Source organism: Hymenobacter elongatus, from assembly GCF_004745955.1.
GTDB lineage: Bacteria > Bacteroidota > Bacteroidia > Cytophagales > Hymenobacteraceae > Hymenobacter > Hymenobacter elongatus.
On sequence record NZ_SRLD01000010.1, the window covers coordinates 57,672 to 113,112 of the forward strand.

The 55,441-nt window shown below is 57.6% G+C and carries 58 protein-coding genes and 1 tRNA gene (2 of these 59 only partly in view); 31 read left to right on the forward strand and 28 right to left on the reverse strand.

The window, feature by feature from the left end; all coding sequences use genetic code 11:
• Window positions 1-138, reverse strand: partial view of an alkane 1-monooxygenase gene (locus tag E5J99_RS06785; protein WP_135496970.1) — the 5' end (the start) only. 951 nt of this gene lie to the left of the window's left edge; the window shows 138 of its 1,089 coding nt (coding positions 1-138); the start codon lies at window positions 136-138; its stop codon lies off the left edge, out of view.
• Window positions 139-390: 252 nt separating this feature from the next.
• Here E5J99_RS06785 and E5J99_RS06790 point away from each other — a divergent pair, with 252 nt between their 5' ends.
• The 5 genes from E5J99_RS06790 (at window position 391) to E5J99_RS06810 (ending at window position 6,979) form a co-directional block, all read left to right on the forward strand.
• Window positions 391-1,794, forward strand: a complete 1,404-nt coding sequence (locus E5J99_RS06790; protein WP_167852025.1) for a PQQ-dependent sugar dehydrogenase — start codon at window positions 391-393, stop codon at window positions 1,792-1,794.
• 240 nt (window positions 1,795-2,034) lie between these two features.
• On the forward strand, window positions 2,035-2,940 hold the full coding sequence (locus E5J99_RS06795) for a LysR family transcriptional regulator (protein ID WP_135496971.1): 906 nt from the start codon (window positions 2,035-2,037) through the stop codon (window positions 2,938-2,940).
• 83 nt (window positions 2,941-3,023) lie between these two features.
• Entirely contained in the window at window positions 3,024-4,217 is a 1,194-nt protein-coding gene (locus E5J99_RS06800) for a threonine synthase (RefSeq protein WP_135496972.1), read from the forward strand.
• A 217-nt stretch (window positions 4,218-4,434) separates the two neighbouring features.
• Complete coding sequence (locus tag E5J99_RS06805; protein WP_245318752.1) at window positions 4,435-5,295, forward strand: M28 family peptidase; 861 nt, start codon at window positions 4,435-4,437, stop codon at window positions 5,293-5,295.
• 304 nt (window positions 5,296-5,599) lie between these two features.
• Window positions 5,600-6,979, forward strand: coding sequence for an ammonium transporter (locus E5J99_RS06810; RefSeq protein WP_135496973.1), 1,380 nt, complete (start codon window positions 5,600-5,602; stop codon window positions 6,977-6,979).
• Between the two features lie 158 nt (window positions 6,980-7,137).
• Here E5J99_RS06810 and E5J99_RS06815 read toward each other — a convergent pair whose 3' ends face one another.
• The 6 genes from E5J99_RS06815 to E5J99_RS06840 all read right to left on the reverse strand — a co-directional run bounded on the left by E5J99_RS06815 (window position 7,138) and on the right by E5J99_RS06840 (window position 12,418).
• The gene (locus tag E5J99_RS06815) at window positions 7,138-7,932 is read right to left on the reverse strand and encodes a ZIP family metal transporter (protein ID WP_135496974.1); all 795 of its coding nucleotides are present in this window, start codon (window positions 7,930-7,932) and stop codon (window positions 7,138-7,140) included.
• Between the two features lie 140 nt (window positions 7,933-8,072).
• Window positions 8,073-8,351, reverse strand: a complete 279-nt coding sequence (locus E5J99_RS06820; protein ID WP_135496975.1) for a DUF167 domain-containing protein — start codon at window positions 8,349-8,351, stop codon at window positions 8,073-8,075.
• Between the two features lie 157 nt (window positions 8,352-8,508).
• Window positions 8,509-9,270, reverse strand: coding sequence for an endonuclease III domain-containing protein (locus tag E5J99_RS06825; protein ID WP_245318754.1), 762 nt, complete (start codon window positions 9,268-9,270; stop codon window positions 8,509-8,511).
• Window positions 9,271-9,315: 45 nt separating this feature from the next.
• A complete protein-coding gene (locus tag E5J99_RS06830) occupies window positions 9,316-10,161 on the reverse strand; it encodes a hypothetical protein (RefSeq protein WP_135496977.1) in 846 nt (281 codons plus the stop codon).
• 260 nt (window positions 10,162-10,421) lie between these two features.
• Window positions 10,422-10,832, reverse strand: a complete 411-nt coding sequence (locus tag E5J99_RS06835) for a response regulator (protein WP_135496978.1) — start codon at window positions 10,830-10,832, stop codon at window positions 10,422-10,424.
• Between the two features lie 71 nt (window positions 10,833-10,903).
• The gene (locus E5J99_RS06840) at window positions 10,904-12,418 is read right to left on the reverse strand and encodes a sensor histidine kinase (RefSeq protein ID WP_135496979.1); all 1,515 of its coding nucleotides are present in this window, start codon (window positions 12,416-12,418) and stop codon (window positions 10,904-10,906) included.
• Between the two features lie 100 nt (window positions 12,419-12,518).
• Here E5J99_RS06840 and E5J99_RS06845 point away from each other — a divergent pair, with 100 nt between their 5' ends.
• A complete protein-coding gene (locus E5J99_RS06845; RefSeq protein ID WP_135496980.1) occupies window positions 12,519-13,325 on the forward strand; it encodes a TrmH family RNA methyltransferase in 807 nt (268 codons plus the stop codon).
• Window positions 13,326-13,335: 10 nt separating this feature from the next.
• Here E5J99_RS06845 and E5J99_RS06850 read toward each other — a convergent pair whose 3' ends face one another.
• Window positions 13,336-14,040 carry a DoxX family membrane protein gene (locus E5J99_RS06850; RefSeq protein ID WP_135496981.1) on the reverse strand — a complete coding sequence of 235 codons (705 nt, stop codon included), beginning with the start codon at window positions 14,038-14,040 and terminating at the stop codon, window positions 13,336-13,338.
• 163 nt (window positions 14,041-14,203) lie between these two features.
• On the opposite strand from E5J99_RS06850, the gene E5J99_RS06855 reads away from it, so the two are divergent.
• On the forward strand, window positions 14,204-14,476 hold the full coding sequence (locus E5J99_RS06855; protein WP_135496982.1) for an acylphosphatase: 273 nt from the start codon (window positions 14,204-14,206) through the stop codon (window positions 14,474-14,476).
• On the opposite strand, the gene E5J99_RS06860 is transcribed toward E5J99_RS06855, so the two are convergent.
• The 3 genes from E5J99_RS06860 to typA form a co-directional block, all read right to left on the reverse strand.
• On the reverse strand, window positions 14,477-14,953 hold the full coding sequence (locus tag E5J99_RS06860; protein ID WP_135496983.1) for a T9SS type A sorting domain-containing protein: 477 nt from the start codon (window positions 14,951-14,953) through the stop codon (window positions 14,477-14,479).
• 684 nt (window positions 14,954-15,637) lie between these two features.
• Window positions 15,638-16,375 carry a YqjF family protein gene (locus tag E5J99_RS06865; RefSeq protein ID WP_135496984.1) on the reverse strand — a complete coding sequence of 246 codons (738 nt, stop codon included), beginning with the start codon at window positions 16,373-16,375 and terminating at the stop codon, window positions 15,638-15,640.
• A 169-nt stretch (window positions 16,376-16,544) separates the two neighbouring features.
• Complete coding sequence (gene typA / locus E5J99_RS06870) at window positions 16,545-18,353, reverse strand: translational GTPase TypA (protein ID WP_135496985.1); 1,809 nt, start codon at window positions 18,351-18,353, stop codon at window positions 16,545-16,547.
• Window positions 18,354-18,544: 191 nt separating this feature from the next.
• Between typA and msrB the strand changes: the two genes are divergently transcribed.
• The 3 genes from msrB (at window position 18,545) to E5J99_RS06885 (ending at window position 20,456) form a co-directional block, all read left to right on the forward strand.
• Window positions 18,545-19,105 (forward strand): peptide-methionine (R)-S-oxide reductase MsrB, encoded by a 561-nt coding sequence (gene msrB, locus E5J99_RS06875; protein WP_135496986.1) that lies wholly within the window; start codon window positions 18,545-18,547, stop codon window positions 19,103-19,105.
• 127 nt (window positions 19,106-19,232) lie between these two features.
• Window positions 19,233-20,033, forward strand: coding sequence for a DUF3050 domain-containing protein (locus E5J99_RS06880; RefSeq protein WP_135496987.1), 801 nt, complete (start codon window positions 19,233-19,235; stop codon window positions 20,031-20,033).
• A gap of 66 nt (window positions 20,034-20,099) precedes the next feature.
• Entirely contained in the window at window positions 20,100-20,456 is a 357-nt protein-coding gene (locus tag E5J99_RS06885; RefSeq protein WP_135496988.1) for a hypothetical protein, read from the forward strand.
• A gap of 74 nt (window positions 20,457-20,530) precedes the next feature.
• Here E5J99_RS06885 and E5J99_RS06890 read toward each other — a convergent pair whose 3' ends face one another.
• Entirely contained in the window at window positions 20,531-21,184 is a 654-nt protein-coding gene (locus tag E5J99_RS06890; protein WP_135496989.1) for a hypothetical protein, read from the reverse strand.
• Window positions 21,185-21,398: 214 nt separating this feature from the next.
• On the opposite strand from E5J99_RS06890, the gene metG reads away from it, so the two are divergent.
• Window positions 21,399-23,444, forward strand: a complete 2,046-nt coding sequence (gene metG, locus E5J99_RS06895; RefSeq protein WP_135496990.1) for a methionine--tRNA ligase — start codon at window positions 21,399-21,401, stop codon at window positions 23,442-23,444.
• Between the two features lie 321 nt (window positions 23,445-23,765).
• On the opposite strand, the gene pth is transcribed toward metG, so the two are convergent.
• The 6 genes from pth to E5J99_RS06925 all read right to left on the reverse strand — a co-directional run bounded on the left by pth (window position 23,766) and on the right by E5J99_RS06925 (window position 27,238).
• Window positions 23,766-24,332: an aminoacyl-tRNA hydrolase gene (gene pth, locus E5J99_RS06900; protein ID WP_135496991.1), complete on the reverse strand. Its 567-nt coding sequence runs from the start codon at window positions 24,330-24,332 to the stop codon at window positions 23,766-23,768.
• 89 nt (window positions 24,333-24,421) lie between these two features.
• On the reverse strand, window positions 24,422-24,994 hold the full coding sequence (locus tag E5J99_RS06905; protein WP_135496992.1) for a 50S ribosomal protein L25/general stress protein Ctc: 573 nt from the start codon (window positions 24,992-24,994) through the stop codon (window positions 24,422-24,424).
• Window positions 24,995-25,086: 92 nt separating this feature from the next.
• A complete protein-coding gene (locus E5J99_RS06910; protein ID WP_135496993.1) occupies window positions 25,087-25,368 on the reverse strand; it encodes a hypothetical protein in 282 nt (93 codons plus the stop codon).
• An 80-nt stretch (window positions 25,369-25,448) separates the two neighbouring features.
• Window positions 25,449-26,066: a hypothetical protein gene (locus E5J99_RS06915; protein WP_135496994.1), complete on the reverse strand. Its 618-nt coding sequence runs from the start codon at window positions 26,064-26,066 to the stop codon at window positions 25,449-25,451.
• A gap of 66 nt (window positions 26,067-26,132) precedes the next feature.
• Window positions 26,133-27,062: a ribose-phosphate pyrophosphokinase gene (locus E5J99_RS06920; protein ID WP_135496995.1), complete on the reverse strand. Its 930-nt coding sequence runs from the start codon at window positions 27,060-27,062 to the stop codon at window positions 26,133-26,135.
• A 103-nt stretch (window positions 27,063-27,165) separates the two neighbouring features.
• Window positions 27,166-27,238, reverse strand: a tRNA-Gln gene (locus tag E5J99_RS06925).
• 276 nt (window positions 27,239-27,514) lie between these two features.
• Here E5J99_RS06925 and atpD point away from each other — a divergent pair.
• From atpD to E5J99_RS06940, 3 genes are all read left to right on the forward strand, one after another.
• Window positions 27,515-29,020 (forward strand): F0F1 ATP synthase subunit beta, encoded by a 1,506-nt coding sequence (gene atpD, locus E5J99_RS06930; RefSeq protein ID WP_135496996.1) that lies wholly within the window; start codon window positions 27,515-27,517, stop codon window positions 29,018-29,020.
• A gap of 80 nt (window positions 29,021-29,100) precedes the next feature.
• Complete coding sequence (gene atpC, locus E5J99_RS06935; RefSeq protein WP_135496997.1) at window positions 29,101-29,346, forward strand: ATP synthase F1 subunit epsilon; 246 nt, start codon at window positions 29,101-29,103, stop codon at window positions 29,344-29,346.
• A gap of 163 nt (window positions 29,347-29,509) precedes the next feature.
• Entirely contained in the window at window positions 29,510-30,631 is a 1,122-nt protein-coding gene (locus tag E5J99_RS06940) for a trans-sulfuration enzyme family protein (RefSeq protein ID WP_135496998.1), read from the forward strand.
• Between the two features lie 123 nt (window positions 30,632-30,754).
• Here E5J99_RS06940 and E5J99_RS06945 read toward each other — a convergent pair whose 3' ends face one another.
• The 3 genes from E5J99_RS06945 to E5J99_RS06955 are packed head-to-tail and all read right to left on the reverse strand — an operon-like array spanning window position 30,755 to window position 33,229.
• The gene (locus E5J99_RS06945; protein ID WP_135496999.1) at window positions 30,755-31,900 is read right to left on the reverse strand and encodes a DegT/DnrJ/EryC1/StrS family aminotransferase; all 1,146 of its coding nucleotides are present in this window, start codon (window positions 31,898-31,900) and stop codon (window positions 30,755-30,757) included.
• A complete protein-coding gene (locus E5J99_RS06950) occupies window positions 31,893-32,582 on the reverse strand; it encodes an acetyltransferase (protein WP_135497000.1) in 690 nt (229 codons plus the stop codon). The genes E5J99_RS06945 and E5J99_RS06950 overlap by 8 nt, the downstream gene beginning before the upstream one ends.
• Window positions 32,579-33,229, reverse strand: a complete 651-nt coding sequence (locus E5J99_RS06955) for a sugar transferase (protein ID WP_135497001.1) — start codon at window positions 33,227-33,229, stop codon at window positions 32,579-32,581. The genes E5J99_RS06950 and E5J99_RS06955 overlap by 4 nt, the downstream gene beginning before the upstream one ends.
• 177 nt (window positions 33,230-33,406) lie before the next feature.
• Between E5J99_RS06955 and ispE the strand changes: the two genes are divergently transcribed.
• On the forward strand, window positions 33,407-34,219 hold the full coding sequence (ispE, locus tag E5J99_RS06960; RefSeq protein ID WP_135497002.1) for a 4-(cytidine 5'-diphospho)-2-C-methyl-D-erythritol kinase: 813 nt from the start codon (window positions 33,407-33,409) through the stop codon (window positions 34,217-34,219).
• Here the strand turns inward: ispE and E5J99_RS06965 are convergent.
• From E5J99_RS06965 to tgt, 3 genes are all read right to left on the reverse strand, one after another.
• The gene (locus E5J99_RS06965; RefSeq protein ID WP_135497003.1) at window positions 34,175-35,107 is read right to left on the reverse strand and encodes a DMT family transporter; all 933 of its coding nucleotides are present in this window, start codon (window positions 35,105-35,107) and stop codon (window positions 34,175-34,177) included. The genes ispE and E5J99_RS06965 overlap by 45 nt on opposite strands.
• 106 nt (window positions 35,108-35,213) lie before the next feature.
• On the reverse strand, window positions 35,214-36,290 hold the full coding sequence (locus tag E5J99_RS06970; protein WP_135497004.1) for an LptF/LptG family permease: 1,077 nt from the start codon (window positions 36,288-36,290) through the stop codon (window positions 35,214-35,216).
• 171 nt (window positions 36,291-36,461) lie between these two features.
• Complete coding sequence (gene tgt, locus E5J99_RS06975; protein ID WP_135497005.1) at window positions 36,462-37,592, reverse strand: tRNA guanosine(34) transglycosylase Tgt; 1,131 nt, start codon at window positions 37,590-37,592, stop codon at window positions 36,462-36,464.
• A gap of 167 nt (window positions 37,593-37,759) precedes the next feature.
• On the opposite strand from tgt, the gene E5J99_RS06980 reads away from it, so the two are divergent.
• From E5J99_RS06980 to rsmG, 3 genes are all read left to right on the forward strand, one after another.
• Window positions 37,760-38,890 carry a glycosyltransferase gene (locus E5J99_RS06980; protein WP_167852026.1) on the forward strand — a complete coding sequence of 377 codons (1,131 nt, stop codon included), beginning with the start codon at window positions 37,760-37,762 and terminating at the stop codon, window positions 38,888-38,890.
• Entirely contained in the window at window positions 38,881-39,504 is a 624-nt protein-coding gene (locus E5J99_RS06985; RefSeq protein WP_135497007.1) for an RNA polymerase sigma factor, read from the forward strand. Before E5J99_RS06980 ends, E5J99_RS06985 begins: the two co-directional genes overlap by 10 nt.
• Before the next feature lie 200 nt (window positions 39,505-39,704).
• Window positions 39,705-40,328 carry a 16S rRNA (guanine(527)-N(7))-methyltransferase RsmG gene (rsmG, locus tag E5J99_RS06990; RefSeq protein ID WP_135497008.1) on the forward strand — a complete coding sequence of 208 codons (624 nt, stop codon included), beginning with the start codon at window positions 39,705-39,707 and terminating at the stop codon, window positions 40,326-40,328.
• Here the strand turns inward: rsmG and E5J99_RS06995 are convergent.
• Both E5J99_RS06995 and E5J99_RS07000 read right to left on the reverse strand, forming a co-directional pair.
• The gene (locus tag E5J99_RS06995) at window positions 40,325-41,305 is read right to left on the reverse strand and encodes a YheT family hydrolase (protein ID WP_135497009.1); all 981 of its coding nucleotides are present in this window, start codon (window positions 41,303-41,305) and stop codon (window positions 40,325-40,327) included. The two genes, rsmG and E5J99_RS06995, sit on opposite strands and share 4 nt — an antisense overlap.
• Window positions 41,306-41,403: 98 nt before the next feature.
• Window positions 41,404-42,579 (reverse strand): MFS transporter, encoded by a 1,176-nt coding sequence (locus E5J99_RS07000; protein WP_135497010.1) that lies wholly within the window; start codon window positions 42,577-42,579, stop codon window positions 41,404-41,406.
• 350 nt (window positions 42,580-42,929) lie between these two features.
• Here E5J99_RS07000 and rpsT point away from each other — a divergent pair, with 350 nt between their 5' ends.
• Window positions 42,930-43,187 (forward strand): 30S ribosomal protein S20, encoded by a 258-nt coding sequence (gene rpsT / locus E5J99_RS07005; protein ID WP_045687367.1) that lies wholly within the window; start codon window positions 42,930-42,932, stop codon window positions 43,185-43,187.
• 141 nt (window positions 43,188-43,328) lie between these two features.
• On the forward strand, window positions 43,329-44,864 hold the full coding sequence (locus E5J99_RS07010) for a T9SS type A sorting domain-containing protein (RefSeq protein ID WP_135497011.1): 1,536 nt from the start codon (window positions 43,329-43,331) through the stop codon (window positions 44,862-44,864).
• Window positions 44,865-44,941: 77 nt separating this feature from the next.
• Here E5J99_RS07010 and pyk read toward each other — a convergent pair whose 3' ends face one another.
• Both pyk and E5J99_RS07020 read right to left on the reverse strand, forming a co-directional pair.
• Window positions 44,942-46,381 carry a pyruvate kinase gene (gene pyk / locus E5J99_RS07015; RefSeq protein WP_135497012.1) on the reverse strand — a complete coding sequence of 480 codons (1,440 nt, stop codon included), beginning with the start codon at window positions 46,379-46,381 and terminating at the stop codon, window positions 44,942-44,944.
• Window positions 46,382-46,548: 167 nt separating this feature from the next.
• Window positions 46,549-46,977 carry an IPExxxVDY family protein gene (locus tag E5J99_RS07020; RefSeq protein WP_135497013.1) on the reverse strand — a complete coding sequence of 143 codons (429 nt, stop codon included), beginning with the start codon at window positions 46,975-46,977 and terminating at the stop codon, window positions 46,549-46,551.
• A 163-nt stretch (window positions 46,978-47,140) separates the two neighbouring features.
• Between E5J99_RS07020 and E5J99_RS07025 the strand changes: the two genes are divergently transcribed.
• From E5J99_RS07025 to E5J99_RS07075, 11 genes are all read left to right on the forward strand, one after another.
• Window positions 47,141-47,377 carry an acyl carrier protein gene (locus E5J99_RS07025; protein ID WP_073109216.1) on the forward strand — a complete coding sequence of 79 codons (237 nt, stop codon included), beginning with the start codon at window positions 47,141-47,143 and terminating at the stop codon, window positions 47,375-47,377.
• Between the two features lie 88 nt (window positions 47,378-47,465).
• Window positions 47,466-48,716, forward strand: a complete 1,251-nt coding sequence (gene fabF, locus E5J99_RS07030; protein ID WP_135497014.1) for a beta-ketoacyl-ACP synthase II — start codon at window positions 47,466-47,468, stop codon at window positions 48,714-48,716.
• Window positions 48,716-49,465, forward strand: a complete 750-nt coding sequence (rnc, locus tag E5J99_RS07035; protein WP_135497015.1) for a ribonuclease III — start codon at window positions 48,716-48,718, stop codon at window positions 49,463-49,465. Before fabF ends, rnc begins: the two co-directional genes overlap by 1 nt.
• A 144-nt stretch (window positions 49,466-49,609) precedes the next feature.
• Window positions 49,610-51,544, forward strand: a complete 1,935-nt coding sequence (nadE, locus tag E5J99_RS07040) for an NAD(+) synthase (RefSeq protein ID WP_135497016.1) — start codon at window positions 49,610-49,612, stop codon at window positions 51,542-51,544.
• Window positions 51,545-51,850: 306 nt separating this feature from the next.
• Window positions 51,851-52,393 (forward strand): RNA polymerase sigma factor, encoded by a 543-nt coding sequence (locus tag E5J99_RS07045; RefSeq protein WP_245318756.1) that lies wholly within the window; start codon window positions 51,851-51,853, stop codon window positions 52,391-52,393.
• Complete coding sequence (locus tag E5J99_RS07050; protein WP_135497017.1) at window positions 52,386-52,691, forward strand: hypothetical protein; 306 nt, start codon at window positions 52,386-52,388, stop codon at window positions 52,689-52,691. The genes E5J99_RS07045 and E5J99_RS07050 overlap by 8 nt, the downstream gene beginning before the upstream one ends.
• A 128-nt stretch (window positions 52,692-52,819) precedes the next feature.
• Window positions 52,820-53,701, forward strand: coding sequence for a prolipoprotein diacylglyceryl transferase (gene lgt, locus E5J99_RS07055; RefSeq protein ID WP_135497018.1), 882 nt, complete (start codon window positions 52,820-52,822; stop codon window positions 53,699-53,701).
• Window positions 53,702-54,207: 506 nt separating this feature from the next.
• Window positions 54,208-54,513: a hypothetical protein gene (locus E5J99_RS07060; protein ID WP_135497019.1), complete on the forward strand. Its 306-nt coding sequence runs from the start codon at window positions 54,208-54,210 to the stop codon at window positions 54,511-54,513.
• Window positions 54,514-54,580: 67 nt separating this feature from the next.
• On the forward strand, window positions 54,581-54,880 hold the full coding sequence (locus E5J99_RS07065) for a DUF6252 family protein (protein ID WP_135497020.1): 300 nt from the start codon (window positions 54,581-54,583) through the stop codon (window positions 54,878-54,880).
• A gap of 31 nt (window positions 54,881-54,911) precedes the next feature.
• Entirely contained in the window at window positions 54,912-55,301 is a 390-nt protein-coding gene (locus E5J99_RS07070) for a hypothetical protein (RefSeq protein ID WP_135497021.1), read from the forward strand.
• Window positions 55,246-55,441, forward strand: the 5' portion of a protein-coding gene (locus E5J99_RS07075) for a hypothetical protein (protein ID WP_135497022.1). Its footprint extends 254 nt past the window's final position; only the first 196 of its 450 coding nucleotides appear in the window; it begins with the start codon at window positions 55,246-55,248; its stop codon lies beyond the right edge, outside the window. The genes E5J99_RS07070 and E5J99_RS07075 overlap by 56 nt, the downstream gene beginning before the upstream one ends.

Genomic DNA, 55,441 nt, shown 5'->3' on the forward strand with positions numbered 1-55,441 from the left:
CCAAAGCTCTAGCAGCGGCACCAGCCCGAACACGAAGGCGGGCGTCAGCCAGGCCCAGGGACCCCGTAGCGCCAACCCCGCCGCCGCACAAGCCGGTACTAGGTAGGCCAGGATATAGCGCAAGTCGTGGAACTGCATGGCAGAATGGGTTGATAGCTAAATATACGAATCTCAAGATCGACAACCAAGGTAGTGAAGAGGCAGGTAGAGAGCGTCGCTTAGGTTCTGGCTTTCCAGGAGTGGGTTGCTCGGATTCTTACAGGGCTTATTGCACTGACTCGGGGCAAGCAGCACGCCTCTCAACACTATATGAGCCCTTATTTCTGTTACCTTAGAACGGTCACTGGCTCAATAGCAACCAAGTCCTCTTTTTATTCCACTCATATCGGCATGCAAACGCTTCGTATTTCCGGCCTTCTACTTGCTCTCACCATTGGTTCGTGGACCAATAGTCAAGCGCAAGCCCCTGTTGTAGCCACGTTTCCGGTGGGTAGCGCCACGGTTACCGTTTCCGAGGTCACTCCCAGGCTGAACGTCATTTGGGATATGGTCTGGGGGCCCGATAATTTCCTGTGGATAACGGAGCGCTATGGGCGCATTAGCCGCGTAAATCCGGTTTCGGGACAGGTGCTTCCCCTCATTACGGTGCCAGATGTAGCGGCTAATGGCGAGGCCGGTTTACTCGGAATGGTGCTTCACCCAGACTTCGCGGCCAACCCGTACGCATACGTCGTTTACACTTATTTTAGCCAAGGCACTATTAAGGAAAAGATAGTGCGCTACACGTACGCGGGTGGCGTGCTTAGCGCGCCATTGGTGCTGCTGAGTGATATTCCCGGGCTTAGCGGCCACATTGGTTCCCGGCTTATTATCCTGCCCGATCGTACGTTGCTCGTCACTACCGGAGATGCTCATTTGCTGCCGGAAGTACAGAACACCGCCTTTTTAAATGGCAAAACTTTGCGCCTGAATTTGGACGGTACAGTGCCGGCCAACAATCCTATTGCGGGAAGCTACGTGTATACCAAAGGGCATCGTAACTCGCAAGGGCTGGTTCAGTTGCCGAACGGCCGCATTTATAGCTCCGAGCATGGCCCCAATAACGACGATGAGATTAACCGTATCGAAGCGGGCGCGAACTACGGCTGGCCCGACGTGCATGGCTACTGTGACCTGGCGAATGAGCAAGCATTTTGTGCCGCTAACAATGTGCGCGAGCCCATCATGGCCTGGACGCCCACTATTGCGCCCGGAGCGCTGGCTTACTACGATCATCCCGCTATTCCGGCGTGGCGTGGCTCCTTATTGCTGGCAGTGATGAAAAATCGCCAACTGCTGCAGTTGCCCCTGAATGCCGCCGGTGATATAGCTATGCCCTCCAGCGCCTATCTGGTTAATTCGGAGCTGGGCCGGTTGCGGGCTATTTGTGTTTCGCCGCAGGGAAAAGTATACATAGGTACCAGTAACCGCGACGGTTACGGCAACCCCAGCGCCACGGATGACCGTATCGTGGTGCTGGAAAATCGCAGCTTTACGCCCACCAGTGCCGGAGTACAACAACTGGAGGCTGCTTTTGCGCTGGCTCCCAACCCGGCCAGTACCCAAGCCTATGTACGGCTGCCCGCTGGCGGTGCCCACCTGCGGGTGCTGGATATGACTGGTCGTAGTGTGCGTGAAAAACTGGTTTCGGGTCCAGCGGCCACGCTCGATTTGGTAGGTCTGGCAGCAGGCGTCTATCTGGTACGGGCCCAAACGACCGACGGCACGGCCACCCGACGCTTGGCTATCGAGTAGACCTACTGTTCAAATAGGAACCACAGAAAAAGCGGCTCCTCACGGAAGTAGCTTTTTCTGTGACCATAGCTGATAAGCCAAGCCCTGGTTCACGGGCTAAAAGTTAGTTTTGACTGGTGGGCCGTCCTGTACCCAGGTGTGGCGCGCAAGAAGCCCAGGCAGCTTTCGGCGGCTACCTGCGTATGTTGCCGCATACGTTGGGCGTCGTAAGTTTTTGCGGCCTTTTCCTTGGGTGTGTATATGCTCTCCTACAAGCACGAAATATTTCTGGAAGTGGCCCGGCAGCTCAGCTTCACTAAGGCCAGCCATACCTTGTGCGTGAGCCAGTCGGCCGTGAGCAAGCACGTGAAAGCGCTGGAAGAGGAATACAAAATCGGGTTGTTCGAGCGCCTGGGTAATACCGTGAAGCTCACGCCCGCCGGCTTGGTGCTCTACCAGAAACTGCTGCTGGCCAAGCAGCTGCAGCACGAGCTGCACCAGGAGTTTACCCAGCTCAGCGCCGACTACTCGCCTCGCTTCCGGATGATGATTGGGGCCAGCACTACGATTTCGCTCTACGTGCTGCCGCCGGTGCTATCGGCCTACCTCAACAAGCACAGCAACATCCAGCTCACGCTCAAAAACCGCAATAGCGAAAATATTCTCAAAGCGTTGCTGGACCACGAAATTGACCTGGGCATCATCGAAGGTCTCAACAAAGTCAGCACCGTGACCTACACCCCGTTCCTGACCGATGACGTTATTGCGGTGTGTTCGGCCAAAAATCCGCGGAACACCCAGGCTCTCACGGTTCAAAGCCTGTACGAGATTCCGCTGGCCGTGCGCGAAATAGGTTCGGGCACGCTGGCCGTACTCGAAAATGCCCTGGCGCACCACCAGATGAAGCTGGCCGACCTGCCAGTAAAAGTACGCCTGGGCGGCACCGAAGCCCTGAAAAACTTCGTGCGTGTCGACACCTGCCTGGCGTTTCTGCCCCGACAGGCCGTGGTGAAAGAACTGGAATCGGGGGAGCTGCTGGAGGTGCCCATTCAGGGCCTGGCCATGCGGCGGCAGTTCCATTTCATTCAGCGCAAAGGCACCGAGAACAACTTGCCGTACAAAGATTTTGTGCAGTTTATGAAGCGTCATTATTCTAAAATGGAATAGACTATTCCATTTTCCTATTTTGTTTTCGCATACCAGAGCGCCTATTTGCCGTTGTAAAATCACGCACTACAGCCGCTCTGTCCATGGAAACCAGCATTGCTCTTGCCAGCCGAATTCACGCCCTGGAATGCTCCGCCTGCGGCCAGTCGTATTCGGCCTTCGCGCTCCAGCGTGTTTCGGCGTGCTGCCAGATGCCGCTGCTGGCCGTCTACGATCTGCACGAGCCGCTGAGCAAGGCCAGCATCTGCCAAGCCGAGGGCAGCATGTGGCGCTACCGCGAAGTGCTGCCGCTGCTTCACGAAGAAAACCGCGTGAGCCTGGGCGAAGGCTTCACGCCGCTGCTCACGCTCGGCACGCTGGCCAGCCGCTACAACTTACGCTCGCTAGTGCTCAAAGACGAGGGCCAGAACCCGACGGGCTCCTTCAAGGCCCGGGGACTGAGCATGGCCATTTCGAAAGCCAAAGAGCTGGGCGTACGGGGCTGCATCGTGCCCACGGCCGGCAACGCGGGCGTAGCCATGGCCGCCTACTGCGCCAAGGCGGGCATGCAGGCCGTGGTGGCCATGCCGCGCCATACGCCCAAGGCCTTCAAGGAAGAATGCTACTGGTACGGGGCCGAGGTGCAGCTCATCGATGGGCTGATAAACGACTGCGCCGCCTGGGTGCGCCAAACCAACGCCAACGGCGAGCTGCTCGACGTGTCGACGCTGAAGGAGCCGTACCGCATTGAGGGTAAAAAAACCATGGGCTACGAAATTGCGGAGCAGCTCAACTGGAAGCTGCCCGACGTGATTCTGTACCCCGCTGGGGGCGGCACCGGCCTTATTGGCATCTGGAAGGCCTTTCAGGAAATGAAAGTCCTGGGCTGGCTAGCTGCCGAGACGAAGCTGCCGCGCATGGTAGCGGTGCAGGCCTCCAACTGCTGCCCGCTTATCGAAACCTATACGGGCCGGCAGGCCAATGCCCACCACTACGTCGGCAAGCCCACCATTGCCAACGGACTGGCCGTGCCGCGCCCCTTGGGCGAGCCCCTGATGCTGGAAGTGCTGCGCGAGTCGCGGGGCACGGCCGTCAGCATCACCGATGAGCAAATGGTGGAAGGAATGCGCGAATTGGGCCGGCTCGAAGGCTTGTTCGTGGCACCGGAAGGAGCGGCCGTCTGGATGGCGGCTCGCCACCTGCTGCACACCGGCTGGCTGCGTGCCGACGAGCAGATTCTGCTGCTCAATACAGGCTCGGCTCAGAAATACCTGGAAAACGTAGAAGGACAGTATTAGTAGGAATGCTGCCCGCTCAAGTAGGGGTATGTGCTGGGAAGTGGTGTGCCTCCCGCACAAACACGATAAAACCAGCTGCTTAGGCTGGCTTTATCGTGTTTGTGCAAGTACGCTGTCCTACGGTCTGCTTAGTAGCCGCAACCGTGCTGGTTGGCGTAAGTATGGGTTTTCCCGGGCAACTAGCTGCCTGGGATTTTCAGCTTAACGGAGGATAGATATGATGAAAGCCGACCAAAGCCGCCTGTACGCCGATGTGGAATTCCTGACGGCCATTCGCCCGGCTCGCACCTACCGCCACTTGGCCTCCCTAGATAAAGCGGCCGACTACATCAAAGCCGAATTCGGTAAGCTGGCGTGTCGTGTTGAAGAACAGCCTTTCCGGGTGGACGGGCAGCCCTACCGCAACGTCATTGCTTCCTTCGGACCTGAGAAGGGGGAGCGACTCATCCTCGGGGCTCATTACGATGTATGCGGCGAGCAGCCCGGCGCCGACGACAATGCCAGCGCCGTAGCGGGTCTGCTCGAAACGGCCCGTTTGCTACAGGCCCAGCCGCAGTTGGCTCACCGTATCGATCTGGTAGCCTATTCCCTGGAAGAGCCGCCCTTTTTTGGCACCGAAGACATGGGTAGTGCCGTGCACGCCAAATCCCTGCACGACCAGAATGCGGTAGTGCGTGCAATGCTCTGCTACGAAATGATTGGCTATTTCAGCGACGCCCCCAACTCCCAACGCTTCCCCGACGAGCGGCTGGCGCAACTCTACCCCAACACGGGTGATTTTATCATGGTAGTAGGCAAGCAAGGCCAGGAGGCGCTGATCGAACGCGTCAGGGCGCTGATGCAGGACCACGCCAGCATCGACGTGCAAAGTATTAGTCTGCCTAGTGCCGTTGGCCTGTCGGGCCTTTCCGACCACCGCAATTACTGGCGCTACGGCTACCAGGCCGTGATGATTAACGATACGTCCTTCCTGCGTAATCCTCATTATCATCAGTCCACCGATACCATCGACACCCTGGATTTCGTCCGGATGGCCGAGGTCGTGAACGGCGTGTTCGGGGCAATTATCCAGTTATAATTCCACGCAGTTTTGCGAGGAACTTCCATGCAGGTGTTGCGCATTGCCTGTGGCATCGTGCTGGAATAGTATGTGCTGGAATATGAATGCTCTTTTAATCCCATTGCCTACCGAAGCTACTATAGTTACGTACTTCGAGTTTTTATGAGTGAGAATAATGGGTGTTGATTTTAGCTTGTTTCACAATAAAAAGGTAGTTTTATATAAAAATGACCTAAAATGAAAGGGTGTGTCAGGTAATGTGTGCACTGATTATTGTATCTTGACCTTCGAAACGACAGGTGTCCACGATAAATTAGATATTATGCGTCATTTCATTGCTCGTCGCCCAAACTATGGTTTCCTGGTCTTAGTGGCTCTGCTCATGCTGAGCCTCCTAGCGGCTTTCGTAGAGTTGCCTCACCCGGCGGCCACTGCTGGCAGTCTTAACCCCGCCGACGTCGCCTGGATGCTGACCGCCACTGCCTTCGTGCTGATTATGACGCCGGGCCTATCGTTCTTCTACGGGGGCATGGTGCGGCCCAAAAACGTTATTTCCACGATGCTACAAAGCTTTGTAGCGCTGGGCGTTATTTCGTTGGTGTGGTACTTTGTGGGCTTTTCGCTGGCCTACGGCGAGAGCTGGCACGGACTGATCGGCAACCCGCTGACGTTTATTTTGCTGCGCGACGTAGGTACGGCTCCGCATCCGCTGTTGTCGCCGGGCATTCCGTTTGTGCTCTTTTTTGCCTTTCAGCTCAAGTTTGCCATCATCACCCCGGCCCTCATCACCGGCTCTTTCGCCGAGCGGGTGCGCTTCAAAGCCTATCTGGCTTTTATGGTGCTGTTCTGCCTTTTCATCTATTGCCCTCTGGCCCATTGGACGTGGCACCCCGACGGCTTTTTGCGGCGCTGGGGAGTCCTCGACTTTGCGGGGGGCACCGTGGTGCATATTTCGGCCGGTATTGCCTCGCTGGCTGCTGCCCTGGTGCTGGGGCCGCGCTCCGTGCACGGCCGCAAAACATCTTTCCTGACGCCTAACGTGCCTTATGTAATTCTGGGTACGGGCTTGCTGTGGTTCGGCTGGTTTGGCTTCAATGCCGGCTCGGCGCTGGGTGCCAATGAGCTGGCGGCGCTGTCTTTTGTCAATACCAACATGGCTTCGGCGGCGGCGCTGGTTGCCTGGCTGCTTATTGAGGTGGCGCGCGGTGGCAAGCCCACGGCGCTGGGAGCCTGCATTGGGGCCGTGGTGGGGCTGGTGGCCATTACGCCGGCCGCCGGCTACGTCACCTACGGCCAAAGCGTGCTCATCGGCGTGGTGGCGGCTCTTGTGAGCCAGGCCGCCGTGCATTGGCAAAACAATCGTACTTCCCTCGACGATACGCTCGATGTTTTTCCCTGCCACGGGCTGGGCGGCATCGTTGGTATGCTGCTCACGGGCGTATTCGCCGATAAAGTCGGCCTCATTCACGGTTCGGCCACTACCTTCGGCTACCACGTGCTGGGCCTGGCTATCGTTATCGTCTTCACGTTCAGCGGTGCCTGGATCTTGCTGAAAATAACCGACCTTTTGTTTGGCCTACGCGTAAAGCCAGCTCAGGAAGACTTGGGGCTGGACCTGAGCCAGCACGAAGAATCAACCTACCATATTGATGAAGAATTTGAGCAAACCTACCGCAAAGAGCAGGTAGGAGCGCGGATCTGAGTACGGCGGCCTAGCCTGCGCTGCCTCCGGGAAGCAGTGTGGGATGAGGTGGTGTACAGACGTATAAGGCTATAAGAAGGGGTGGCCGTCGGGGTTGAAGCCGGCGGCCTTTCTTTGTGCCAGTACCCCAGCAGACCGCATCTGATTCCTGGCCCGGCTTACTCCATTTTGCTCAGAAAAAAGGCCGTCAGAAAGCCCAGCACTGTTATCAGGCCCGTAAAGTTGTGCGCTGATTCGAAGGCCTCCGGAATCATCGTGTCGGCAATCATGGCCAGTACGGCCCCGGCGGCTACTGCCGTGGTGGCTGCTACTACCTCCTGCGAAAACTGGCTGAAGATGGTGTAGCCGGCCAAAGAAGAAAGCCCGGAAATAAGGGTAATGCCTCCCCACAGCAGAAACACGTAGCGGGCCGGCCGACCCGCTTTGCGCATACCGGCGGCACTGGAAAGTCCTTCGGGCAGGTTAGACAGGAATATGGCGACCACGGCCACCACGCTCACGGCCCCGCCCGCCAGCAGACTCAGTCCGATAACAATGCTTTCGGGAATGCCGTCGAGCAGGGCGCCGATGGCCAGGGCCATGCTGTTGTCGTCGCCGGGGTCGGTGTCGGCTGGCTGCCCGGCCTGCACTTTCTGGCGCTCCTGCCGCTGGTGGTCGCCGGAGCGCTTGCGGTGCTTGGCTCCTTGGCGGGCCAGCAACCAGTTGGCCAGCGTATATACCGCCGCGCCACCCACGAAGCCTAGTGCCGTCGAGTCCAGACCACCCTTCTTATAGGCTTCTTCCATCAGCTCCAATGAAAGCGTTGAAATCAGCACGCCGCTGCCGAAAGCCATAACTGCCGCTATCAGCCGCTGCGGCACGTGCGCATAGTAGCCAATGGCCGCGCCTAACAACAACGCGGAGCCTGAGACCAGGCCCCAGAAGCCCGCTAAGGCCCAGGTCGGAAAATTCATGTGAAGGAGAAAATGAGCCGACTTCGCGAATAGGGAAGCGGGGTACGAGGCTCCTTATACGCACATGGCGCGCTGGGTTGTCTGCCCCTACGGCTGGGGTGATTGGTGCCGCCGCGCTGGCCGCTGCTTGTTTTTCCGCCTCAGACACTACCCCGATACCGCGCCAGCGTGTTCTGTAACGCGGCCTCATCCAGGGTAGTTAGCAGCACTTTTTTGAACGGGGCCGTATGGCCGGTGAGCAGCTCAACGCTGGCTTTGCTGACGCCGAATACTTCCGCCAGATAGGCCAGCAGGCAGGCATTGGCCTTGCCATCCTGCGCCGGTGCTTTAAGCCGAACCAGTATGCTGCCATCTAGAGCCACGACCAGCAGATTCTGCCGGCTGTTAGGTTTGGCTTTTACGTGCAGCGTAACGGGCATGAACTGTTAAGAAAGGCGTAGAAGCGCATGGGTGCGTCCCACCGTTGTGTGGTGAGATGTCAGGCAAATCGTCCGAAGATGAGACATAAGTACGCTTCTTTGCACAACCTGATTCCGAGACGCAGAACGCGTAGCACTGAGTCGCTAGGGCGTTCCACTACGCCGTCGGTGCCGAAGAAGGCGCGGCCGCAGGTGGCTGGCGGCCCAGGCGCGCTTGCCCAAACGGACACTGCGCTAGTAGCACGCAGCGGCCGCAGGCGGGCGTGTGGAAGTAGCAGCATTTCTGGCCGTGAAACATGAATGCCTCGTGGTGGTCGTACACCTGTTGAGCGTCCCAATCGGGTGGGAGCAGGGCTTCCAGCTTGGCATGGGCCGCTTCGGGGCCGGTTTTGGCCGAAATCAACCCCAACCGCTGCGCCACCCGGTGATGGTGGCTGTCGACGGGCATGGCCGGAATGCGGAGCGAGCTGAAGAGCAACGTTGCGGCGCTGGTTTTGGGCCCCACACCCGAAATCGACTCCAGCCAGGTCCGCGCCTCCGCCACCGACATATCGGCCAAAAACGACAGGTCGCAGGGGCCGCCGCACCGGGTGCTGATTTCCCGTAGCACGGCCTGCAAGCGGGGCGCTTTCTGCTCGGGCCAGGTACAGGCGCTGATGGCCTGCTCTACCGCGGGCGTCGGAGCGTCGCGCACGGCTTCCCAAGTCGGAAACGCGGCTCGCAGCTGCTGGTAGGCGCGGTGCGAATCCTGGTTTCGGGTGCGGTGCGAAAGCAGGGCGCTGATTAGCTCGCTGAGGGCATCTTTGGTGCTGAAAAAGCGAAACGGCGCGCCGTATTCGGCGCACAACAACTCGTGCGCATGTAGCACCCGGGCTTGACAGGCGTCAAAATCGGAGCAGACAGAGACAGAGTTTTCCACTTCTGGCCTTACGCCCGCTGGCCCGCTGGGTTGCCGCCCCCGGAGCTACTCTGCGCCCCGGTTGTAGAGCGAAATAGCCTGCTTGATGTTCTGCTGCTGCTTGCTGCCCAGCACAATGGGCAGAATAGCCAACGGAATACCAGCATACACAAGAGGTGAAATAGCCCGATCCGACTGCTGCGTGCCGAACGTGGCAAACAGGCCGGCTGCCAACACGCCGGCGGCGGCTACGTAGCTCAAGGTGGTGTAGGTCTGGTACTTGCGGCCCTCCATCAGCAGGGCGCTGCTGCCCGCATTGTCGGCCGTGGCGATGCTCAGGTTACGCACATTCAGGTCCTGTACCGGGCCGTTGTCCTTGCTGAAATATTCCGTCTTGACGGTGCGGTACATGGGGGCGCCAAACCCGCCGTAGCGTCCACCATAGCCGTAGGGGCTGTAGCCGCCGCCCGTGTATTGGGTGGTAATTGCCGAATACAGACTCAAGCGCCCGGCCCGGTCGCGGCGGAGCGTGGTTTCGCGCTTGGAGCGCGGCAGCACCGTCCGGACGTAGTGCCCGGTTTCATCTTCGTAAAAGCCCACTTCGCCCATATCTATGCGCCGCTGGTCGTTGAGCAACAGATATGAGCGGCCAAACAGCGGCTGCTTCACGCTCACGTCATATGCCTTGTACACGGTGCCGTTTTTGAGCCCCACCGCAAACTTGGTCGTTTCAACCACTGGCGGCGGCGGTGCCGGCTGCCGTTGGGTCTGTGGCGCTGGCTGCGACTGGCGCCGGGCGGAGTCGGCCATCGTGGGCAGCGTGTTCAGTTGGCGGGGCGCATCCTGGGCCCGTACCAGCGCGGGGCTGGCCACGCTGAAGAAAAGCAGCAAAAAACGGAAGCGAAAAGTCATGAGCAGAAGTAAAATCCCTTCGGTCAGCAGCGAAGAGCACGTAATTTGGGTATAAACCGGCGGCCTTCCTCTGCCGCATGTTGGGCGGCTAGACTGGGCCAACCGCTCAGTAATGATCCGGCTTTCATTCCCGAAGAGGCGGTTGTAGGGCCTGCAGGTTGCAGCCGCCGGCTTGCAGATCGTGTCTGCACAAAAAGCCGCTGCCCGGAGGCGTTGGAACTCCGACAGCGGCCTTGTGCCGGGTTGCTAGCTACCGAATCTTATTTCAGCAGCTGCTCTAGCAAGCTGATACTGTCGACCATATCATTGCCGCTTTCAAAATCCACGGGCTTCAGGATATAGCCGCTGATGCCCATATTCTGGGTGCGCAGCCGGTCGATGTCCATGGCGGAGGTGGTGGTGATGAATACCGGAATTTCGCTGAGCTCGGCGTGACTGCGCAGTTCCAGCAGAAATTCGTGCCCGTTCATCTTGGGCATGTTCAAATCCAGCAGAATAACCTCCGGTAGGGGCCGGATAGGCTCCGCCCCGTTTTGGCCCAGCAGCAAGTCCAGGGCTTCCAGGCCGTTGAAGGCGGTGTAGAGCTTGTGCTGAATACTAAATTTTTCGAAGGCTTTCTGCACGGTCATCGTGTCAAAAAAGTCATCTTCTACCAATAAAACAGAACGCATACGCGGGGGAAATCAGAAATACAAAAGCAATGGGAGCACCCGGGGCCGCCGCAAGCACTGCAAGCTAGCGCCTAGATTGCTCTTTCGGTAACGGAAACCTTGGGCCAGGTGAAAATAAATGCCGTGCCCTGGCCCGGCTCCGACGCCACCCGGATGCTGCCCTTCTGTTCGTCCAGGATCTTCTTCACGATGCTGAGGCCAATGCCCGTGCTTTCGGCCGTGTTTCGGTCACGCAGGGTCTGGAACAGCAGAAAGATCTTTTCGTGGTACTCGCGGGCAATGCCGGGCCCGTCGTCGGCCACCGTGAATTCGTACTCCTTTTTGGCTTCCGCGCAGCTCACCGTGATAGTGCCCTGCCCCCGATGGTGGTATTTGACGGCGTTGCTGAGCAGGTTGGTGAATACCTGCTGCAGGCTCAGCCGGTCGGTGAGCAGCACGGGCAGGGAGGTGGGAAACACCACCTGAAACTCGGGCGGCACTACCATTTCACTTACTTCCTCCACCAGCTGGCGCACCTGCACCTCTTCCTGTTTCTGTTCCGTGCGCCCCACCCGGGCATATGCCAGCAGGCCATTGATAAGGTCTTCGAGGCGGGTCAGGCGGCCTTTCATCATGCTCAGGTATTGCCGCATTTGCTCCGAAAGCTCCGTGGCCAGCTCATCCTCAATCCACTTCACGATGGTAGTCACGCCCCGCAAGGGCGCTTTCAGGTCGTGCGAGGCTACGTAGGCGAACTGGTCCAGCTCTTTGTTGCGGTTCTGCAGGGCGCCAAACGTGTCGTCCAGCGTTTGGGTCATGTGGTTGAGCGACGTGGCCAGATTGCCCAGACCATCTTTTTCCTTATCCTTAATCTTGACCTTATAATCGCCCTGCACGACCTGCATGGCTAGGTTTTCGATGATCTGAATACGCTGGGACGTGGCTTGGGTGTTCGCCGCCAGCTGCTGCTGCAAGCGCTCATTAGCGGCTATTTCACTCGATATTTTTTGAAATAGCCACAGCGTAATCAGAATCGCCAGCGTGGCCGAAGCGATGATGGTAATGGGCGTAATGGTTTCGAACACGTTTTGCAACCGGTTGCGCTCGGCCAGCAGCTGGAGCTCATTGGCTTTGATGCGTTCAAACTGCGCATAAATGGCCCGCATCGTGAGCCGGCCCGTGTCCAGAATAGTATTGACGGAAGAAATGGTCAAGGCCCGCTGGGGGGTAATGAGAATCTGCATGTTGCGAAACTTCTGCTGTACCAACGTCCGCATCGAGTCCAGGCGCAGCAGCTGCCTGGGGTTGTCGGCCATCATGCGGTCCAGCCGGTCGAAGCTTGCCTCCACTTCGCGCTGCGATGTACTATACGTCTGTAAATAGGACGTGTCGGCCGTCAGCAGGAAGCCCCGCACGCGTGACTCCGCATCCCGGACCCTGGACGTCATCTGCTCGGCTTCCTGGACCACGCGGTAAGTATGCTCCACTTGCCGGGTTTGCTCGGCCAGCTGCCGAATGCTCAGAAAGGAGGCTATGGCCGTGAGCAGCAGCACGCCGGCGGCCACGGCAAAGCCCAGCCGTATTTTCGTATTGAGATTTAGACGCATAGAGCACAAACCTACGGGCTTCGCCGCACATGCCCTAGCAGAACCGGGTGCACCGCCGTGTCCTGCTTACCTTCGTGCTCGTCTTTGCTTACTTGTGCCTATGCCCGCCGCCGACCCAATTACCAGTCCGCAGAATCCTCGCATCAAAAACCTGCTGCGTCTGCAGCAAAAAGCCTCTGAGCGCCGCGAGCAGCAACTCACCATCATTGAGGGCCACCGCGAGCTAACTATTGCCCACCAGGCGGGCATCGATATCCGGAGCCTGTTTATTTGCTCCGAGTTGGCCGGCGACGCCCGGCAGCAGGAGCTGCTGGCCACGCTGGGGCCGCAGGTAGAGTGGTTCGAAGTGTCGAAGGCGGTCTTTGAGCGGGTAGCCTACCGCGAAGGCTCCGACGGTATTCTGGCCCTGGCCCGCCCGCCCCAGCGCCGGCTCGATACCCTAAAGCTACCCGCCAACCCATTGCTCCTGATTCTGGAGGCTGTTGAGAAGCCCGGCAACCTGGGCGCGGTGCTACGCACCGCCGATGCTGCTAAGGTTGATGCCGTCATCGTCTGCGACCCGCGCACCGACTTATATAATCCCAACGCCATTCGGTCCAGCATCGGCTGCATATTCACGGTGCCCACCGTGGCCAGCTCCCGCGACGAAGTGCTGGCCTGGTGCGCTGCCCACGGCATCCGCACCTACGCCGCTGCCCTCACGCCCGAAGCCCGCCCCTACACCGATTACGATTTTCGTGGCCCCACCGCTTTCGTGATGGGCACCGAAGCCGATGGCCTCACACCCGAGCTGCGCCAGGCCTGCTCCGACACCATCATCATCCCGATGCGCGGCTACATCGACTCGCTCAACGTCAGCATTGCCACTGCCGTGCTCACCTTCGAGGCGGTGCGGCAGCGCAGCTAGCGGCAATAGTCTACGCGGCGGTAACCGAGCCAGGCGGGCGGGCGGCCTGCTTGCATCGCCAGAGCCACCCGGTCGCACCCAGCAACAACACTAGGCCGGCCAGCATGGTGCCCTCCATCACTCGCAGCGAAATGGGGTAGAGCAGACTCCCGCCCACCACAGTGGCGGCCCCCAGCCACCAGCTGACTTCGGCCCCCAGCGGCCCTGTTTGCAGGGGCTGCGCCCGAATGATTTCCGGGTTTGCCGGTGGGTAAATAATATATTTTAGCCGCTGGTAATCGTGCAGGAGCAGGCCGAGGGTGAGAACAAGAAAGCCCGTCGTAAGGTAAGGCGTACCGACCCAGTGCTGCGACCACACGAGCATGATGATTCCCAGCCACATAGGTACGAGCATCAATGCTCCGGCCAGCGCAAAACGCCCTGTAAGCAGCAGCAAGCCAATAAGCAGTTGAGCTACTCCTACAAACTGCCCAAAGATTTCCAGATCATGCTTGGCCAGAAACGCATGGTCCATGGGCGGCCCCATCAGACCGTAAATGTGGTTGTCAGAGAGTTTGTAAAGTCCGCCACCTAGCATCAGAGCCCCCAGCAGTAGCCGCGCCGCGCCCACATACAGCCGTCGTAGCCATCCGCCTGCCCGCAGCGCCACTGCTGTAGCCACTATAGGGAGTAGTATCATAAGCCAATACAGCACTTCGGGGGTGGAAGGAGTCATAGTTGCCGGCTATTTGACTGGGAAGAATGACGGGTGCAGTTAGGTGAGCTAGTGCTGCTTGAGCAGGGTAGTATAGCAGAGAAAAGTGGCTGCCGCAACAGCGGCGCGACCGGCTGACCGTACGATGCCTCGGAAGTCTTGCATCACTTCTTGTATTACTGCCATGCCGCAACATCGCACATTTCACGTTCAGGGCCGGGTGCAGGGCGTGTTTTTTCGCCAGAGTGCCCACATTGAGGCCCAGCGACTAGGCCTGACCGGCTATGCTCGCAACAATGCCGATGGCACGGTTACCATCGAAGCCGAGGGGGCTGCCACTGCTCTTGATGAGTTGGAAACGTGGTGCCGCACCGGGCCGCCGGCCGCCCGGGTAGCAAGTCTGCACGTAACGACGGGCGCGGTGCAGGGCTACCGGGAGTTTGAAGTGCGGCGGTAGCTACTGCTTGGTAATGCGTTGCGTGAAGCTCCCAGTCGGCGTTGCTGTCCTCAACACATACACTCCGGCTGCTAACCCGGATAGGTCAAGGGATTGACGAGGACCGGCCAGTACAGCCGCTACGTGCCGCCGCCCACAGGCATCACTGATGGTGATATGGCCCGGGCCAGCCGTTGCCGGGGCCAGTACCAACACCTGGTCGGTGGCCGGCACAGGATAAATCTGCCAGCCAGTAGCGCGGGCCGACTGCTTCCCCAGCACAGTGTTGGGCAAGGCGCAGTCCTTGACGATAATGGTTAGCTGATCGGTGGCGACACTGGCTACCTGCACTCGAACCCAGCCATAGCGCCATACGTCATTGGTGCGCAACCGCACGCCCAGGTAACCATCCTGACCATCAAGCCAGGCCCCAAAGCTTTGCACACCCCTCTCCGAACCAGCCAGGAATTTTCGTAAGGATATATAGTGCTGGCCCATAGCGGCGAGGTAGCCGGAGCAGCAGGCTGAGCAATGCGTTGCTGAATGGTATCCCCAACGCCGAAGCGGGCAATCATTGGCGTCCGGGAGCTGGTATAAATGGCCACGTCATCGTGCAGAGGTTGCACACGGGCTTCGGCATCGCTCGGAAACGACGCCATGCTCACATAAGCATTCAACTGTAAATCAAGGCGGCCATCATCAAGATCCAACGAGTTCAGCACCGTAGTAGGCCCCGCCCGTTATGCCGTAAGCACTTTGTCGGGAGAAAGATCTGTGTAAACAGCGCCGGTCGTCTGATTGGCCACGATGTGCTGAGCTTGCCCAGCCTGCACCCAAAACAGACTAGCAGTAGCTGCCAAACAGCGCCAAATGGGTAATAGAGTGCGCATACGCATTTTCTTAGGCCGAATGTGGACTATCGTAGTTCTGCTCGCAGGCTACCGAGAAATTACCTACGAGACTTGTTCCTGAATTAGGAACCGATGCTAACATTCGGCTGTCATGCTGAGCTTGTCGAAGCATCTCTACCGCAATGCTAAGTACCACTGCGGTAGAGATGCTTCGACAAGCTCAGCATGACGGCCTTTTTGTGTTTCGCTTTATTCAGGAACAAGTCTACGATCTAAAAGTACAAGTAATAGGGCTGAATTTCCGAGTCGAGTTTATGCAGTGTCCGCGCCGCTATATTCGCCGCAGCTCCTGCACCCACACGTCCAGCGCGTCAGCGGCATAGAGCAGGGGTGGGCCGGTGGGGGTCGGTAAGCCGTGGCTTTCAACCAGCGTCGAGTCCCATTCGGTGAGCATCGCCTGTCGTAGCGCCCAAGGGGCGTGAAACAGCCGTCCCCGCCACAACGCAGTGCCACGCACAGCTTGCTGCAGATTGGCTCCGGCTGTGTACAAGATGTAGCGTTCCGTCAGGAAATGCTGCAATGAGCCTGGCTGGGCGGGCGGCAGCACGTCGCCCGGCGTCCAGGAGGCGACAAACGTGGCAGGAGCCGCGCCGCGGTGCGTGCGCTCGGCTGTAGCGCGGAGCGTGTCGCCGGTTTGGGTCAGGCTGATGCGGGCGTGCAGATAGGGAAGGTGAAAGAGCGTGCGGGCGGCCCATACGCCCAGCGGCTGCGTGGCATCGAGCGAGAGAAACCACACGCCCGGCACGCCATCCAGCCGCGCGTAGGTTCGCACGTTCAACTCGTGCAGGCGATTTAGGCCTGGCACGGCGGGCAGGCCCAGCGGCCGGATGTGGCTCATCGTAAACGGCACCACGCCCAGCCACGCTTGCCCTTCAAACAAATCCAGCTCCAGCCGCGCCGGCAGATAGGGCCGTAGCAACGCCGGATCTATGGGCCAGTGGGCGAAGAGCAGCTGGCTCCAGCGCTGCCGCATCAAGTGAAATTTGCGGAAAGCGGGAGCAGAGGACATAGCGGGCACAGACTTGGAATGACGCGAAGTGGAGGGTAGAATAGTTGCTGGAAGCAGCCGGTGCTCCTACAACAGGAAACCTGGCGAATACGCCCGCCCGAATGTTGGAGAGCACAAAAAAGGGGCGCGACCATCGGCCGCACCCCTTTTCAACTTAGCTGACTACAATCTAGTCAATCTTCTTGGCCGAGCGCAGACGCTCGTTTTCGTCGAGCAGGATCTTACGCATCCGCACCGACTTCGGCGTTACTTCCAGGTATTCATCCTTCTGGATGTATTCCATGGCTTCTTCCAGCGAGAACTGACGCTTCGGAACAATCTTGGCGTTGTCGTCGGTACCCGAGGCACGCATGTTCGTCAGCTTCTTGCCTTTCTGGATGTTGATGGTCAAGTCGTTGGGGCGGGTATGCTCACCGATAACCTGGCCAGCGTATACTTCCTCACCCGGATCAACGAAGAACTCACCGCGGTCCTGCATCTTGTCGATGGTGTAGGCGGTGCCGGCACCGGTATCCATCGAAATCAGCGAGCCGGAAATACGACCGGGAATTACGCCTTTGTAAGCCTCGTAGGCCGAGAAGCGGTGGTTCATGATAGCCTCACCAGCGGTGGCCGTCAGCACATTGTTCCGCAAGCCGATCAGGCCCCGGGCCGGAATGTTGAACTCCAGGTGCTGCAAGTCGCCTTTCGGCTCCATGATGGTCAGCTCGCCTTTGCGCATCGTCACCAGCTCGATAACCTTACCGGCAGTTTCCTCCGGTACGTCCACCACGAGGTGCTCAATCGGCTCCAGACGGTGGCCGTTGTCATCTTCGCGGAACAGTACCTGGGGCTGGCCTACCTGCAGTTCGAAGCCTTCGCGACGCATGGTCTCGATGAGTACCGACAGGTGAAGAATACCGCGGCCATACACGAGGAACGTGTCTTCCTTATCGGTTTCCTTCACGCGCAAGGCCAGGTTTTTCTCCGTTTCCTTAAACAGACGGTCACGCAGGTGACGCGAAGTCACGAACTTGCCTTCCTTGCCGAAGAACGGCGAGTTGTTGATGGTGAACAGCATGTTCATCGTCGGCTCGTCGATGCTGATAACGGCCAATCCTTCCGGATTCTCTGCGTCAGCAATGGTGTCGCCGATGTCGAAGCCTTCGATGCCGGTTACGGCGCAGATTTCGCCCGAGCTAACCTCCGTCACCTTGTTGCGGCCCAGACCTTCAAATACCTGCAGTTCTTTAATCTTTACTTTCTTGATGGTGCCGTCCCGCTTCACCAGGCTCATGTTGGCACCTTCCTTCAGCGTGCCGCGGTGCACGCGGCCAATGGCGATACGGCCCACGAACGACGAGTAGTCGAGCGAAGTAACCTGCATCTGGGGCGTGCCGTCGAGGGTAGGAGCGGGCGGAATAGAAGCCACCACCGCGTCGAGCAGCGGAATGATGTTGTCGGTTTTTTCTTTCCAGTCGGTGCTCATCCAGCCTTGCTTGCTGGAGCCGTACAGTGTCACGAAGTCGAGCTGATCTTCCGACGCGCCGAGGTTGAACATGAGGTCAAAAACCTGCTCGTACACCTCGTCGGGCCGGCAGTTTTCCTTGTCCACCTTGTTTACCACCACGATAGGCTTCAGGCCCAGGTCAATGGCTTTGCCCAACACGAAGCGCGTCTGGGGCATGGCGCCTTCGAAGGCATCGACGAGTAGCAATACGCCGTCGGCCATCTTCAGCACCCGTTCCACCTCGCCGCCGAAGTCGGCGTGACCAGGTGTGTCGATGATGTTGATTTTAACGTCCTTATAGCGAACCGATACGTTCTTGGAAACGATGGTAATGCCCCGCTCGCGCTCCAGATCGTTGTTGTCCAGGATCAGGTCGTCGAAGTGCTGGTGCTCGTCGAAAAGCTTCGAGGCATGAATGATTTTGTCCACGAGCGTAGTCTTGCCGTGGTCAACGTGCGCAATAATTGCGATGTTCCGAATGTTCTGCATACAGATGGTTTTGCGGGTGCAAAGGTAGGCATTTCTAATCGTAAATGGCCGGGTTACCAAAATGTTAGCTGATTCTGGCTGAAAGGCACGCCCTTACCTAATCCGAACCGAAGGCCCACCGCGTATGTTGCTGCAAGCAGCGGCACTGCTCATCGTAGTATCGTGGCCCTATTTGTTCTTAATTTTCCCTCATGCGCACTTCCTTCCTAATTCTGCTTTTATCCTCGCTCACGCTGGGCTCTGCCTGCTCCCAGAAACGCCAGAGCCTGGCGGCCGAAAAGCCACAGGCTCCCACGCAGCCCACGGCGTCGGCCACGGAATACCCCAAGCCTAAAACCGTGACTCACAAGCCCGACGAGTATCCGGTACGCAAAACCGACGCCCAGTGGAAAGCCCAGCTCACGCCCGCTCAGTACTTTATTCTGCGGGAACAAGGCACCGAGCAGCCATTCAACAACAAGTATTTCGATAACCACGAAGTCGGTAACTACTACTGTGCCGCCGACCACAACCTGCTGTTTTCATCCGCAACAAAGTTTGAGTCGGGCACGGGCTGGCCGAGCTTCTGGGCCCCGGCTACCGAAGCCAGTCTGAAAGTAACCGCCGACGATACGCATGGCATGAGTCGCGACGAAATCGTGTGCGCGCAGTGCGGTGGCCATCTGGGCCACGTCTTCAACGATGGCCCCAAGCCCACCGGCCAGCGCTATTGCATGGACTCGGACGCCATGGTTTTCGAAAAGAAAAAATAATGCGCCTGGTAGTTGGCGCTTCAACATAACAGCCCGCCGATTCCGTCGGCGGGCTGTTATGTTGAAGCGCCAACCTTACGCAGCGTCACGTCGCTTCATTCACCGGTTTTACATACCCTACCTGCCTATGACTTCCGTCGATCCGATCCGCACTTTGCAGCAGCAGCTGGCCCCGGCCCGCGCCAAGCTAGTAGCCCACAACGTGTACCAGAGCATTCAGTCCCTGGAAGATTTGCGCCAGTTTATGCAATGCCACGTATTTGCCGTCTGGGACTTCATGTCGCTGCTCAAGTGCCTGCAGCGCGACCTGACCTGCGTAACAGTGCCGTGGGTGCCGCGCGGCAACCCGGCCACCCGCCGCCTCATCAACGAAATTGTGCTGGAGGAGGAAACCGACGTAGATCAGTATGGCCAGCCCGCCAGCCATTTCGAGTTGTACCTGCGGGCTATGGAAGAGTGCGGCGCTGACACGCAGCCCATCCGCAAGCTCTTGGATGCGCTGTCAGTCGGTGAATCGGTGGAAATGGCCCTGCTGCAGGCCAATGTGCCGTATGCCGTGCAACAGTTCGTATTAAGCACGTTCAATGTTATCAACACCGGCAAAGCTTACGCCGTGGCGGCGGCTTTCACTTTCGGTCGCGAAGACGTAATTCCGGACATGTTCCGCCATCTAGTAGCTGATTTGGGCCAGCGCTTTCCGGGCCAGCTCGAAACATTTCTTTACTATCTCAACCGTCACATTCAGCTCGACGAAGAGGTGCACACGCCCCTAGCCGAGCAAATGGTGCGGGAGCTGTGCGGCGATGATGCTCAGCAGTGGGAGGAATGCCGCGAGGTGGCTGCCCGTTGTATGCAGGCCCGCGCGGCGCTCTGGGACGGTATCCGGCAGACTATGAGTTCGGCGGTGCCAGTTGCTCAGGCAAGCTAACTTCCTGCCACTACTGCCCGTTGAACGAAAGACAGCCCGCTACCGGGCTGTCTTAACTTTTTCGTCATGTCGTACCCTTCTATAGTCACCCTTGGGCGAGTAGCGCTGTTTGCAGGCGGCATTTGGCTGGCTTCCTGCACCGCCAGCCAGGAAAGCAGCGCCGAAGTAGACCGGGCTCCACTGCCCGGTGCCATCCGCACTGATGCCGACCGCCAGGCAGCTTACAATAGTAACGGGGGCTACGGCGGCTCGGTGCCCGATGCCACGCCCGGCCGGGTAGAAGTGCGGGAACAGGCTAGTGGGAGCAATGCCCGCAAGCGCATTGAGAATATCAATACCAACGACCCGAATAACACTCCTACCGAAACCCGACTACGCCGCCTGAATACCACACCTTTGGATACTACCCGCCGCCTGCCTTAGCTAAACGGGCCTGCCCTTCCGGAAGAAGAGCAGACCCGTTCGTACAAAAGCTCAATCAATACAGTTGAACGGTATTAGCTAGCGGCGTTGTCGGGCGCGTCCGTAGCGGCGGCGGCGGCGGGGCGGGGAGTTGGCTTCCGGACCCGGCTGGCGGTAGTGGCAGCCGGTGCTGGTTTGCGGTTCGCCGCCGCAGCGGGTGCTGCCGGAGCTGCTTCCGAGGCAGTCGTGCGGGGCTTGCGGGGGCTGCCGTCCTTGTTGAAAGTCACGCTTTTGGAGTTCCGCACCCGCGGGCTGGCCGTCGTCGTGGCGGCCTTGGCTCCCTCGCTGGTAGTGGTCGATATGCTATCAGAAGCGGCAACCGAAGCGGCTCCATCGTAGTGGCGGACTATGGTATGTAGTGCCTGCTCAAACATGCGCTCGGTGTCGACGTCCAGACGCTTGGTCGCATCTTTTACCACTTCCTTTAGCTTGGCTTTCGTTTCTTTGCGGATGCGCTGCACCACTTCTTTCATGCGCAGGTCCAATTCCTTCTGCAACTGCTTTGCTGCTGACTTCAACGATTTTTTCTGCGTGGCCTTCTTTTCAGCTCGCGCGTCGGTAAGAGTTGAGGAGGCACTCAAAGCGGCTTTGTCGGCTTTGCGCTGCGCTTTTTGTGCGGGATCTTTCTTCGTCTTCTTCTCAGACTTTTTCTCAGACTTTTCGGACGAATCCTGGGCGGACTTTTTCATGGGGCGGCGGGGTAAGTGAAAGGAGGTAACAGAAAAGCCGTCGTTTTGCGGCGCTGTTGTGGTCAAATATAGAAGTATTTACCTGCCATGCTGAGTTAAGGTTTTCTTGGCCCGATAATACTTTTAATTCCTTGTTTCTTTGTGCATAAATAGGCGAATTTCTCTGCTTGAAAAACGCTTTTGCCTTCATCTGTTTTCTGACTTTTCTTTTGCCATGCAGCCTGATCCTCAAAGATATACCGTAACTGCCGCTCTGCCCTACGCTAATGGTCCCGTGCACATCGGTCATTTAGCGGGCGTTTATTTGCCCGCCGATATCTATGTGCGTTATCTGCGGGCCGCCGGGCGCGATGTTAAGTTTATTTGCGGTTCCGACGAACATGGAGTACCCATTACCATTCGGGCGCAGAAGGAAGGGGTCACCCCGCAGCAGATAGTTGATAAATATCACGCCATCATCCGCAACTCCTTCGCCGACTTTGGCGTCTCCTTCGATATTTACTCGCGCACCTCTTCCCAAACGCACAGTGAAGTAGCCAGCGGCTTTTTCAAAAAACTGCACGAGGAAGGGAAATTTATTGAGCAGACTTCGCAGCAGTACTACGACGAAAAAGCCGAGCAATTTCTGGCTGACCGCTACATCGTAGGCACTTGCCCAAACTGTGGCAACGACAATGCGTATGGCGACCAGTGCGAAAAATGCGGCTCGTCGTTGAGCCCGACGGAGTTAATTTCGCCGCGTAGCATGCTCAGTGGCAATCAGCCCGTGTTGCGCGAAACCAAGCACTGGTATTTGCCCCTCGATCAGTACGAGCCCTGGCTGCGTGAGTGGATTGTGGAAGGCCACAAAGCAGATTGGAAAGCCAATGTGTATGGCCAGTGCAAATCCTGGATTGACCAGGGCCTGCAGCCCCGCGCCGTCACCCGCGACTTGGATTGGGGTGTGCCTGTGCCGGTAGCCGGTGCCGAAGGAAAAGTGCTGTACGTGTGGTTCGACGCGCCCATTGGCTATATTTCTGCCACCAAAGACTTGCTGCCCGATACCTGGGAAACGTATTGGAAAGATAGTGGTACCAAGCTGGTGCACTTTATCGGGAAGGATAATATCGTATTTCATTGCATCATATTTCCCGCCATGCTCAAAGCGCATGGCGACTATATTTTGCCCGATAATGTACCCGCCAACGAATTTTTGAATCTCGAAGGCGACAAAATATCTACTTCGCGCAACTGGGCGGTGTGGCTGCACGAATATTTGCAGGATTTCCCTGGCAAAGCCGACGTGCTGCGTTACGTATTGTGTGCCAACGCCCCGGAGAATAAGGACAACGACTTTACTTGGAAGGATTTTCAGGCGCGCAACAACAATGAGCTGGTCGCCAATCTGGGTAATTTCGTGAACCGGGCCGTGGTTCTGACGCACAAATTCTTCGACGGAAAAGTGCCGGCTATTAACGGCGAGTTGCAGCCTATCGACCAAGAAGTTCTGATCCAACTAGCCGAGTTTCCGCAGCGCATCGGCGAGCTAATTGACGCGTACCGTTTCCGCGACGCGCTACATGAGCTGATGAATCTGACCCGCGCCGGCAATAAGTATCTGGCCGAAACCGAGCCTTGGAAACTAATCAAAACCGACGAGGCCCGAACAGGCACGGTGCTGCACGTGGCCCTGCAGCTGGCCGCCGGTCTGGTGACCCTGATGGAGCCTTTTCTGCCCGTTTCTGCCGCCAAATTGGGCGACATGCTGCACCTCGAAAAAGGCAGCTGGCAAACTGCTGGCCGTCCCGATGCGCTGTCGACCGGCCAGCAGATTGGTGCGGCTGCGCTGCTCTTCGATAAAATAGAAGATGCTACGGTAGAAGCACAGGTGCAGAAATTGCTGGACACGAAGAAAGCCAATGAATTGGCCAATGCAACCGTCGCGCCCACCAAAGAAGACATCAGCTTCGACGATTTCGGCCGCATGGACCTGCGCGTCGGTACTGTGATAGCCGCTGAAAAAGTAGCCAAAACCAAAAAGCTGCTCAAGCTTACCGTCGATACCGGCCTCGACCAGCGCACCATTGTCAGCGGTATCGCCGAGCATTTTATTCCTGAAGCGCTGATTGGACAGCAGGTATTGGTGCTGCTAAACCTGGCACCGCGTGAAATCAAAGGCATTCAGTCGCAGGGCATGCTGCTGCTGGCCGAAAATGCCGATGGCTCACTACACCTTATGCAGCCCGGCCAGGCGGTGCTGCCCGGCAGCCACGTAGCGTAAGGAAATAATCGTCATTGCGAATAACTCGGTGGAAACAGGTATTAATCTTGTGCTGACTTTTTTGTTTTCGTATCCAGGGGCTAGAATCCGCTGGCTTCTTCACCGAGGAAAAATTCCATATAAAACGCTCATAGCAGAGGATATGGACTACAACGCAGGAGCAGTCATCACTCTCATTGTTGTTTTGCTGCTAATACTTGCCATGTTCTAAATCAAAAAGCCCCAACGTCTATGGTAGTCGTTGGGGCTTTTTGATTTGAAAGGCTCACCACATTTCAGAGAATAGATTGCTGCATCGTGCCTCCTAGCAATGACAGGGGTTTACTCCTTCACGTTGACCACATTCATGGCGCGCTCCAGTCCAATTGTCGCAAACGCCAACACGGCGTCGGCGGCTTTTTCAATCCGCGCCTGCAAATCAATCTTTTCGTCGGCCGAAAACGGGTTCAGCACATAATCGACCTGCCGGCCTTTCGGAAAGTTGGCGTCTACGCCAAAGCGCAGGCGCGCGTATTCGTCCGTAGCCAACGTTTCCTGAATGTGCTTCAATCCGTTGTGGCCGCCCGCCGAGCCTTTGCCCTTGAGCCGGAGCCTGCCGTAGGGTAGGGCCAGATCGTCGGTTACGACGACCATCTGCTCTTTCTCAATCTTTTCGCTGGTCAGGTAGTGCGCGGCGGCTTTGCCACTTAGGTTCATATAGGTAGTGGGCTTCACGAGCACCAGCGTTTTGCCTTTGTGCTTGATTTCGGCCACGAAAGCATGGCGCTTCAGCTCAAAGCGCGCATCATGCTTGGCCGCCAGGTAATCGGCTACCATGAAGCCAATGTTGTGACGGGTGTCGGCGTATTCGGGGCCTATGTTGCCTAAGGCCATGACGAGAAACTTCATAACGCGAAATACGAGGTTTTAACACAAGAAATCCTGCCCCGCCGAAGCAGGACAGGATTTCCGATGCGTACCGCCGAGGCGGAGAAATGTTACTTGTCGGCGTTCAGCGTGCCTTTCAGGGCACGTGGAATAGCTACCGTAGCAATTGGGGCCGCCGCGTTGGTCAGGATGATGTAGTTGTTGGGCTCTACTTTACCAACTTTGATCGACTTGCCCAACTCGAGGTCCGAGATGTTCACTTCTACGAAATCGGGTAGGTTTTCGGGCAGTGCCTTCACCTTCACCTTGCGCAGCTTGCTCACCAGCTTACCACCGGCTAATACCCCCGGCGACACGCCGATGTATTTTACGGGAATGTCCATCTTCACTTCCTTGCCTTCCTGCAGCAACAGGAAATCGACGTGCAGCAGCATTTCGTTCACGGGGTGGAACTGTGCGTCCTGCACGATAGCGCGGTACATGGTGCCTTCTACGTTCACATCTACGATGTGGGCTTCGGGCGTGTATAGCAATTCGCGGAAGAGGATGGCCGGAGCCGAGAAGTGCACCTGCTCGTCGCCACCGTACAAGACGCACGGAACATACGAGTCAAGACGCAGTGCTTTCGCATCCTTCTTACCGAGATTCGCTCTTTTAAACCCTACAATCTCGAGGCTTTTCATAAGCTTGTGTTTTGAAGAAAAAGTAAATGTGGTTTTCCGGCCAAGCTGACAACCAGCCCAAAACGGGCCGCAAAGATAGGCATAGTAGGCCGCTATTTCATAGCTGCCACCAATAATTTGAATAATTCCCCCACAATCAATGCTCCTGCTACGCTGGCTAAAGTACCAATCAATACATACTCTGTTTGTGGTCGCGCATCATCGGTGTCACGAAATCGGAGTAATGATTTAGCGGCAATGAGTAGCCCAATTGCCTCGTATTGATCGTGCAGTACGAATGTGAGAATAATAATGCGCTCCAAGTACCCTATCCATGTTCCGGCCCATTTTAAGGCAGCATCCTTGTCAAGTTTCTTGCGCCACCCTTTGGTCATACGACCAATGAGTAGGCCAATAGGCAGCGTAACTAAGAAATACGCTGCTATGGCACAAGCGTACGGTATGAGAGATATCATTATGGTAGTTGTTGTACGGCTAAGCTATAGTACAGTAGTAATTCCTCTATGGCTGGCCATCCAGCTGCTTTTAAACGCTGTTGAATAGCGGGTTGAGACACCTTTTCGTGTTCTGCTATGCTCCGTTGTGTATGGTTATTGAGCGCGTAATGAACTGCTCTGGCCTGCGATACAGACCAATGCTGAACAATCCATTCCAATAATGCAAAACAGGCATTGCAGGCTGAATTCACAGCTGTATAGTCAGAGGAAAGCTGAATTTGCCCAATCTGCCCCTTTAAGATTTCTAATCCTCGGCCTGAATGTTCAAAAGCACTGCCTGTAGATGTAGCAATAGTTATATCATCAAACTCAATGGTACCGATACCGATGCTAATTCTAGCATCGGGCTGGTATCTTTTCCCAATACGTTGTCCTCGTAGCACGGCTCGAATGTCAATGCCAACGCGCAAAGCATCTTCCGGCGGCGTTCTGAGTTGAAAAGTGTCACCGCGGCTAAGCTCAAAAGGATATTCGGATAATGCTTGTTGCAGCCAACCTTTAATAGATGCTGAGCGGCTCGTGGCATCCAGACTGCTGGAATCGATTATATCTCCGGTTAATATGGCATGTAGCATGTCCAAATATAAGCCTTTGGCCTTATAAAGCAGTATTATAAGGCCAAAGGCTTATATCCGGGCATGTCACACAAACAGCGAGCTAATGGACTCGTGGGTTACCACGTTGCGAATGGCGCTGGCAAATAGGTGCGCCAGCGAAATAACCTTGATTTTAGGGTTCTCCTCGCGCAAAGCAATTGTATCCGTCACAATTAATTCCTGCAAGGCCGAATTGCGGATTCGCTCGTGGGCCGGGCCGCTCAGCACGGCGTGCGTAATCACGGCCCGTACCGATTTGGCTCCGCGCTCCATCAGTAGCTCGGCAGCTTTGCAGATGGTGCCGGCCGTGTCCACAATGTCGTCTACCAGCACCACGTTCATGCCCGTCACGTCGCCGATGACCTGCATGGAGGCAATTTCGTTGGCCCGCAGGCGCATCTTGTCGCAGACTACGATTTCGGCCCCGAACTTCTTGGCAAAGCCCCGGGTCCGTACCACGCCGCCCACGTCGGGCGAAGCGAAAATGAGGTCGTCGAGGTTCAGCGACTGAATGTAGGGAGCCAGCACGGTCGCCCCATCCAGATGATCGACGGGAATGTCAAAGAAACCCTGAATCTGACCCGCGTGCAGGTCGCAGGTCATCAGGCGGTCGGTACCCACGCTCTGAATGATGTCGGCCACCACTTTGGCCCCGATGCTCACGCGGGGCTTGTCTTTGCGGTCCTGGCGGGCGTAGCCGTAGTAGGGCATTACCACCGTTACTGAGGCGGCAGAGGCACGCTTGGCGGCATCCACCATCAGCATGAGCTCCATCAGGTTTTCGGCTGGTGGGTTGGTGCTCTGAATCAGAAATACGGCGCAGCCCCGCACGCTCTCATTGAAGCTGGGACCGAGCTCCATGTCAGCGAAGCGCTGAATGCTCAAGTCTCCGAGTTGGGTGCCGTAGGCTTCGGCAATCTGCTTACCGAGTTCAGGAGACGCGTTTCCTGCAAAGATTTTAACCAGCTGAGCCATGGGGGAGGGGAAGAAGGCGAAAGAAGACGGAGGAGAATAAAAAAGCGAAAGGCGCTGGCTCTTCCGGGGGGAAGAATCAGCGCCTTTCGCGGTAGTTAGTCGGTTGTCCGACCAGGGCTCGAACCTGGACTCTCTTGAATCAAAATCAAGCGTGTTGCCGGTTACACCATCGGACAATATCCAAGCGGCGACTGGTGTCGGTATGCCGTTTGGGTGTGCAAATGTACTACGGTAAAGATTCAAGGCAAATTTTCCGGCAAATATTTTTTAGGCCAATGCCTGGGTCTGTAGGATGAAATAGCCGTTTTTTAGGCTTATGAGCTGATAATCAGGTGGGATTGGCAGTGAAAAAAAGGCCCGAACTTTCCTCCGGCGGGTCTTTGGCAAAGCCGGGATTAAGCCGTAGTTTTGCACCCTGAAAACGTTGCACCCATCTACTATAAAGACTCGCAATGGCGAATAACGGTAAAATCACCCAGGTAATCGGTCCCGTTGTGGACGTGAGCTTCGCGGGTGAAGGCTCTACGCTCCCCAATATCCTCGACGCACTCGAAGTCACGAAAGACAACGGCCAGGTAGTCGTCCTGGAGTGCCAGCAACACCTCGGTGAAGACCGTGTGCGTACCATCGCCATGGACTCGACCGAAGGTCTGACCCGTGGCGCGATAGTGCGCAATTTGGGGGCTCCCATGTCGATGCCTACCGGCGAAGGCGTGAAAGGACGTTTGTTCAACGTAATTGGCTACGCCATCGACGGCATTCCGCAGCCCAAGAGCGACGGTCCGCTACCGATTCACCGGCAGCCGCCACCCTTCGAGGACCTGGCCACGTCGTCGGAAATCCTGTTTACGGGTATCAAAGTAATTGACTTGCTCGCTCCGTATGTAAAGGGTGGCAAAATTGGTTTGTTCGGTGGTGCCGGGGTAGGCAAAACCGTACTCATCATGGAGCTGGTGAACAATATCGCCAAAGCATACGCTGGTCTGTCGGTATTTGCTGGCGTGGGCGAGCGTACCCGCGAAGGCAATGACTTGCTGCGCGAATTCATAGAGTCGGACATCATTAAGTACGGCGACGAGTTCAAACACTCGATGGAAGCCGGTGGCTGGGACCTCACCAAGGTGGACCAGAACGAGCTGCTCAAGTCGCAGGCAACGCTGGTGTTTGGCCAGATGAACGAGCCCCCCGGAGCCCGCGCCCGCGTAGCCCTGTCGGGTCTGACGATTGCCGAGAACTTCCGCGACGGCGACGGCACTGGTGCCGGCCGCGACATTCTGTTCTTCATCGACAACATTTTTCGCTTCACGCAGGCCGGCTCGGAAGTATCGGCTCTGTTGGGCCGGATGCCGTCGGCTGTAGGTTACCAGCCTACGCTGGCTACCGAAATGGGCGCCATGCAGGAGCGGATTACCTCTACCAAGCGTGGTTCCATCACGTCGGTACAGGCCGTATATGTACCTGCCGATGACTTGACTGACCCTGCTCCGGCCAACACCTTTGCTCACTTGGATGCCACCACGGTACTGAGCCGCAAAATTGCTGAGCTAGGCATTTATCCCGCCGTTGACCCACTGGACTCTACTTCGCGCATTCTGTCGATTGAAGTTCTCGGCGACGAGCACTACAACACGGCCCAGCGCGTGAAAGAGATTCTGCAGCGCTACAAAGAACTGCAGGACATCATCGCCATCCTGGGGATGGACGAGCTGAGCGAAGAAGACAAGCTGACCGTAACGCGCGCCCGTCGGGTACAGCGCTTCCTGTCGCAGCCCTTCTTCGTAGCCGAGCAGTTCACGGGCCTCGCCGGCGTGCTGGTTGACATCAAGGATACCATCAAAGGCTTCAACGCTATTATCGATGGTACGTACGACCACCTCCCCGAGGCTGCCTTCAACTTGGTGGGTACCATTGAGGATGCCGTGGTGAAAGGTGAGCGTCTGATTTCGGAAGCGAAGTAATTGAATGACTACTTGCGGCAAGCGAGGCGTTAAGCGTTTAGCTTGCCGCAAGTAGTCATACACAATCAATATCCAAGAAGATGCATTTAGAAATCATCACGCCGGACCGGAAAGTATTTGCTGGCGACGTAGTGTCGGCGCAGTTTCCGGGTACCGATGGGCTGTTTGAGGTTCTCAATAACCACGCACCGCTAATCAGCGCGCTGAAATCGGGTGATATTACCGTCGTGGGTGCTGCCGGCCGCGAGTCCTTCCGCATCGAAGGTGGCGTGGTAGAAGTACTCCGCAACAATGTGATTGTACTGGCCGAAGGCGCGGTAGCCTAAGCGGTTGCCTTTGCTGCTGACTTTCAAAAAAGCCTTTCCTTTACTAAGGAAAGGCTTTTTGCTTTCTAAACGGCGATGAAAGTGTGATAAGGTGCCACGGCCTGTCGGCTAGTGCTGCGCCTTGCTATAGTTTGCTCCCGCCCCATACTGCGTGAAATTTCCGATGGACATCAAACCAAAAATCACCCCGATTTACCAGACTTCAGTTTTCAAATTCGATGATCTGAATGAGCTTGAGCAGTATTTTGGGGAGCCGGGAAGCCGCTATTTGTATTCGCGTAATGGTAACCCGAACTCGGATGAGCTGGCAGCGGCGGTGAATAAGCTGGAAGGTGGGGCAGGAGCCGTAGCTACGGGTTCGGGTATGGCGGCCATCTTCGCGGCTATTCTGGCTTACTGCCAGGCCGGCGACCATGTGCTGTGCGCGGCTGATATTTACGGCGGCTCGTCGGCCTTACTCAATGCTGAGCTAAGCCGAATGGGCATTGCAGTAAGCTATGTGCCGTTTGAGCAATTGTACGATTTAGCTGCCTTGGTGCGGCCGACTACGCGGCTGCTATTGGCCGAAACCATCAGCAACCCCTTATTGCGGGTAGCTGACTTACGCCGGTTGGCGGAAGAATGCCACCTGCAAGGGCTGAAACTGGTGGTAGATAATACGTTTGCTACCCCTGTTCTGACCCGGCCGCTGGAGCTGGGAGCCGATATTACGCTGCACAGTGTCACCAAGTATATTGCCGGCCACAGCGACGTGACGGCCGGTGCGGTAGTAGCCGCCGCCCCGGAAGTGGCCGCGCGCCTCAGGCAGATTGGCGTGTTCTATGGGCTCACGCTAAGCCCGATGGAAAGCTGGCTGGCAGTACGCGGCCTCAAAACGTTACGCATCCGGATGCGCGAGCATAGCCACAATGCGTTGGCTGTTGCCGGGTTTCTGGCGCGGCATCCCCGAGTGCGGCAGGTGAACTACCCCGGGCTGGCCGACCATCCGCAGCACGCCTTGGCGGCGGCCCAAGGCCAGGGACAATTTGGTGGGATGATGTCGTTTCTGCTGGCCGATGAGACGACGGTGGTAAACGACTTTATGCAACGTAGCCAGCGGTTTCCGTTTGCTCCTTCCCTGGCCGGCGTCGATTCATCTTTGTCTTACCCGCTAGGTACCTCACACCGTTCGCTGACGCCGGAGCAACAGCAAGCATTGGGAATTACGGTGGGCTTGGTGCGCCTTTCGGTCGGTATCGAGCCGCTAGATGAGCTGCTGGCTGATCTTGAGCAAGCCTTGGCATAGGCGGCAAACTATGTACTGCCCGGTCTTGCTTTGTACTCATGCGTCTGTGTTTTGTACGGCTTGTACTCAGGTCGGAGCTTTATATACCACCTGCACCGGTCTTGTGCCAAATATGCGGGCCGTTTAGGCTGGGAACATCTCCCGGAGAGCTCCTGCTACGCGGCGCAAGTCAGCGTCGGTGAGGGCAGAGCCGGAAGGCAGGCAGAGGCCTCGCACAAACAGGTCGGTGCTGACTTCGCCACCGTACATGGGGGCCTGGGCAAACAGTGGCTGCTGATGCAGGGGCTTCCAGAGTGGGCGCGACTCGATATTGTGCGTTTCGAGGTGCAGCCGGACTTGCTCGGGTGTGAGGGCTGTGTGCGTTGAGTCCAGGGTGAGAGTCGTCAGCCAGCGGTTAGACACTCCTAAGGCTGGCTCAGTTGGCCCAAATTGCAGGGCAGGCAAGTCCTTGAGGTTCTTCTGGTACCAGGCATATATCTCGCGCCGAGCCTTCACGCGGCTCTCGATAAGCCCCATCTGGCCCCGCCCGATGCCCGCCAGAATATTGCTGAGCCGGTAGTTATAGCCGGTTTCGGAGTGCTGGTAATAGGGCGCGGGGTCTTTGGCTTGCGTGGCCAGAAACCGGGCTTTTTCGGCCCAGTCGGCGTGGTGGGTGACCAAGGCGCCCCCGCCGCTGGTAGTAATTATCTTATTGCCGTTGAAGGAAAAGACTCCTACGGCCCCAAAAGTACCCAGCCGGCGGTTGTTATAGCGCGAGCCGAGCGCCTCGGCTGCGTCCTCCAGCACCGGAATGCCATACGATTCGGCAATGGCCAGGAGCGGCTCCAATTGGGACGGCATGCCGTAAAGGTGCACCAGAATAAGAGCTTTGGGCCTTTTGCCAAGGAGTAGGCGGTCCTCAATGGCCTCGCGCAGCCGGGCGGGGCACATATTCCAGGTAGTGGCCTCGCTATCGACGAAGACGGGCGTGGCCCCTTGGTAAACAATCGGGTTGGCTGTGGCCACAAACGTGAAGGAAGGACAAAGCACTTCGTCGCCGGGACCCACTCCCAGCAGAATCAAGCCCAGGTGAATTGCGGCCGTGCCCGATGAGAGGGCCACGCAATGACCCGCGCCCGTGTACTGGCAAATATCCTGCTCGAACCCCGCGAGGTTGGGACCAGCCGGCGCTACCCAGTTGTCTTCAATGGCTTTGTGCACATAGTTGAGCTCATGGCGGCCAAGGTGGGGGGGAGAAAGAAAAATTCGGTCGTAATCCTGGCTATGCATGCAGCTTGATAATGGTGGCGGGAACTCCAACGGCAGTGCAGTCGGCGGGAAGGTCGCGGACGGCCACGGCCCCGGCCCCCACAATGGTGCGGGCCCCGATGCGCACCTGATTGATAACGGTAGCATTGGTTCCTAAGTACACACCGGTTTCTAGGTGGGCTTCGCCCCCGACGTTGGCATGGGGCATCAGGGAGCAGAAATCTTCCAGCACAGCATCGTGGCCGATGGTGCAGCCCAAATTGAGCAACACGTGGCGGCCCAGTTGAATATCGGTAGTGAGAATGCAGCCCTGCCCGATAATGCTGCCCTCGCCAATGCGCAGATGCTGGTAGGGCTGGCGGGATACGGCTGGGTGTAGCAAAGTGGCAAAGCGCAGCAAGGGCGAGGTAAGCTGCCCTACGATGGCAGCCCGGCTGCGACCGCTGCCCACGGCCACTACCACTTCCAGAGGCTCTGCTACGGCATTCAGCGCGAGTGCCCCGCCCAGGTAGGGCACGCCGTGAATAGCGGCAGTAGCGGGGGCCTGGTCATCGTAAAAGCCGGCCAGCTCCCAGGTGGGGCAGGCTTCGTTGATCTGGCAAATCAAAACCAGCACTTCCCGGCCCAGGCCACCAGCCCCGAAAATAACCAGCTTCGGCAAGGCCGTGGGCAGTGTCGCTGAGGGTAAGGTAGAATGCGTCATGCAACAGGAGGAGAAGAGGGAGCCGAGCCGGTAAATGCTTCGGTGGTAGCCTGACCGGGAGCCGTAATGTCTTTGGCCCCCAGCACGCGCCGGATGGTAAGCAGCAGGACGCGCACGTCTAGCCGGAGCGACAGATGGTCGACGTACCATACGTCGTACTCGAACTTTTGCTCCCAGGAAATAGCATTGCGACCTTGCACCTGCGCCCAGCCCGTAATGCCGGGCCGGGCCTCGTGCCGCCGGGCCTGGGTAGGAGAGTAGAGGGGCAAATACTGCGGTAGCAGCGGCCGTGGCCCCACCAGGCTCAACTCGCCGCGTAGCACATTCCAGAGTTGGGGCAGCTCGTCGATGGAAGTAGCGCGTAGCCAGCGGCCCAGGCGGGTGAGGCGGGCCGCATCGGGGAGTAGCTGACCGTGGACGTTGCGGGTATCGGTCATGGTTTGCAATTTGTAGAGCGTAAATAGCGAGCCACGCAGACCGGGGCGCTGCTGCCGGAAAAGCACCGGCCCCTGATTTTGAGCCGCTAACAGCAGGGCCGCGCCCAGTAGCAGCGGTAGCGTCAGCAGCGCGACGGGCAGCGCGAGGCCCAGGTCAAGCCAGCGCTTGCCCCAGGCGCTATACCAGCAGGGTAAAAAAGAGACTGACATATGAGAAAGCCCGCACAAGCAGCCGCAGGCAACAGGCAAAAATATGCTTTTTGTGTGGCGCAGACTGTAGCTTGCGCCGTGCGCCGCCGCTGGCTCGTTTAACTTCCGCTTCCGGGAGTCGAAACGGCCGGCTAGTCGGGACTCATCATTTCCCCGCTTTACGCATCTGTTAAGAATATGCTCGTTTTTCCGAATGCCAAACTAAACCTGGGGCTTTACGTCACGGCGCAGCGGCCCGATGGATTTCGCAACCTCGAATCGGTATTTGTGCCGCTGCCGTGGTGCGATGCGCTGGAGGTACTACCCGCCGCCGAAAATGCGCTGACCCTCACCGGAATTCCGATTCCGGGCGCGGCGGCTACCAACCTGTGCTGGCGGGCTTACGAGCTGCTGAAAACAGATTTTGACTTGCCGCCGGTGCACATGCACTTGCATAAAGTGGTGCCTATTGGTGCCGGACTCGGCGGCGGCTCGGCCGATGCGGCGTTTGCCCTGCGGGCGCTGAACGAGCTGTTCAGTCTTGGCCTGAGAGACCCGCAACTGCAGCAGTACGCCCGCCGGCTGGGTAGCGACTGCGCGTTCTTTATCGAGAATAAACCCGTTTTTGCCTACGAGAAAGGCGACGTGTTCGAGCCGCTGGCGCTGGACCTGACCGGCGTGGCCTGCAAAGTTGTGTATCCTAACCTGCACATTAGCACCGCCGAAGCTTACGCCCGCGTAGCGCTCCGCACCCCGCGCCACGAGTTGCGGCTGAGCGTAGCGCAGCCTATGGCTACCTGGCACACCACCGTGACCAACGACTTCGAAGACGCGTTGACGCCGCACTATCCCGTGCTGGCCGAAATCAAGCAGGCCCTGTATGCGGCTGGCGCTACCTACGCCAGCTTGTCGGGCTCGGGCTCGGCGGTGTATGGGTTGTTTCCGGGCCTGGCCGCGCCGCCTGCGCTAGGGGTTGGTCATGATTACCTCGTCTGGGACGGGCTGCTGTAAGCGGCGGGCCCGCCGCTGGTTCCACTGGTCGAGGACTGGGTGAATGAGCACGCTGAACAGGATAACCAGCGTGCCTAAGTAGAAGCCAGTCGACATTTTCTCGGTGGCCCCAAAAATCAGGACGGCCAGAATAATGCCGTACACGGGCTCCAGATTTACCGTCAGATTGATGACGAAGGCCGATAGCCGCTTCATGAGCTCTACCGAGGAGGAGAAGGCGTACACCGTACACACGCCGGCCAGCAGCAGCAGCCACAGCCAGTCGAGGGGTTGTAGAGCCAGCTGTAAGCCCACGCCCGCCGTATAGTAGCGCGCATAAACCGGAAAGAAAAGCACGATGGAAAGGCAGGCTCCGGCCATTTCGTAAAACGTAAGCCGTAGCGGCGAGTGCTGCTTGACGAGCTTCACATTGAGTACGCTAAAGAGGGCCGAAAGCCCCGCCGACACAATAGCTACCCCCAGCCCCAGCAGCTGGTCGAGCTCGGCCTGCGACACCAGATAAAGCCCGACCATGGTCAGCAAGCCCAGCCCGACTTCATAGGCCCGCACTCGCCGCCACAAAAGCAGGGGCTCCAGCAACGACGTCCAGAGAGCCAGTGTGGCCAGACCCGCCAGACACACGCTCACCGACGACAGGCGGGCGGCCAGAAAAAACGTAATCCAGTGGACCGCCACCAGCGCGCCCACGCCCATGAGCCGTGCCGCATCGGCCAGCGGCACGCGCCAGGCCTGCTTGCGCAGCGCCAGCAGCAGCCCCAGACCGGCCGTGGCCAATAGCGTGCGCCAGAATACCAGCTCCACCGGCGGCACCGAAATTAGCTTGCCCAAAATAGCCGTGAAGCCCCACAGCAGGACAATAAAGTGCAGACGAAGGTAGTCTTTGAGCATAGAAAGTGGCAACCTGATGAAACGGTGATAGGGCAAGCGACGGCCCAGGCCGCGTGCCACTGCACCAGCGGAACAACGCCCTGTAGTAGCGCTTCACCCGGCTGCTTTATTGCGGTACGAAGCGGTACAATACGATGCCAATGAAGGTGAAAACCATACTAGGCACCCAGGCCGCCAGCATCGGCGACATATCTCCGACCTGGGCCAGGTTGCGGCTCAGAATCACGAAGATCAGGAACACGAAGGCCAGCACAAAGCCCAACGCAATCTGGCCGCCCACGCCGGCCCGCGACTTGCGGGCACTGAGAATCACGCCAATGGTGGTCAGAATAAGAATGGCGAACGGATATGCGTAGCGCTCATATTTCTCGCTCAGATACACTTGCGTGTCGTCGGCACCCCGGTCAATCTTCTGCTGAATAAAGGCGTTCAGCTCGGGCAACGTCAGGGTTTCCGATAAGCGCCAGGTGCTGGAAAAGTCCTTGGGAAACAGGTTCAGCGTAGTGTCGCGGGCGGGTAGCGTGAGCAGCTTTTCCTGCTGCCCGTTGAAGGTGCGTACCAATTGGGGGCTGAGTTTCCAGGCCCGGCGCGTCGAGTCCCAGGTAATAGCTTCGGCCGTCATGCGGCGCTTCAGCGTGGTGCCATCAATGGTTTCGAGCGCGAAGCGGTAGCCCACGTTGTTCACGTTGTCGTAGCTCTCCATATACACGTAGGCCCGGGGCCCAATCTTGATATGGATGTTGCGGGCGTCGTAGCGGTAGGGGTTTTTGATGTACTTTTTCTCGAATGCTACCCGCGTTTTATTGGCTACCGGAATGCCCCAGCCAATGAGCCCGAACGTAATAATGCCGATAATCACAGCGCCCATCAGATACGGCACCAACAGGCGTTGAAAGCTCACGCCACTGGCCATAATGGCCACGATTTCGGTGCGGGCCGCCAACCGGGCCGTCACGAAAACGACGGAAATAAACACCGTAATCGGGGACAGTAAATTGGCGTAGTACGGAAACAAATTGACGTAATACTCCGAAATAATCTTGCCCGCCGACAGGTTGTGCTGAATGAAGTCGTCGTTTTTCTCCGTGAAGTCAATTACGCAAATAACGCTCACCAGCACGATGACCACGAAGAAAAACGAAGTGAGGAATTTCAGCAGAATGTATTTGTCGAGCAGCTTCATTGAGTAAGTGTCATTGCGAGGCGTAGCCGAAGCAATCCGTCCTCTGAAATGTGCTGAGCATCCTTAAGTGAAAAGCCCTTTCCTGAACGCCAAAAACGCTTTCTGGTGAAAGAGAGTGTCGTGCTTCGCAGAGGACGGATTGCTTCGCTCTGCTCGCAATGACTACGCTATTTACAGTCGTGTCATTACCTGCTTCACCATTTTCTCCTTCCAGTCGCGGAAGGTGCCGGCCACGATTTGCTCGCGGGCCTGCTGCACCAGCCACAAATAGAACGTCAGATTGTGAACCGACGCAATCTGCGGCCCCAGCATTTCCTGGCTCTGAAATAAGTGTCGAACGTAGGAGCGGGAGTAAAACGTGCTGACGTAGCCGCCTAATTCCTGATCCAGCGGCTCCAGATCCAGTTGCCACTTTTTATTGGTGATGTTGATAATGCCCTGCGTGGTGAACAGCATGCCGTTGCGGGCGTTGCGGGTCGGCATCACGCAGTCAAACATATCAACGCCCAAGGCTATGTTTTCCAGGATGTTGGCCGGGGTGCCCACACCCATCAGGTAGCGCGGCTTGTCTTTGGGCAGAATGTCGCACACCAGCTCGGTCATTTCGTACATCAGCTCGGCCGGCTCGCCCACGCTCAGGCCCCCAATGGCGTTGCCCGCGCGCTGCTGCTCGGCCACAAACTCGGCCGACTTTACGCGCAGGTCTTTGAACGTGCTGCCCTGCACGATGGGAAATAGCGTTTGGTCGTAGCCGTAGTGGCCTTCGGTGCTGTCGAAGCGCTGAATGCAGCGCATTAGCCAGCGGTGCGTCATATCGAGCGAGCGGCTAGCGTAGTCGTATTCACAGGGCCAGGGCGTACACTCGTCGAAAGCCATAATAATATCGGCCCCGATAGTGCGCTGAATGTCCATGACGCCCTCGGGCGAAAACAAGTGCTGCGACCCATCGATGTGGGAGCGGAACTTCACGCCTTCCTCCTTGATTTTGCGCGTGCCGCTGAGCGAATACACCTGGTAGCCGCCGGAGTCGGTCAGAATGGGCCGGTCCCAGCCGTTGAACTTGTGCAGCCCGCCGGCGTTGCGCAGCACGTCGAGGCCGGGCCGCAGGTAGAGGTGGTACGTGTTGCCAAGAATAATCTGGGCCTTAACGTCGTCCTTCAGGTCACGCTGCTGCACGGCTTTCACGGTGCCGGCCGTGCCCACGGGCATGAAAATGGGCGTTTGAATGGTACCGTGCGCCGTGTGCACCACTCCGGCGCGGGCTTTGGTGTGCGGGTCGTGGGCTACTAAATCGAAGGTCATGCGAAGAAATCAGTTTCCTGCGGAAGTCCGGAAGGGGGAACGCGGCGTCTCGGACGAAACGCCGCGTTGTGCCCCAGCCCGGCTCGGCGGGAAAGTCGGAAGGAGCTGCAAAGGTACTCGCCCCATCCCGAATGCCTACTTTTGCCTTCCGATTCATACCCCGCGCTTTGTCCATCCATCTTTCCCCGGCCCTCTGGCTGCTATTGGCCTCCGTGCTGGTGCAGCTGGGCTACGCGGCCTACTACTTTTTGCCCTTCGCCCTGCGCCCCGTCGCGCCGCCTTCCACCGATCCGCAGATCGATGCCGAGCCCGTGTCGGTGCTGGTGTGCGCCCACAACGAGCTGGCGAACCTGCGCCGCCTGCTGCCCTTGCTGCTGGAGCAAGACTACCCGGCCGGCTTCGAGATTGTTCTGATTGACGACCGATCCGACGACGACACGTACGTATACGTCCAGCAGCTCACCCAATACTACCCCAACATCCGGCTCGTCTCCGTCGACCACACGCCCGCCGGCCTCTCGCCAAAGAAATATGCCCTGAGCCTGGGAATAAAAGTTGCCCGCCACGCCCGCCTGTTGTTTACCGACGCCGATTGTATTCCGGCTACTACTCAATGGGTTCGGCTCCTGCAGCGCGGTTTCGCCCGGCCCGCCGACTTGGTTCTGGGGTATTCAGCCTACGCCGCCGAGCCCGGATTTTTAAATAAACTCGTCCGTTTTGAAACCCTGATTACCGGAGCGCAGTATCTGTCCTTCGCGTGGCGGGGCAAACCATACATGGGTGTGGGCCGCAACCTGGCCTATACCCAGCAGTGTTTTCGCGCTACCAAAGGCTTTGCTTCCCACATTCGCAGCCTCGGCGGCGACGACGACCTTTTCGTGCAGGACGCTGTGCGCCACCAGCAGCGTGTGGTCGTGGAAGCCGAGCCGGCCGCACATACTTTGAGTGAGGCTGCTGCTACCTGGCGGGCGTGGTGGCACCAGAAACGGCGGCATTTGTCGGCGGGGAGAAGCTACCGGTTGGCCGACCGAATTCGAATAGGAAACTTTATTGGCACTAATCTGCTTTTTTATTTCACGACCTTGCTGCTGCTGTTTTCCCGCCCCGAATGGGTACCTTTGACCGTCTTGTGGGGTATTCGTACTTCGGTAGTTTGTGCTGCATATGCCAAGCTCGGCCAACGGCTCGATGACCGGCTGCCCGTAGTATTACTGCCTGTACTCGACGCTGTTTATTTTTTTTACTATCTAGCTCTGGGAATTTCGCTGTTCCTCTACCGTAACCTCCGATGGAAGTAAACAATCAGGAAATTCAAAAGCAGTTTTCTGCCAAAGCCAAGCACGACTTCAAGCTCATCCGCGCCGCCGTGGAGCAGGCCGATGAGAAGGCCTACGCCGAGCTGATGCACATCTACAAAAAGCCCGTGTATCACGTGGTGCTTAAGATGGTGCGCAACCCCGACGATGCCGAGGACCTGACCATCGAGGCCTTTGCCAAGGCGTTCCGCAACCTGCACAAGTTCAACCCGGAGTACGCCTTTAGCACGTGGCTGTTCCGCATTGCTACCAACAACTGCATCGACTTTATTCGCAAGAATAAAATCAAGACGATGTCCATCGACTCGGCCATCAAGATTGATAACGGCGACGAAATCACCATCGACTTCCGCGACCAGAACCTAAATCCACAGGAGACGGCCATCAAAAACCAGAAGATTGAAATCATGCAGCACGTGGTATCCCGGCTGCCCGATAAATACCAGCGCCTCGTCACGCTGCGCTACTTTGACGAGCTGAGCTACGAGGAAATTGCCACCGAGCTGAAAGCTCCGCTCGGCACTGTGAAAGCCCAGCTGCACCGTGCCCGTGAGTTGCTTTATGACATGGTGAAAAACAAAAAGCATATCATCTAGCCCAAAAGCCCCGCCGCAAGTCGGGGCTTTTTTGTGGCTTTAGATTTTCCGAAACGAACGTCATGTCGACCGCAGGGAGGCATCTCGCGTACAATGGTACTCAAGTAGCATTGCAACGTAAGCACGCGAGATTCCTCGGCAAGCTCGGAATGACGGTCCACTTACGCCCGTCAGCCCCGCACATCACTATCTTTGCCCCAATGGATACTCTGGCCCACTATTTTCCCGACCTCACCGACCAACAAAAACGGCACTTCGCCCAGCTCGATACGGAGTTTCGCGGCTGGAATGAGCGCCTCAACTTGGTAGCCCGCACCGATATGGACAACCTCACGGAGCGCCATATTCTGCATTCCCTGGGTATTGCCAAAGTCGTGCAGTTTGCGGCCGGGTCTTCGGTGCTGGATGTGGGTACGGGCGGTGGCCTGCCGGGCTTGCCGTTGGCAATTCTGTTTCCCGAGGTCAAGTTTCACCTCGTCGACAGCATCGGCAAGAAGATTAAAGCAGTGCAGGAAATGGCCCATACGCTGGGGCTGCACAACCTTACGGCCGAGCAAACCCGCGCCGAGCAGGTGCGCGCCAAATACGACTACGTAGTCAGCCGGGCCGTGGCGCGCCTCGCCACTTTTCACCCCTGGATTGCCCACCGCTACAAGCCCCAGGGCAATGCTACCACCGGCCTCTATTACCTAAAAGGCGGCGACCTGACTGAAGAAATAGCAGAATCGGGCCTGGTGGCGCACGTGTTCAACCTCAGCGACTATTTCCAGGCAGAGTTCTTCGAAACTAAAAAAGTCGTTTTCGTGCCCAACGAAGGCCGCTAAGCCGGAGTTTTGGCCATCAGAAACTCGACGGCCCGGCTTTCCGAGTAGTATTCACCATCCGGGGTGCCTTCCGCGAAGCCCACGTGGCCACCTTCGGGCGGAGTTTCCAGAAAGACAAATTCCGAGGCTGCCGCAATAGCGCGCGGGAAGCAGGAGGGAGCCAGAAATGGGTCATTCTCCGCATTTACCAGCAGCGTTGGAATGGCAATGGTGGCCAGGTAGCGCCCCGAGCTGGACTGCTCGTAGTAGTCGTCGGCCGATTTGAAACCGTGCATAGGAGCCGTAAACCGGTCGTCGAACTGAGGGAAATTCAGCAGTAGCTCCAGGTTTGCCACGTCAATCTGGCCCGGCAGCAGCTCCGCCTTCTGGCGCATCTTAGCCCGCAGCGACTTTAGAAAGCGCGCCATATAAATCCGGTTCTCCGGCTTGGAAATCTGATAAGAGCTGGACTTCAGATCGGTGGGCACCGAAAATACCGCTGCCCGGGTAACTTCCCTGGGTACCCGGCCCGGATTCTCGCCCAAATATTTCAGCGTAACGTTGCCGCCAGCGCTGAAGCCCGTCAGAAAAATGCGCCGGTAGCGGCCGGTAGCCAAGGCGTGGCGCACCACAAAATCGAGGTCGTCGGTGTCGCCGAGGTGGTAGGAGCGCACCAGGCGGTTCATTTCGCCGCTACAGCTGCGGTAGTTCCAGGCCAGGGCATCGAAGCCAGCGCGTTTGAGGGCCCGCACCATGCCGCGCATGTAGGGCCGGCCCGCGTCGCCTTCGAGCCCGTGCGACACAATGGCCAGCGTGTCAGTTGCCGTGGGCTGCCGCGACCAATCGAGGTCCAGGAAGTCGCCGTCCGAAGTTTCTACCCGCTCGCGCTGGTAGCTCACGTCGGGCACCGAGCGCCACAAGCTGGGCACGATAGTTTGGATATGCCCATTGAACATATAAAAGGGCGGCTGGTAGCGGGAGTGGGCGACGAGTGGCATACGGTGTGGTCAGAAAGAGCGGTAAGTGAATTTAAAACAAATTCGGCATGCCTACTAATTCAATATGAATTTGGGTGGCTGGGTTAAAAAATTGATAATCAAGAAATAACAGGGGATGAGGATTTAGCCAGGGCCAGGTAGCCTGCCACTACTACCGCTACTGCTGCCGTCACCGAGAATGTGAGAGCCGGTCCGCCCCACTGCCAAAGCAAGCCGGCTACCACGCTGGCAACCAAAGCTGCCAGGCTGCTGAGTCCCGCCAGCGTGCCCAGCGCCGCGCCGGTATCGGGGCGGGCGCACAGGTTGCTCACCCACGCCTTGCTGACTCCTTCCGTAGCGGCAGCATACAGACCATACAGGCCAAAGAGCAGCCCAAAAGCCCAGAGTTCGTGGGCCTGGGCAACGCCGGCATATACTGCGCCAAAGGTGAGCAGCCCAGCTACCAGCATGCGGCGCGGCCCCAGCCGGTCGGATAAATAGCCGGCGGGAAAAGCGGCCAACGCATATACCAGGTTGTAAAAGATATACAAGCCGATAACCGTAGCATCAGACAGGCCCCGCTGACGGGCCAGCAGCAGCAAAAAGGCGTCGGAACTATTGAAAAGCGCGAAAGCCACCAAGCCACCCACCACTCGCCGATAAGCAGCCGGGGCGCGCCGCCAGTAGCTGAACGAGGCCCAGAACGGACGAATAGGCTGCGGGGCGGGTTGGCGTGGCCGCTCGCGCACGAGTAGCGTGGTGCCAATAGCCGCCAAACCGGGTAGAAATGCCAGCAGAAAGAGTAGGCGGTAGTCGCCGGGCCGGGCTGCCAGCCACACCAGCGCTACGGCCGGACCCAGCACCGCACCCAGCGTATCGAGGGAGCGGTGAAAGCCGAACACGCGTCCTTTCGTATCGGGCGTAGTTTCGTCGGAGAGCAGGGCGTCGCGGGCTCCGGTGCGCAGGCCCTTGCCCAGCCGATCGAGGGCGCGGGCCAGGAATACCCACCACGGCGCGGCCAGCACGGCCAGCATCGGCTTCGACAAGGCGCTCAGCCCGTAGCCCCATTGCACAAAGGGCAGGCGGCGGCCCAGACTATCAGACCACTGGCCAAAATAACCTTTGCTCAGCCCCGCAATAGCTTCTGCCACGCCTTCCAGCAACCCGATCAGGACGATGGAGAAGCCGATGCTCTTCAGGTAGAGCGGCATCACGGGATAGAGCATTTCACTGGCCAGATCCGTGAAAAGGCTCACCAGAGAAAGCAGCCAGATAGTGCGGGTAAGGTATTTCATGAGGAGTGCGGAAGCAGGTTTCGCAAATAGCATAATTTGCGCTATCCACGGCATACGCAGGGTTACTGAGGTTATAACTCTTGGCCGCGTTAGAGTGGGCTCGGGAGGCATAATGCTTCAACAGCCAGACGTGTGAGCAAGCATGCTGGAAACGATGGTTTTTGCAATTCCTAAAAGCGCTTCCAGTTGGAGTGATGCGTTTTGCCAGCTTGGTTGGGCCGGACCTTGGTACCAGACAATTCACGGGCAGAAGCAAATTGAAGGTTGATATTTGTTATTTCCAATCAAAGGCTTACCTTTGCCAACCCAATTGAATCCAATTCGAGCAGAACGTCAATTTTACCATACCCATGGCAAATCATAAGTCGGCCCTCAAGCGTATCCGTTCCAACGAAGCGAAGCGCGTGTTGAACCGTTATCAGGCTAAATCGACCCGCACCGCTGTTAAGAAGCTGCGTGCCACCACCGATGCCACCGCAGCACAAGAGTTGCTGAAGAAAGTATCGTCGATGCTGGACCGTCTGGCCAAGAAGAACATTATCCACAAGAACAAGGCTGCCAACAACAAGTCGAAGCTGGCCAAGTTCGTGAAGTCGCTGGCTGCCTAGGCTCCCACTGACTTTTCTGCTCTTTAATAAAGAAAGCCTCTGTGCGTCAGCACAGGGGATTTTCTGTTTGTTCTGGCCACTCAAATGGTAATCAGAATTATTCTATATTTTGTTGGTATTATTAATATTACGTAGCAATCAATGAAAAACGTGTACTGTTTGCTGGCATTGTGGGCCACACTTGCCCAGTTGCCGCTCCAGGCCCAAAGCTGGAAGCCATTCCGGGCCGGCCTGATCTACGCTTACCAGCCAAGCGGCGCCAGTGTGACCAGTGACATCTACACGTTCCGCGTCGACTCGGCCTATGCCACTACTGCGGGCGACTCGGTCCTTGCCTTCAACCGGGTGATGCGCCGGGCATCGGGTGCCGGGGGAGGTACCTTTTATAAGAGCCGCAACAACCTGTTTGGCACGCGGCTGCAATGGCGGCCAGGTACTTTTGAGTATCAGCTCTTCGCGGAATCGGATGCTAGAGTCAGCCAGGGTGCTACTGCGTTGCTGCTGCGGCCCCGCGCGGCGGTAGGCAGTAGCTGGGCCGCCAGCCAGAGCCCCGCGCTAACGGCCACGCTGACCAGCCGCAGCCTGCAGAGCTTCGGCTCCCCGGCCGTTACGGACAGCCTTGCCGTCATTACCCTCAGCAATGGGCAGGTGGTGCGCATGAGCCGGCGCTACGGGCTGCTATCGGCCACGGAAATGATAAAACCCTACGCGGGCGTGCCCAGTGAGTATGTGCAGGCCCAGCAGCCGGCTCCCCTGTTGCAGTCGGCCTATAGCCCGCTGGCCGTTTTCGATATGCAGCCCGAGGACGAGCTGGGCTACGTGCAGGAACCATTTAGCTACGGAGGCTTGGCCTGCTCCCGCACGTATATATTCCGGCGCATCAAGACCCGGCGGCAAACCGCCGACAGCCTCATCTACACCTATCAGGAGCAGAGTAGAACTCAGTCGTTTGGCGTACCAAGTTGCGGCAGTCCGGCGGGCAGCAGCACGAGTGCTGTGCAGAACGGCCGGTTGGCTATTTCCTTGCGCACCGGACAATCTGGCCGGGTATCGTACTACGGCCGCACCAGTCCGGCCCTGTTATCGGGCGAATACGAGTACCGCCTGCCGCCCAACGTTATACAGCCCCTGTACGTGGGCGGCGGCCTGGTGTACTCGGGGCAGGCCGGCTGCCTGGGCAGTGTCCGGATCCTTCGCTACCAGGTTCTGTATCCTTATTCGTATGCCAGCTCGCCCGGCCTGTACTGGCCGGCTCTCGATGCCCTGACCTGGAGCCAAGGCTTCTCGTCGGAACTGGGACTCGGCGCAATCTATACCGGCGACACCGCTCTGCAGTATTACCGCCGTACCCTAGGCAATACAGTAACCACCTGCGGCACCCGCAGCGAATTTGCCACGCTGCTCCCGACGCACGCTGCCCAGGCTACCGCAGTCTTTCAGGTTTTTCCCAATCCAACCACTGGGAGCCTGCAGCTGCAACTGGAAGCCCCGGCCCGCCCGGGCACCAGCCTGATGGTGCAGGATGCGCTGGGCCGCCGGATACGGAGCATGACGCTGTCTGCCGGGCAAACCACCGTGCCGGTTTCCCTGCACAACCAGCCAGCCGGCGTTTACCTCGTGCAGCTACGGGCCGCCGATGGCTCCGCCCGCACCGTGCGGGTTCAGAAGCTGCCGTGAGACAAGGCCCTAGCCGAAAGTAAAAAAGCCCGTTCAGTAGCAGCTGAACGGGCTTTTTTACTCTCAGGTAAAGTGGCTTAGGCTACGCTCACCTTAACCATATTGGTTTTGCCCTTCTCATTGATGGGCATGGAAGCCGTGTTGATAAAGATGTCCCCTTTGTTGAGGTGACCGGTGGTAGTCAGCACGTATTTTATGTCCGATACCGTACCGTCGGTACTCAGCATCCGGTCGTAGTAGAAGCCGCGTACGCCCCAGATCAAGCTCAGTGCCGTGAGAATCGGGCGGTTGTCGGTGAAGATGAAGATGTTGGCTTTAGGACGGTATTTGGCAATCTGGAAAGCCGTGTAGCCGTGATGGGTCATGCCCGTAATGGCCTTAGCACCAGTGTTCTTAGCCAAGTGACAGGCTGCCGACAGTACGCTGTCGACCATAAACGTAGGGGAGGTAGGATCGATGGGGAACCAGTGGTGAAACAGGCTGTTCATACGGCTCTCCACGCTGGTGATGGTGCCCACCATCGAGCGGATAACCTCGGCCGGATACGCGCCCACGGCCGTTTCGGCGGAGAGCATCAGGGCATCGGCCCCATCGACTACCGCATTGGCGACGTCGCTGGTTTCGGCCCGAGTGGGGCGGGGGGCCGTAATCATGCTTTCCATCATCTGGGTAGCCACGATAACAGGTTTGCCGGCCTTGTTGCACTTCTCCACAATGAGCTTCTGGGCCATCGGCACCTCCTCCATCTTCACTTCCACGCCTAGGTCGCCACGGGCAACCATCACCGCATCGGAAAGAGCAATGATTTCGTCCAGATTTTTGAGGCCCTCGGGCGTTTCGATCTTGGCGATGACGCGGGCCGTTTTGCCACTTTCAGCAATCAGGCTCTTGATAAAGCGGATGTCCTCGGCGCGGCGTGCGAAAGATAGCGCAATCCAATCGACGTCATTTGCCAACCCGAATTTCAGGTCCTCAATATCTTTTTCCGTCATCGATGGGGCCGATACGTCGGAATCGGGCAGGTTGATACCCTTGCGCGGCTTCACCAGACCGCCGTAGATTACCTCCACATCCACTTCTTTGTCGCGGTCGGTGGCCAGCACGCGCAGCTCAATTTTGCCGTCGTCGATCAGAATCATGTCGCCGGCCTTCACGTCGCGGGCCAGGCCCATATAAATCGTGCTCAGGCGCGTGGCGGTAGTAATCTCCTTCTCACCGCACACCAGCTTAATTTTGTCGCCAGCCTTAATTTCGACGCCGCCATCTTCCACATCGCCCAGACGAATCTTAGGCCCCTGTAAGTCCTGCAGCAAGCCCACATGGGTGCGCATATCCTTGTTCAGGCGCCGTACGGTATTAATCACCGATAGGTGGTCTTCGTGGGTGCCGTGCGAGAAGTTGAGCCGGAACACATCGACGCCTTCCCGGATGAGCATGCCCAGCTTTTCGTACGTGTTGGACGCGGGGCCCACGGTGGCCACGATTTTGGTTTTATTGAAATGAGGAAGCGGTTCCATGCGGTAAAAGTCAGGGTTAGAGTAAACGGCAACTCTGAGGGCAAGCGAAGGACCTCACTCCGGTGAACCGAACCTAGCGCAGAACAGCGGCTGTTCTGGGCAGAGTCGGACAGACGAAACAAGGTCCTGCGCGGCGGCTCAGAGAAGGTGCCGCTGGTTGTGCGAGCTCAAAAGAGCAGATTTTCTTTGAATTTTAGCGTATTCGGGTCGAATTGGCAGGCATACTGCACCTCGGGCAACTGGGTAAGCTGCTCCAGCAATTCCTCCGGGGCCAGCGGCCCCGCGCCGTTGCTCACCTGAATCAGGTAGTCGTACTCCTTGATATCGGGGGCCAGGAACGGTTTCTTCAGCGGCGAAGGGTCTACCGAGCGGTTGCGGAGCAGGCGCAGGGTGCTGTTTTCGGTGGTGTGCAGGTAATTACTGATGACTAAACGCCCCTGAGCCAACAAATCGTAAATTAAATCCTGCTGCTTTACCAGCCGCAGGCGCAGGGTACTGTTGAGCGTCCAGGCCAACTTATGCTCCCGGCTCGACGACACAATACCGAACAAGTCGAAGTCACAATCGTAGTCTACGTCCAGTGTGAGCGTTTTCATAAGGCAGTACCAAAATCAGGGAAACCCAAAATTACACCCTCTTGGGGGCGAAAGGAAGCACCCCAGCCAGAATCTTACACTGCCAAGATTACAGGCCCCTGGTTTGAAAATGTTAGGGAAGTTAGTGTTATTTGTGCCGAGTTTTCCCTAAACCCCCACGGAAATGTCTGAAATTGCAGAAAAAGTAAAAGCCATTATCATCGATAAACTTGGTGTTGAAGCGTCCGAAGTAACTCCTGAAGCAAGCTTCACGAACGACCTCGGTGCTGACTCGCTGGACACCGTCGAGCTGATCATGGAGTTCGAAAAGGAATTCAACGTGTCTATCCCAGACGATCAGGCCGAGAACATTGCCACGGTTGGGCAGGCTATCAGCTACCTGGAAGAGCACGCTAAGTAAGGCTTTGCTTCTTTCGCCCCCATTTTAGTGCTTACCGGCCGGCTCGCCGCCGGCCGTTTTGCTTTCTATTCAGTCTCCACTTTCGCCTATGTCTCTTCGGAGAGTTGTTGTGACCGGCCTTGGTGCCATTACCCCGCTGGGCAAAAACGTCGCCGAATTCTGGGACGGGCTCTCGCGTGGCGTAAGCGGCGCGGCCCCCATCACCCGCTTCGACGCCAGCAAGTTCAAAACGCGCTTTGCCTGCGAAGTAAAAAACTACAATCCTGACGACTATTTTGACCGAAAGGAAGGTCGGAAGATGGACCTGTTTACGCAGTTTGCCGTAATCGCCAGCGACGAGGCCATCCGCGACGCGGGGCTGCTCGAAGGAGTCAACAAAGACCGTGTTGGCGTAATTTGGGGCTCGGGCATCGGGGGCTTAAAAACCTTCCAGGACGAGTGCTTCAATTTCGCCAAAGGGGATGGCACGCCGCGCTACAACCCATTTTTTATCCCGAAAATGATTGCCGACAGCTCGTCGGGCAACATTTCTATCAAGAATGGGTTTCGGGGGCCAAACTTCGTGACGACGTCGGCGTGCGCTTCTTCCTCGGATGCCATCGTGGCCGCCTACAACTACATCCGTTTGGGAATGGCCGATGTGGCCGTAACCGGCGGCTCGGAGGCGGCCATCACGGAAGCTGGGGTAGGGGGCTTTAATGCGCTCAAAGCCATGAGCGAGCGAAACGACGACCCGCAAACCGGTTCCCGCCCCTACGACAAAGACCGCGACGGTTTCGTGCTGGGCGAGGGTAGTGGTGCACTGGTGGTGGAGGAGTATGAGCATGCCAAAGCGCGCGGCGCGAAGATCTACGCCGAAATCATCGGTGGGGGCTTGTCGTCGGATGCCTACCACATCACGGCTCCCGACCCAACGGGCGAGGGCGTGGTGCTGGTAATGCAGAATGCCCTGCGCGACGCCGGTATCGGCCCCGAGGAGGTAGACTACATCAACACCCACGGCACGAGTACGCCACTCGGTGATGGGGCCGAAATCAAGGCTATCCAAAAAGTCTTCGGTGACTATGCCTACAAGCTCAACATCAGCTCTACTAAGAGCATGACCGGCCACCTGCTTGGTGGGGCGGGCGGCATCGAGGCGCTGGCCAGTATTTTGGCCATTCAGTACGGTATCGTACCGCCAACCATTAACCACTTCACCGACGACCCGGAGCTGGATGCGCGTCTGAACTTCACGTTCAATGAGGCTCAGAAACGAGACGTAACGGTGGCGATGAGCAACACCTTCGGATTTGGGGGGCATAACACATCGGTGGTTTTCCGCAAGCTCCGCGACTAATGCTTATTCCAGGGCAGCCACTACCGCTCTTCGGGTTTTTCCGGCGGCTGCTGGGGCAGGATCGTGCTTTTCGGCAAGCAATTGCCACGGTAATTGGCCGCACGCCTGATAACGTGCGGCTTTATCATTTGGCCTTCACCCACTCCTCAGTGGTGCGCCAGCAAGGCGACTCGGCCCGGCACCAGAGCAACGAGCGGCTCGAATTTCTGGGCGATGCCGTGCTGGGGGCGGTAGTAGCTGAGTATCTGTTTCGCAAATTTCCCTACGAGCAGGAAGGCTTCCTGACGGAGCTTCGCTCCCGCATCGTGAACCGGGAAAGCCTGAACGTACTGGCCCTGAAAATCGGACTCGACCAACTCGTGCAGCTCGACCCCGCTCAGGGCCGGGCTGCCCGGTCGCGCTCCGTGAACGGCAACGCTCTGGAAGCGTTGGTAGGAGCCGTGTATCTGGACCAGGGCTACAAGGCGGCGCGCAAATTTGTGCTGGCCCGGCTTATCAAGCCTTTCGTGGATGTGAAGTCGTTGATTGAGACGACGGCTAACTTCAAGAGCAAGCTTATTGAGTGGGCGCAGCGCCAGGGCAAAACCATCCGCTACGATATGAGCGGCCAGCCCCGGACCGGCGGTGTCATGGAGTTTTCGGCCACGGTATTGCTCGATGATGAGCCGGTAGCTACGGGTATGGGGTTATCGAAGAAGCAGGCCGAGCAGCTGGCCGCCGAGCGGGCGCTGACGGCGCTGGGCGTCTGAGCCTGCGCAGATTCTCTGTGCACCGCTGCGAAAAATATCCTTAGGCGACGGTTCCCGTAGCGGTTTAGCAGCGGCGCGCTGAGGTGTTATGGTAACCTAGGGCCGGGGAATACAGTTGTTAGATGAAATAATAGCTTTTGTACGATGCGAATAGCCGGCGCTGCCCTTAACCAGATTCCCTTCGATTGGCAACACAACCTGCGGACTATTCGCGAGGCTATTGAGCAGGCCAAGGCGGCCGGCGTGGAGCTGCTCTGCCTGCCCGAGCTGTGCCTGACGGGCTACGGTTGCGAAGATTTGTTTTTGAGTGACTGGCTGTCGGTGGCGGCCCTGGACTACCTGCAGCACATCCGATCCTGGACGAACGGCATCCTGGTGTGCGTGGGGCTGCCGGTACGGCTCGAGGGACGAACCTACAACACGGTGGCTGTACTGCGCGACGGCGAAATAGTGGGCTTCGCGGCGAAGCAGTTTCTGGCCAATGATGGCGTGCATTACGAGCCGCGGTGGTTTACGGGCTGGCAAGCCGGCCAAACCGGCACCGTGGCGTGGGGAGAGCAGCAGTGGCCTATCGGCGACCTAGTGTTTGAGCACCGGGGCGTGCGGTTTGGCTTTGAAATCTGTGAGGATGCGTGGCGGCCGGATACGGAGCGGCCCGCCTGCCGCCTGAAAGGCCGCGTGGACCTGATTGTGAATCCGTCGGCCAGCCACTTTGCGATGAGCAAAACCGACGTGCGCTACAACCTCGTGCTAAACGCTTCGCGCAACTTCGACTGCACCTACCTCTACGCCAACCTGCTCGGCAACGAAGCGGGACGCATGATTTACGACGGTGAGATACTGATAGCCCGCAACGGCCACCTGCTACACCGCAATCAGCTCCTGAGCTTCAAGGAAGTGGATATGGAGTGCGTTGATGTGGACTTTGCAACCCCGTTGGCGCGGGCCGAAGCTATTACGCCGTTGCCCGTGCCCGACGAATACCGGGAGCTGAACCAAGCCCTGAGCCTGGCTCTGTTCGACTATCTGCGCAAGGCCCGCAGCCGGGGGTTCGTGCTGAGTTTGAGCGGCGGTGCTGACTCGTGCATGTGCGCCATTGGCGTGGCCGAGATGGTGCGGCTTGGCACCCTGGAAATTGGTACGGCTGAGTTTATGCGCCGGGCAGGCTGCTTCACGGCCGAGGATATTCTGCGCATTGCCGGCCCTGCACGGGCGCAGACGGACCAAGAGGCCGCCGGCCCCCAAGATGCTTCGTATGCCCACTCCGACGCGGAGCAACAGCGGCAGCAGCGGGAAATTACGGGCCATCTGCTCACCTGTGCCTACCAGGGCACGGTCAACTCGTCTGATGCCACTTACACCTCGGCTAAGGAGCTGGCGGAGTCGCTGGGAGCGGTGTTTCACAACTGGGGCATCGACGAGGAAGTGAGCGGCTACGTGGGCAAGATCGAACATGCCCTGGGCCGGGAGCTGACTTGGCAAACCGATGATCTGGCCCTGCAAAATATTCAGGCGCGGGTGCGGGCTCCGGCTATCTGGCTGCTGGCCAACGTGCAAAATTGCCTGCTGCTGACGACTTCCAACCGCTCGGAAGCTTCCGTGGGCTACTGCACCATGGACGGCGACACGGCGGGCAGCATTTCGCCTATCGCGGGCGTCGACAAGGATTTTGTGAAAAAATGGCTGCGCTGGGCCGAAACGGAGCTGCACTACCCTGGCCTGCGCCATGTGAATGCTCTGCAGCCCACGGCCGAGCTGCGCCCCTTGGAAGACAACCAGACCGATGAGCGGGATTTGATGCCCTACATTTTGCTCAACCGCATCGAGCGGCTGGCGTTTTACAACCGTCTCAGCCCCGCTCAGGTATTGGCCACGCTGGTGCAGGAAGAAAAAGCCTACGAGGCCGAGCAGCTCAAAACCTACGTCAAGCGCTTCTATTCGCTCTGGGCGCGCAATCAGTGGAAGCGGGAGCGGTACGCGCCAGCTTTCCACCTCGACGACTACAACGTGGACCCCCGCTCGTGGCTGCGCTTCCCTATTCTGAGCGGCGGCTTCACCCAGGAGCTCAATAGCCTGTAGTTATATCCGGTAGCTTATGGCTGAGCTTCAGTAGTAAGGATGTTGCTTGTTTCTTGCAATGTACTGCCATATAAATCAGCGAATTATAAGGAATTTAGAAGGGTGGGCGCAAGTTTTACACGATAACGCGGCCTAAGTAGATGTAACCTCAGTATTCGCGGCAAGGACCGGGCACTGAACAAGTATCGTTTCTATCCTTCAGCCCTCGTTTCACTGGTGTATATACTTCCGCTGTCCATCGTTCATGGCTCCCTGCCTCCTGCGCAAGGCATCGCTGCTTCCGCCGATGCTGAGTTGGTAGTCCAATTGCGACAGGGGAGCGAAGCTGCGTTCCGCACACTGGTAGAACGGTACCAGAATCGTATTTACCGCACGGTATTGGCCCTGTTACAATCACCGGAAGAGGCGGAAGATGTGGCGCAGGAAGTCTTTATTGAAGTTCACCAAACAATTGGCCGGTTTCGGGGGGATGCCGCGCTAAGTACCTGGCTCTACCGGTTGGCCACCTCACGGGCCCTGAAACATCGGCAGCGGGCCCGGTCCCAGAAGCGCTTTGCTTATTTCACCAGCCTGCTGGGCTTCGACAACCATGTGCTGCACGAGCCGGTCGATCATGCACACCCTCAGGCGCAAATGGAGGGGCAGCAGCAGTTGGAGCTTTTACTCGCGCATATTGCCCGGTTGCCCGATCAGCAGCAAGTGGCGTTCACCCTGCGCCATGAGCAGGAATTGAGTTATGAGGAAATAGCAGCCGTTCTCAAAACTACTGTGCCAGCTGTAGAATCTCTGTTATTTCGCGCCCGCAGAACCCTTCGCAACCATCTTATACCTTCCCTGCGTCATGCCTGATTCAGCCACTCGTCCCACTGCCGATGAAGAATGGGAAAACGTATTGCGCCAATGGCGTGCCCAGCAAAAAGCCCAGCCCCGGCCGTTTTTTTATAGTCGGGTACGCGCCCGGCTCGTTGGCAAGGCACTAGCGGAGCGCCAACCGCAGTACACCTGGCTACGCTGGCCCAGCTATGCTGCCATGCTTGGTATACTGCTGCTGCTTAGCGGAGACGGGGCGGTGCTGCGCTCAGCCGATCCTGCTGGCCGACCCCACCTCTATTTGGGCGGCCAGCAAGCACCTTTACCCACCCGCTAACCAGCCCCCGTTGTTCTGCGTTGCTGCTGATCCGGGGCCTGCCTGACCACCAGGGCGGTTTTCCAAGCCGTAAGCCGAATGTCTGAGTACCTTTACGTCCCTTCCATCTTTTTGTAACCGCGTTACCTATGCTTGCCTTTATCACCTGGGACGTGTCGCCCATCATTGCCCAAATCGGCCCGCTGACGCTGCGCTGGTACGGGCTGCTGTTCATGTCGGGCTTCGTGTTTGGCACGTTCATCCTGTCGCATATCTACAAATCGGAGAAGGTATCGCCGCGCTGGGTCGATGTCATCACCATTTATATGCTCGTCGGCACCATTGTGGGCGCGCGTCTGGGGCACTGCCTGTTCTACGACCCCGACTATTACCTGGCGCACCCGTTGGATATTCTCAAAATATGGGAAGGTGGGCTGGCCAGTCACGGTGCTACCATCGGTATTCTGCTGGCCTGCTGGTTTTTTGCCCGCAACAACAAGTTCGACTACCTCTGGGTGCTCGACCGGATTGTGATTGTAGTGGCGCTGGGCGGCGCGCTGATCCGGACCGGCAACCTGTTCAACTCCGAAATTATCGGGAAAGTAACGGACGTGCCGTGGGCCTTCAAATTTGTGCGCTACAACGAGATTCACCACGAGGCGACCAACATTCCCAACGAGTTGCGCCACCCGACCCAGATGTACGAGGCGCTGTTCTGCATCGTGCTGCTGCTTGTTCTCTACGCCATGTGGAACCGCACCAAGGAGCGGACGCCCCGTGGTTTACTCTTCGGCTTGTTCGTGGTTTTCCTGTTTACCCAGCGGTTTTTGGGCGAATTTCTGAAGGAAAACCAAGTAGCGTTTGAGAATGGACTCCCGCTGAACATGGGTCAGATCCTGAGCATTCCGCTGATTCTGGCCGGTATCTGGGTACTGCTGCGGGCCGGCAAAGACCCGAATAACCCCTATGGCTACGCGCCCCGGGATTTGGGCCAGGAAGAAGAAGACAAGCCAATAGCAAAGGCACGATAAATACCTGGAAAAGGCCGATTCAGTACTGAATTGGCCTTTTTAGTTAATCAGGGCAGGATACTTCCTAAACTCGCTCTGGGTAGCGCGAACCGGGCACAACGCCGGCTGGAACGACAGGCGGTGGAACGACTTGCGCGGCGCGGACCGAGCCAACTACATAGCGCCCGCTGCTGCGCCGGCCAGCACCGCACCCCAGGCAATGTGCTATGTCCACCGCTTGCGCATTACTCTTGCTTACGGGGTAACAGGCATGCCCCACAAGCGGGGCCGGACGACCACGGCGGGCGGGTCGGGCCCGGAAAGTCCCCTAAGCAGCGCTCCTGATTTCGGCTGATTGACTTGAAAAGGATTTTTCTTTCTTATGATCCGGCGTTTATAAAGTCTGATAGCTGCTGATTCTTTTCGCCGCTTCGGCCGGGTTGCGCCGCTATTCCGCTATTCTTGCTGCCAGTTACTGCTATATCTCCTGTTACCCGCTATTCGCTGCCGGGCCTATGCCTCTTCCTATGAAACTCTCTCTACCGCTATTCCTCACCACCCTGACTTTGCTCAGCGTGGTTGCCTGCAAAAAAGAAGAAGCCGATGCCCTGCCCAAAGCCACGCAGGAGGGCCAACATACCTTCGGCTGCCTCGTCGACGGCAAAGCCTTTGTGCCCAAACCCGCACAGGCCACTTCCATTACCCGCCGCGCCCCGCTGGAGGGTTATGTCTATCAAGGTTCCTTATATATATCTGCCAGAGGTGATGGAGGAGTGGATATAAGACTTGTTCCTGAATTAGGAACCGATGCTAACATTCGGCTGTCATGCTGAGCTTGTCGAAGCATCTCTACCGCAATGCTAAGTACCACTGCGGTAGAGATGCTCCGACAAGCTCAGCATGACAGCCTTTTTGTGTTTCGCTTTATTCAGGAACAAGTCTATAGTATTAAGAAATGCTTTTACACCTGGCAATTACCTTTTAAAAGCGGTTCAATCAGGAAGCAATGGTTACTACAAAGATGCAAGCGGACAATACTTTACCGATGATTTACAGACGGGCGAAGTGGTTATTACTCGCATTGATACAATACAAAAAATAGCTGCTGGAACATTTCGCTTCTCTGCCGCTGGAATTTCCACTGCATCTGGCCAAACCGTCACCATCACCCAGGGGCGCTTTGATGTGCGCCTGAAGTAAGCTACCGCCATTTCTACCTTCTCTATACCCTATGTACAAATATTTACTTCTTGTCGCCTTGCTCTGCAGCGCCCACCTGGGCCAAGGGCAGAAAATGCAGGCCCTGGCCGCCCAGCAACCAGTGGCTACTGCCCCCGCCCCGCTGCCCGGCAGCTACCGCTTCGGCCTCGACAGCCTGCTGGCTGCCCTCGACAAAGCCCAGGTGCCCTCCGGCATGCTCTACGACCGGGTCATGCTCCTAGCGGGCCTAGCGGGCCTGCACGCCTTCAACACTGGTGTTGGTACCGCCCAACGCGGGTTGGTCCGTAAAGACGGTTGTTGCTTCCTGCGCTGTGTAGCTTGCTTTCCCCTTCACCACTACGGCTATGAAACTCCCCTTCTATCTCCTGCTGCTGCTGCTGCTCACGGCCAGCGCCTGTAAAAAAGAAAAAACCGAGCTGGAAAAGCTGCCCGACGCCTCCCATACCGGCAGCGGGGCCGGTGCCTTCCTGCTCGACGGCCACGCCTGGCTGCCCGATGATAGTCCTTTCATTGGTGGCGGTGGGGGCTTCCTGGCCCAGT

Bases quoted from the DNA above. Each gene is read 5' to 3' on its own strand.
- E5J99_RS06790 (WP_167852025.1), top strand. From the start codon at position 391: ATGCAAACGCTTCGTATTTCCGGCCTTCTACTTGCTCTCACCATTGGT.
- E5J99_RS06795 (WP_135496971.1), top strand. From the start codon at position 2,035: ATGCTCTCCTACAAGCACGAAATATTTCTGGAAGTGGCCCGGCAGCTC.
- E5J99_RS06800 (WP_135496972.1), top strand. From the start codon at position 3,024: ATGGAAACCAGCATTGCTCTTGCCAGCCGAATTCACGCCCTGGAATGC.
- E5J99_RS06805 (WP_245318752.1), top strand. From the start codon at position 4,435: ATGATGAAAGCCGACCAAAGCCGCCTGTACGCCGATGTGGAATTCCTG.
- E5J99_RS06810 (WP_135496973.1), top strand. From the start codon at position 5,600: ATGCGTCATTTCATTGCTCGTCGCCCAAACTATGGTTTCCTGGTCTTA.
- E5J99_RS06815 (WP_135496974.1), bottom strand. From the start codon at position 7,932: ATGAATTTTCCGACCTGGGCCTTAGCGGGCTTCTGGGGCCTGGTCTCA.
- E5J99_RS06820 (WP_135496975.1), bottom strand. From the start codon at position 8,351: ATGCCCGTTACGCTGCACGTAAAAGCCAAACCTAACAGCCGGCAGAAT.
- E5J99_RS06830 (WP_135496977.1), bottom strand. From the start codon at position 10,161: ATGACTTTTCGCTTCCGTTTTTTGCTGCTTTTCTTCAGCGTGGCCAGC.
- E5J99_RS06835 (WP_135496978.1), bottom strand. From the start codon at position 10,832: ATGCGTTCTGTTTTATTGGTAGAAGATGACTTTTTTGACACGATGACC.
- E5J99_RS06840 (WP_135496979.1), bottom strand. From the start codon at position 12,418: ATGCGTCTAAATCTCAATACGAAAATACGGCTGGGCTTTGCCGTGGCC.
- E5J99_RS06845 (WP_135496980.1), top strand. From the start codon at position 12,519: ATGCCCGCCGCCGACCCAATTACCAGTCCGCAGAATCCTCGCATCAAA.
- E5J99_RS06850 (WP_135496981.1), bottom strand. From the start codon at position 14,040: ATGACTCCTTCCACCCCCGAAGTGCTGTATTGGCTTATGATACTACTC.
- E5J99_RS06855 (WP_135496982.1), top strand. From the start codon at position 14,204: ATGCCGCAACATCGCACATTTCACGTTCAGGGCCGGGTGCAGGGCGTG.
- E5J99_RS06860 (WP_135496983.1), bottom strand. From the start codon at position 14,953: ATGGGCCAGCACTATATATCCTTACGAAAATTCCTGGCTGGTTCGGAG.
- E5J99_RS06865 (WP_135496984.1), bottom strand. From the start codon at position 16,375: ATGTCCTCTGCTCCCGCTTTCCGCAAATTTCACTTGATGCGGCAGCGC.
- typA (WP_135496985.1), bottom strand. From the start codon at position 18,353: ATGCAGAACATTCGGAACATCGCAATTATTGCGCACGTTGACCACGGC.
- msrB (WP_135496986.1), top strand. From the start codon at position 18,545: ATGCGCACTTCCTTCCTAATTCTGCTTTTATCCTCGCTCACGCTGGGC.
- E5J99_RS06880 (WP_135496987.1), top strand. From the start codon at position 19,233: ATGACTTCCGTCGATCCGATCCGCACTTTGCAGCAGCAGCTGGCCCCG.
- E5J99_RS06885 (WP_135496988.1), top strand. From the start codon at position 20,100: ATGTCGTACCCTTCTATAGTCACCCTTGGGCGAGTAGCGCTGTTTGCA.
- E5J99_RS06890 (WP_135496989.1), bottom strand. From the start codon at position 21,184: ATGAAAAAGTCCGCCCAGGATTCGTCCGAAAAGTCTGAGAAAAAGTCT.
- metG (WP_135496990.1), top strand. From the start codon at position 21,399: ATGCAGCCTGATCCTCAAAGATATACCGTAACTGCCGCTCTGCCCTAC.
- pth (WP_135496991.1), bottom strand. From the start codon at position 24,332: ATGAAGTTTCTCGTCATGGCCTTAGGCAACATAGGCCCCGAATACGCC.
- E5J99_RS06905 (WP_135496992.1), bottom strand. From the start codon at position 24,994: ATGAAAAGCCTCGAGATTGTAGGGTTTAAAAGAGCGAATCTCGGTAAG.
- E5J99_RS06910 (WP_135496993.1), bottom strand. From the start codon at position 25,368: ATGACCAAAGGGTGGCGCAAGAAACTTGACAAGGATGCTGCCTTAAAA.
- E5J99_RS06915 (WP_135496994.1), bottom strand. From the start codon at position 26,066: ATGCTACATGCCATATTAACCGGAGATATAATCGATTCCAGCAGTCTG.
- E5J99_RS06920 (WP_135496995.1), bottom strand. From the start codon at position 27,062: ATGGCTCAGCTGGTTAAAATCTTTGCAGGAAACGCGTCTCCTGAACTC.
- atpD (WP_135496996.1), top strand. From the start codon at position 27,515: ATGGCGAATAACGGTAAAATCACCCAGGTAATCGGTCCCGTTGTGGAC.
- atpC (WP_135496997.1), top strand. From the start codon at position 29,101: ATGCATTTAGAAATCATCACGCCGGACCGGAAAGTATTTGCTGGCGAC.
- E5J99_RS06940 (WP_135496998.1), top strand. From the start codon at position 29,510: ATGGACATCAAACCAAAAATCACCCCGATTTACCAGACTTCAGTTTTC.
- E5J99_RS06945 (WP_135496999.1), bottom strand. From the start codon at position 31,900: ATGCATAGCCAGGATTACGACCGAATTTTTCTTTCTCCCCCCCACCTT.
- E5J99_RS06950 (WP_135497000.1), bottom strand. From the start codon at position 32,582: ATGACGCATTCTACCTTACCCTCAGCGACACTGCCCACGGCCTTGCCG.
- E5J99_RS06955 (WP_135497001.1), bottom strand. From the start codon at position 33,229: ATGTCAGTCTCTTTTTTACCCTGCTGGTATAGCGCCTGGGGCAAGCGC.
- ispE (WP_135497002.1), top strand. From the start codon at position 33,407: ATGCTCGTTTTTCCGAATGCCAAACTAAACCTGGGGCTTTACGTCACG.
- E5J99_RS06965 (WP_135497003.1), bottom strand. From the start codon at position 35,107: ATGCTCAAAGACTACCTTCGTCTGCACTTTATTGTCCTGCTGTGGGGC.
- E5J99_RS06970 (WP_135497004.1), bottom strand. From the start codon at position 36,290: ATGAAGCTGCTCGACAAATACATTCTGCTGAAATTCCTCACTTCGTTT.
- tgt (WP_135497005.1), bottom strand. From the start codon at position 37,592: ATGACCTTCGATTTAGTAGCCCACGACCCGCACACCAAAGCCCGCGCC.
- E5J99_RS06985 (WP_135497007.1), top strand. From the start codon at position 38,881: ATGGAAGTAAACAATCAGGAAATTCAAAAGCAGTTTTCTGCCAAAGCC.
- rsmG (WP_135497008.1), top strand. From the start codon at position 39,705: ATGGATACTCTGGCCCACTATTTTCCCGACCTCACCGACCAACAAAAA.
- E5J99_RS06995 (WP_135497009.1), bottom strand. From the start codon at position 41,305: ATGCCACTCGTCGCCCACTCCCGCTACCAGCCGCCCTTTTATATGTTC.
- E5J99_RS07000 (WP_135497010.1), bottom strand. From the start codon at position 42,579: ATGAAATACCTTACCCGCACTATCTGGCTGCTTTCTCTGGTGAGCCTT.
- rpsT (WP_045687367.1), top strand. From the start codon at position 42,930: ATGGCAAATCATAAGTCGGCCCTCAAGCGTATCCGTTCCAACGAAGCG.
- E5J99_RS07010 (WP_135497011.1), top strand. From the start codon at position 43,329: ATGAAAAACGTGTACTGTTTGCTGGCATTGTGGGCCACACTTGCCCAG.
- pyk (WP_135497012.1), bottom strand. From the start codon at position 46,381: ATGGAACCGCTTCCTCATTTCAATAAAACCAAAATCGTGGCCACCGTG.
- E5J99_RS07020 (WP_135497013.1), bottom strand. From the start codon at position 46,977: ATGAAAACGCTCACACTGGACGTAGACTACGATTGTGACTTCGACTTG.
- E5J99_RS07025 (WP_073109216.1), top strand. From the start codon at position 47,141: ATGTCTGAAATTGCAGAAAAAGTAAAAGCCATTATCATCGATAAACTT.
- fabF (WP_135497014.1), top strand. From the start codon at position 47,466: ATGTCTCTTCGGAGAGTTGTTGTGACCGGCCTTGGTGCCATTACCCCG.
- rnc (WP_135497015.1), top strand. From the start codon at position 48,716: ATGCTTATTCCAGGGCAGCCACTACCGCTCTTCGGGTTTTTCCGGCGG.
- nadE (WP_135497016.1), top strand. From the start codon at position 49,610: ATGCGAATAGCCGGCGCTGCCCTTAACCAGATTCCCTTCGATTGGCAA.
- E5J99_RS07050 (WP_135497017.1), top strand. From the start codon at position 52,386: ATGCCTGATTCAGCCACTCGTCCCACTGCCGATGAAGAATGGGAAAAC.
- lgt (WP_135497018.1), top strand. From the start codon at position 52,820: ATGCTTGCCTTTATCACCTGGGACGTGTCGCCCATCATTGCCCAAATC.
- E5J99_RS07060 (WP_135497019.1), top strand. From the start codon at position 54,208: ATGAAACTCTCTCTACCGCTATTCCTCACCACCCTGACTTTGCTCAGC.
- E5J99_RS07065 (WP_135497020.1), top strand. From the start codon at position 54,581: ATGACAGCCTTTTTGTGTTTCGCTTTATTCAGGAACAAGTCTATAGTA.
- E5J99_RS07070 (WP_135497021.1), top strand. From the start codon at position 54,912: ATGTACAAATATTTACTTCTTGTCGCCTTGCTCTGCAGCGCCCACCTG.